We start from the raw sequence: 55534 nt of genomic DNA, 5'->3' as shown, positions 1-55534 counted from the left end.
GGTCGAGGTCCGGGCGACGAGCCTGAACATGCACGACGTCTGGCTGCTGCGCGGAGCCGGCGTCCGACCGAAGGCCTTGCCGCTCGTGCTCGGCAGCGACGCCGCCGGGGTTGTCGACGGTCGCGAGGTCGTCGTGCACCCCGTCGCCCCCGACCCGCCCGGGACCTTCGCGCCCGGCGCGACGCTGCTCTGCGACGCCGGCTTCGGCACTCTCGCCGGCCGCACCTGCGTGCCGGAGGGGAACCTCGTCGACAAGCCCGCCGGGCTGACCTGGGAGCAGGCAGCGTGCCTGCCGACGGCGTGGCTGACCGCCTGGCGGATGCTGGTCACGCAGGCGCGGGTCGAGCCCGGCCAGGTGGTGCTGGTCCAGGGCGCCGGCGGCGGGGTCGCCACCGCCGCGGCGACGCTCGCGACCGGGCTCGGCTGCCGGGTCCACGTGACGTCGCGGTCGGAGGAGAAGCGTGCCCGGGCTGTGGAGTTCGGCGCGGCTGGAGCCTGGCCGCCCGGTGCGCGCCTCCCGGAGCTGGCAGATGTCGTCATCGAGTCGGTCGGCGCGGCCACCTGGGAGCACTCCCTGCGCGCGGTTCGGCCGGCCGGCACCGTGGTCGTCTGCGGTGGGGCCAGCGGCATGGTCGTCGAGACCGACCTCGCGCGCGTCTTCGCCCGCCAGCTTCGGATCATCGGGTCGTCGATGGGCAGCATCGAGGAGATGCGCGCGCTCGTCGACTTCGTCGAGAGCAGCGGCGTCGGCCCGGTCGTCGACTCGACCTCCGACCTGGACGGCGTCGCCGCGGCGTACGACCGGATGCTGCGCGGCGACGCCTACGGCAAGCTCTGCGTGGTCCCGTCGTGAACGCGGTCGAGGTTGAGCGCCGCGGTGCCGTGCTGTGGGCTCGGATCGCCCGTCCCGAGCGGGCCAACGCCTGCGGGTCCGACGTGATGGCCGCCCTGGAGGGCTGGCTCGAGCAGGGTCGTGACCAGGGCGTGCGGGTACTCGTGTTGACCGGTACGGGCGGCAGCTTCTGCGCCGGCGCCGATCTCAAAGAGGCCGCCACACTTGTCGGTGACCACGACGCACTGCTCGCCTTCCTGCGCCGCGGCCGCGATCTCGTCGCCGCGATCCGCGAGGCGCCGGTGCCGGTCATCGCCGCGGTCAACGGCGTCGCGTACGCCGGCGGGCTCGAGCTTCTGCTCGCGTGCGACGTCGCGGTGGCCGGTGCATCCGCTCAGGTCGGCGACCGGCATCTCGCCCAGGGCCAGGTGCCCGGCTGGGGGAGCAGCGCCCTGCTGCCCGCGGCCGTCGGCCGCGCGACCGCCACGCGCCTGCTGCTCGGCGCCGAGTCCCTCGACGCCGCCGAGGCGCTGCGCATCGGTCTGGTCTCGGAGGTCGTCGACGACCACCTCCTCGACGAGCACGTCACCACGCTCGCCGACACGATCGCGTTGTACGACGCGGTCGCGGTCGACCGGATGCTCCGGCTGACGCGCCGCGATCCCGCCGACCTGGCGACCGCGGCGGCCTGGGAGTGGCAGGTGCTCCAGGAGCACGCCGCGTCGGTCGGCGCCCGCGACCACGTCGTCCGGTTCTCGAGCCCATCACCAGCGGAGGAATCATGACCAGCACGACCGTCGCCGACCCGTCGAGCCTGCTCGATTTGGTCGGACAGGAGCTCGGCAGCAGCGCACCGATGTCGATCTCGCAGGCCGAGGTCGACACCTTCGCGGACCTCACCCGGGACCACCAGTGGATCCACGTCGACGTCGAGCGGGCGCAGGCCGGGCCGTTCGGGTCGACCATCGTGCACGGCTTCTTCATCCTGGCCTTCGTGCCGCACGTGCTGGCGGACATCCTCGCCGTCGACAGCTTCTCGATGGGCGTCAACTACGGCCTGGACCGGGTGCGGTTCGTGCGTCCGCTCCCACCCGGCGAAGAGGTCGTCGGCCGCGCCGTCCTCACCGACGCGAAGCGACTGGAAGGTTCGTCAGGGGTGCAAGCGACCGCGCGTGTGACGTTAGAGTTCGCGCGCGACGCACAGACGTGCTGCGTCGCCGACGTCGTGTTCCGCTACTACGACTAGGAGTCCCGTGGCCGAGGAGAAGACATCGGGCCGACGGCGCTGGCCGGAGGGCTACGACCCGCAGCGGACCCGCAGCGAGCTCGTGGCGAGTGCGCTGCGGCTCTTCGAGGAGAACGGCTTCGACCGGACCTCGCTCCAGCAGATCGTGGTCGACGCCAACCTCACGAAGGGTGCGTTCTACCACCACTTCGAGAGCAAGGAGGACCTGCTCTGGCGGATCCAGACGGAGTACCTCGACACCCAGCTGGAGGGCGCGCAGGCGATCGTCGAGCAGGGCGGCGACCCCATCGACCAGGTGCGCGAGCTCATCCGGCTCAGCCTCGAGGGGGTCGCGCAGCACCGACCGCACGTGGCCATCTTCCAGCAGGAGCGGCGCCACCTCACCGGTGAGCGACTCGCCGAGATCACCAGGCGCCGAGACGAGGTCGAGGCGCTCTTCCGCGGTGCCGTCCAGGCCGGGATCGATGCCGGTCGGCTGCGCGGGGACGTCAGTGCGCGCATCGTCACCTTCGGCATCCTCGGCATGTGCGCCTGGGCATTCCAGTGGTTCAACCCGCGCGGCTCCCTCTCGATCGACGACGTCGCCACCCAGTTCACGGCCATGGTGCTGGACGGGCTGGTGGCCGGGGCCTGAGTCGGGCTCAGCGCTCCACGGTCCCCGGCCCGACGGGCGAGGCGAATCTGCCCCGGTAGAACGACAGGGCCGGGAGCGACGAGGGCTTGTGCTCCACGTGGTCGACGTCGACGAGCACGATCACGTGGTCGCCGCTCGTGATGACCTGGTCGGTGCGGCCGGCGAGCACGGCGCAGGTGTCCGGTAGCAGCGGCACGCCGTCGGGGCCGGCGCTCCAGGCGATGCCGTCGAGCTTGTTCTCGCCGGTCAACCCCGAGGTGGCGAACCGGCGCGCGACGTCCTCCTGGTCCTGCCGCAGGATGTGGATCGCGATCCGCTCTGCGACCGACAGCACCGGGAAGCTCGACGACGAGGTCGCCACGCAGAAGAGCACCTTCGCGGGCTCGAGGGACACCGAGGTGAAGGAGTTCACCGTCAGCGCGGCGACCCGACCGTCCGCCGCGATGGCCGTGACGGCCGTGACGCCGGTCGGGAAGTGGCCGCACACCTGGCGGAACTCGGCCGAGTCGAACAGCGGCTGCGTCATGCGTCACTCACCTGGGTCGAGGTCCGGTCGGAGGGAGCCGCGAGCCGGGGGCTGATCCACAGGCCCGTCTCGAGCTCGATGAGGTCGAAGGCGTGCCCCTCGGCGTCACGGACGACGTGGAAGGCGCCGTTGGGGCTCTGCACCGGGCCGATGGCCTGGCTTCCGCCGAGCGCGAGCACCTGGACCACGGCACGATCCAGGTCGGTGACGCCGAGGTACGGCGCCCACCTCGCCGGCAGCGTGTTGGGCCACGCGCTCTCGAGCTCGAGGATCCCGGCCACCGGCGCGTCGTCCAGCGTCAGCACCGTGTAGCTGCGACCGGTCGGTGAGTCACGCACGTCGGTGCCGTAGCCGAAGAGGCCGCGGTAGAACTCGACGGAGGCACGGGGCTCTCCGGTCGACAGCTCCGTCCAGCAGAGCGAGCCGGCGGTGTTGGCGACCTCGACGCCAGCGCGGGACTCTCCGCTGTACATGCCGAAGATCGCGCCCTGCGGGTCGATCATGACGCACCCGGTGCCGGCGGCGGGCAGGTAGCGGGGCAGGGTCAGCGTCTCGGCGCCGAGCTCGACGGCGCGCGCCTGCGACCGATCGACGTCGTCGACCGCGAAGTAGGTGATCCAGCCGTGGGGTCGACCGTCGTGCACCAACCCGGCGCCGGCGATGCCGGCGACGTCGCGGCCGTCGGCGCTGCACATGCGGTAGACGCCGGAGCCGAGCCGTTCGTGGCGCACCCTCCACCCCAGCAGGCCGGCGTAGAACTCCTCGGCGCCGTGCGGCTCGGTGCTGCACAGCTCGATCCAGGCGGGCTCGCCGGCACGGAACCTGTCGTTCACGACACACCTCCCCTGACGATGGACGCGGCCGCCGCGGCGTACGCCGGCTCCGCGCTGCCCGCGGAGAGAGTGGCCTCGGTGGCGGCCCGGATGGCCCGGACGACGCTCGGCGGGTGGGCGGCCAGGGCCTCCGCGGTCCGTTCGGTGGCGGCGTCGACGCCGGTGCTCGGCTCGACGCTGGCCACGAGTCCCCAGCGGAGCATCGCGTCGGCGTCGACGACCGAGCCCGAGAGGACGAGGAGCTCCGCGGCGGGCCGGGGGACCCGGCGCAGCAGCGTGTGCAGGACACCTCCCGGACAGATGCCGTAGACGACCTCCGGCAGTGCGAGGGTGGCGTCATGGGCGGCGATGGGGACGTGCAGGTGGGCGAGCAGCCCGACCCCGAAGCCAGCCACGCGACCGCGGACCGCCGCCACCACCGGCACCGGCAGGGCATGGATCCGGCCGAGGAGGCGGTCGTTGTCTCGCAGCGAGTCGGCCACCTCCTCGGCCGGGGCAGAGGCGAGCCGGGAGAAGTCGGTGGTGTCCCATCCGGCGCAGAAGTTCCTGCCCGCCATGACGAGGCGGACGACGGAGGTGGCCGAGCCGGCGGCGGCGTCCTCGAGCGCGGTCACGAGCTGGACGAGGGCGGGCTCGGTGAACGCGTTGCCCCGCGCAGCGTTGTCGAAGACGACGGTCGCGAGCCTGCCGGAGGCGGTCGTGCGCACTGTGGGGGCGGCCATGGGCGGGAGCATACATACCAGTCGGTATGAATGGAACCACTGTGACGGCAGTCTCAAGAGATCGTTGACTTGATACCGGCTGGTCGGTACGTTATCCGCGTCTTCGCCACTCGGGAGAGCAGCACACCACCCCCTGTCCGTCCGTGGGAGAGAAGAGAGACCAATGACCAACACCCGGCGCCTGGCACTCCGGCGAGGGGTCGCCTCCGCGGCCGCCGCCGTCCTGGCCAGCACCCTCATCGCGTGCGGAAGCAGCGACGACGACTCTCGCCGCGGGGGCGGGGGCTCCGGCACCGTTCGCGTCGTCCTGCAGGCGCAGCCCGCCACCCTCGACCCCATCGTCGGCCCGCGCTCGGGCCAGATGGTGTGGGCGACCGTGCTCGAGCCGCTCGTCACCACCGACGAGGACCTCGAGCCGTCCGAGGACGGCCTCATCACCGGCTGGGAGCGGACCGACGACACGACCTGGACGTTCACGGTCCGCGAGGGCGTGAGCTTCAGCAACGGCGAGCCCGCCGACGCGGCGGCGGTGGTGAACACCCTCGAGCTCACCCGAGACAGCGATGCCTCGATCCTGAAGTCCTACTGGGCCAACGCGGTCGACATCTCGGCACCCGATGCGACAACCGTGGTCGTGAAAACCGAGACGCCCCAGTACGACCTGCCCAACCTCCTCGGCACCGTCTACCTGGTCCCGCCCAAGTACTACGACGAGAAGGGCCCCGAGGGCTTCGCCGCGGCACCCGTCGGCACCGGTCCCTACGTCTTCCAGGGTCAGAACGCCGGCCGGGACATGACCGTCGTCCGCAACGACGACTACTGGGGGGAGAAGGCCGAGAACGAGAAGATCGTGTTCAGCTGGTCCACCGAGGCGGGTCAGCGTCTGGCGTTGCTCCAGAGCGACGCGGTCGACATCGCGATGGATCTGCCGCCCACGCAGCAGGACGAGGCCGAGAGCGCCGATCTGGAGCTGGTGACCGAGGAGACCGCGATGAAGATCATCGCCTTCCTCCAGACCGACAAGGCACCTTTCGACGACCCGGACGTCGCGCGTGCGGCCGCCCTGGCGGTGGACCGGGACCAGATCGTCAGCGGCATCTTCGACGGCAAGGCCGTCGCCGACGCCGGCCTGCTGAACGTGAAGCCGGGTGAGGAGCCGGCGGAGCAGCTCGAGCCGGACCCCGCCGAGGCGAAGTCGCTCCTCGGAGGCGCCAAGGTCGAGGTGCCGATCACCTACCCTGCAGGTCAGTACACCAACATCGAGGAGGTTGCCCAGGCGGTGGGCGGCATGCTCGAGGAAGCCGGCTTCACGGTGAAGTACAACCCGCTCGACTACGGGACGCTGACGACCCAGGTCATCGGTCGCGAGCTGAACGGGCTGTACATCTTCGCCGGTGTCCCGAACGTCGCGGTGCCCGACTTCTTCGCCAGCGGGTTCATGAAGACCGCGTCGATCACCGGCAACTGCCCCGACCCGCAGATCGACGCCAAGGTCGCCGAGGCGCTCGAGCAGGCCGACGGCGAAGCCGCGCAGCCGATCTACGACGAGCTCAACACCCTGGGCGTGGTCGAGAAGACCTGCTACGTGCCGCTGTACCGGCAGGTGTTCGCCTACGCGACCCAGCCCGGCGTCAGCGGGTTCGAGTTCGGGCCGCTCAACACCGGTGACTTCACCGGCGTCACGATCGGCTGACATGACCGAAGCGATCGAGACCGGGACGGCGGCCGACCTCGTCCGCCGTCCCGGCCTCACGCCGCAGGACGGTCTGGTGCTCGAGATCGAGGACCTCGTCGTCCAGCACCGGCGTGAGCGCTCGCGCGAGCTCTTCACGGCGGTCGACCACGTGTCCCTGTCCATCGGGCCGGGTGAGTCCATGGGTGTGGTCGGCGAGTCGGGTTCGGGCAAGACCACGCTCGCGATGGCCGCCACCGCCTTGGGTGCACCCGGGACCGGCACGATCCGCCTCCTCGGCCGAGACCTGCGGTCGCTCAAGCGCGCCGAGCTGCGTGCCCTGCGTCCCGAGGTTCAGGTCGTCTTCCAGGACCCGCACGGGTCGCTGGACCCCCGCCAGTCGGTGCGTTCCGGCTTCAAGGAGCTGCGCGCCCTGCAGCCCCGCCGCACCGACTGGATCGACGACGAGGACCTCGTGGGCCGGGTACGGCTCGCGCCGGACCTCCTCGACCGCTACCCCCACCAGCTGAGCGGGGGACAGGCGCAGCGCGTCTGCATCGCCCGAGCCCTGATGATGCGGCCCCGCCTCATCGTCGCCGACGAGCCGACCTCCGGCCTCGACGTCTCGGTGCAGGCCGACGTGCTGGAGCTCCTGCGCGAGGCGCGTCGTACGACGGGCGCGTCGATGCTCTTCATCAGCCACGACCTCGCGGTCGTCCGCAGCATCTGCCAGCGCGTGGTCGTGATGTACCGCGGCGCGGTCGTCGAGCAGGGCGACGCCGAGCAGGTCTTCGCCCGACCGCGGCACGACTACACCCGCAGGCTCCTGGCCGCGATGCCGGGCTCCCGGTGGCGGGCCGGGCGATGAGCAGGGTCCTGGTCCGCAAGGGGCTGCGCCACCTCGGGGCGGCCCTCATCACGCTCTGGCTCGCCGTCACGATGGCGTTCGCCCTGGGCCGGCTCTCCGGCGACCCGACCTCGAACATCCTGGGACCGATGGCCACCCCCGAGCAGCGGGACGCGCTCCAGGCCCAGCTGGGTCTGGACCAGTCCTTGGTGGTGCAGTACCTCGACTACCTCAAGGGCATCGTCACCTTGGACTTCGGTACGTCCCTGCAGTTCTACCAACCGAACCTCGACATGATCCTCGACCGCTTGCCGTTCACGTTGCAGCTGGTCGGAGCAGGGATGGCCATCGCCGTCGCGATCGGCGTCCCGCTCGGCGTGCTGGCGGCGACCCGCGAGGGCACCTGGTGGGACCGCACCGCGTCGGCGCTCGCACTGCTCGGCCAGTCGGTGCCGGTCTTCTGGCTCGGCATGATGCTGATCCTGCTCTTCGCCGTCCGGCTCGGGTGGCTCCCGGCGGGCCAGTCCGGGTCGTGGCAGCACCTCGTGCTGCCCGCCGTGACCATGTCGCTCTACCCGATGGCGCACGTCGCCCGGCTGACGCGGGCGAGCATGTCGGAGGTTCTGCGCGAGCCCTACATCGACTCGGCACGAGCCCGAGGCCTGCGGGTCCGCAGCGTCGTCTGGCGCCACGGCTTCGGCAACGCCTCCGCCCCGGTGCTGACGATCGTGGTGCTCCAGGCGGGCGCGCTGCTGTCGGGCGCGGTTGCGGTCGAGTACGTCTACAGCTGGCCGGGCCTCGGCCAGCTGGCCCTCCAGGCGATCCAGTTCCGCGACTTCCCGCTCGTCCAGGCGATCGTCGTGTTCGGCGCGATCACCTTCGTCGTCCTCAACCAGCTCGTCGACATGCTCCACGTCGCCATCGACCCGAGGCTGAGGTGACCCGATGACCCAGCTCGACGCCAAGGTCCCCACCATCGTCGCGACCGAGCACGTCGCCCGCGCCCGCCGCCGGCGCCGTACCTCGGTCTTCTGGCTCGCCCTGCCGCTGGTGGCGATCGCCGTGCTCGTGGTCGTGCTCCCGATGACCGGGCTGCTCGCCGACCCGCGCCAGACCGATCTCGACAACACGCTGGCGCCACCCGTCTTCCTCGACGGGGGCAGCTGGGACAACCCGCTCGGCACCGACAAGCTCGGCCAGGACGTGCTGGCCCAGCTCGTCGTCGGGGGGCGGCTCACCCTCTTCATCGGCCTGGTCGGCGCCCTCGTCGCCATCGGGCCGGGCACCCTGATCGGCGTGCTCGCCGGGTACTGCCGCGGGTGGGTCGACCTGGTGGTCAGCCGGCTGATCGACGCCCAGCTGGCGCTGCCCTTCATCCTCATCGCGCTCGCGGTCATCTCCAGCCAGGGCAGCTCGCTGCCCGTCCTCTTCCTGGTGCTGGCGCTCACCGGCTGGGCGGCTTGCGCCCGGGTCACCAGGTCGGTGGCGATGACGCTCCGGGAGCGGCAGTTCGTGCTCGGCCTGCGCGCCGCCGGGGCGTCGGAGCCACGGATCGTGCTGCGCCACGTCGTCCCCAACCTCGTCGGCACGATCGTCGCCCTCGGCACCCTCCAGATCGGCACGGCGATCCTCGTCGAGAGCGCCCTGAGCTTCCTCGGCCTCGGCGTGGTCCCGCCCGACATCAGCTGGGGCGCGATGCTCGCCTCGGGGCAGGACGTGCTCTCGCGGGCCTGGTGGGTCGCCACCTTCCCCGGCCTCGCCATCACCGTCGTCGTCCTGCTGGTCAACCTGCTCGGTGACGCACTGCTGACCCACCACGACCCCAGGAAGAGGAGGCGCTGATGGCCCGCGGCGAAGCCCTGCTGGAGCTGCGGTCGCTGACGATCACCGCGTCCGTGGCCGACCGGCAGCTGCTGCTGCTGCGTGACGTCGAGCTGGAGGTGCGAGCCGGCGAGGTGGTCGGAGTCGTGGGGGAGTCCGGCAGCGGCAAGACCACGCTCGCCCGGTCGGTCGTGGGCCTGCTCGAGCGCAACGTGCAGGTCGCCACCGGCCGGATCGAGCTCGTGGGGGAGGTGCTGGTCGGACCCGGCACCGACCTCACGCACACTGCGCGCGGCCGGTCGGTCGGCATGGTCTTCCAGGACGCATCCCGCTCCCTCAACCCCCTCATGCGTGTGCGTCGGCACCTCAGCGAGGTGCTGGAGAGGCACGTCGACGGCATCGGGCGCGACGAGGTGCGAGCCCGGTCGACCGAGGTGCTCCGGCGGATGCGCATCGACGACCCCGACAGGGTCCTCGACAGCTACCCGCACCAGCTCTCCGGCGGGTTGCGCCAACGCGTCGCCATCGCGCTGGCGGTCGTGACCAACCCCGCGCTCGTGATCGCCGACGAGTGCACGACCGCCCTCGACGTCACCACCCAGGCCGAGGTCGTCGCGCTCTTCCGGGAGCTCGTCGACGAGCTGCACATCGGGCTGCTCTTCGTCACCCACGACCTGATGCTGGCCAGCGACCTGTGCGACCGGATCGCGGTGATGAGCCAGGGCGAGGTGGTCGAGGTCGGCCCCACCGACCAGGTGCTGCGGCATCCCACCGTCGACTACACCCGGCGCCTGCTCGCAGCCGTCCCCCACTGGACCGAAGGAGCGTCCGCAACCCATGCCTGAGCCAGGTATCGCCGCCTACGCCGCCTACGTGCCGTCGTACTTCCTCGACGACGTCCGGCTGGATCCCGACGCCCCCGCGGCGGCCCGCGGGACCCGCAGCGTCGCGTCGTACGACGAGGACGCGGTGACGATGGCCGTCGAGGCCGCCCGCGGTCTCGGGCGGTCGCCCGCGGCGAGCGGTCACCTGCTCCTGGCGAGCGTGCTGGCGCCGTACGACGCCAAGACGGCGGCCACGGTCGTGCACGAGGCACTCGGCCTCGACGGCGGCGTGGCGGGGATCGACCTGCGCGGACACCGCTCCGGCTTCTCGGCCCTGGACCTCGCGGCCGGCACCGGCTCGCTCGCGATCGCGGCCGACCTGCGGCAGACCCATCCGGGTGCACCCGACGAGCTTGCCCAGGGCGACGGCGCGGTGGCGTTCGTCGGTGGCGGCAGCGAGGCCGCGAGCGTGCTGGCCCGGGCCACCCGCACCGTCGAGATGCTCGAGCGTTGGCGGCTCCCGGGCGAGACCACCGATCGGGTCTGGGACGAGCGCTTCACCGCCCAGCTGCTGGTCGAGGCCGCGGGGCCGGCTGTCACCGAGGCGCTTCGCGCGGCCGGGGTCGAGCGACCAGACGTGGTGGTGGTCAGCTCCTCCAACGCCCGGGCCGCCGCGGCGATCCGCCGCGCTCTCGGCTCCGACGGGGCGGACGCCGCCGTCGAGACGGCGACCGGCTGGACCGGCACCGCGCACCCGGGCCTGCTGCTCGCCGACGCGCTCGACCGGGCCGAGCCCGGTGCGACCGTGCTGCTGGTCTCGGCCACCGACGGCGCTGACGCCATGGTGCTGAGGGTCGGCGACGGGGTGCGGGCGGCCCGCGGGGCACCGACCGTCGCGGCCCAGCTCGCGGCCCGGCGACGGGTGTCCTACGGCACCTTCCTCCGCTGGCGCGGCCTCATCGAGGTGCAAGGTCCGGCGCGTCCGGCCTCCCCGGCCCCCGCAGCGCCGCCGATCCACCGGCGCCGCGGGTGGAAGTACCTGCTCGAGGGCATGCGCTGCGACTCCTGCGACCGGGTCACGACTCCGCCGGGACGGGCGTGCGCGGCCTGCGGGTCCCTCGACGGTGGGAAGCCGGTGTCGCTGCGCGACCGGGTGGCCACCGTCGTCAGCGTGACCCAGGACCGGCTCACGACGATGCCGGAGCCGGAGGTCGCGATGGTCGTCGCCGACGTCGAGGGCGGCGGCCGTCTCACCGGCTACGCCACCGACGTGACCGCCGCCGACGTCGTGGTCGGCAGCCGGATGCGGCCGACCTTCCGCCGGCTCTGGACCACCGACGCGATCCACAACTACTTCTGGAAGCTGCGACCCTGCGAGGAGCCGACCGATGGCGACTAGGCGGATGGCCCACGACGTGGCCATCGTCGGGATGGGCTGCACGCCCTTCCGAGACCACTGGAACAGCTCGGCCGACGACCTGCTGGTCGACGCCGTGCGGGAGTGCGTCGAGAGCGTGCCGGCGATCGAGCTCGACGACGTCGACGCGTTCTGGGTCGGGACGCAGGGATCCGGCATGTCCGGCCAGACCCTGTCGCGGCCGCTCCGGCTGCGCGGCAAGCCGGTCACCCGGGTCGAGAACTACTGCGCCACCGGGTCGGAGGCGTTCCGCAACGCGGCGTACGCCGTGGCCTCGGGCGCCTACGACGTGGTGATGGCGACCGGTGTGGAAAAGCTCAAGGACTCCTCGTTCTCGGGCCTGACCGCGGTGTTCCCGCCGGCGGACGGCACCGACGTCGACTGGACGGCACCGGCGAGCTTCTCGCTCCTGGCGCCGGCCTACCAGCGCGCGCACGGCGTCGACGACGCCGACCTGCGCCGGACCCTGACCGCGATCGCGGTCAAGAACCACGCCAACGGCGCACTCAACGAGCGGGCCCAGTTCCGCAAGGCGGTCTCGGCCGAGGCCGTCGAGCGGGCGCCGCGCATTGCGGGTCCGCTGGGCGTCATGGACTGCTCAGGCGTGTCCGACGGCGCCGCGGCTGCGCTGATCGTGCGGGCCGAGGACGCCCACCGCTACACCGACCGGCCGGTCTACCTGCGGGGGATGGGCTTCGTCGCGGGGGCGGGGGACGGGCTGGCGTCCGACGACTACGACTTCACGACGTTCCCCGAGGTCGTCGAGGCGGCCCGGGTCGCCTACGAGCAGGCCGGCGTCACCGACCCGGCGACGGAGATCTCGCTGGCGGAGGTCCACGACTGCTTCACCCCGACCGAGCTGGTGCTGATGGAGGACCTGGGATTCTCGGCGCGCGGGAAGGGCTGGGTCGACGTCCTCGGCGGCCGCTACGCGCTGGAGGGCGCGCTGCCGGTCAACACCGACGGCGGGCTCAAGTCCTTCGGGCACCCGATCGGCGCCACCGGCCTGCGCATGATGTTCGAGTGCTACACGCAGCTGCGTGGCGAGGCCGGCGACCGGCAGGTCGCCGACGCCACGCTGGCAGTCGCCCAGAACCTCGGCGGTCAGCCGGGATCGTGCGTCGCCTTCGTCGCCGTCCTGGGCAACGAGCCGGCCAAGGATCGAGGTGCCGCATGAACGACCGCATCGACTTCACCGGCCGCACCGTCATCGTGACCGGCGCCGGCAACGGCATCGGCCGGGCGCACGCCCTGCTGCTCGGCGAGCGCGGCGCCCACGTCGTCGTCAACGACGTCGGCGGCTCGGTCAGCGGCGACGGCACGTCGATCGCCGTTGCCCAGGGGGTCGTCGACGAGATCGTGGCCGCGGGCGGCTCGGCGGTCGCGTCGACCGCCTCGGTCGCCGAGGCCGAGGGCGGCCGGGCGCTGGTCGAGACCGCGTTGAAGACCTCGGGCCGCATCGACGCGGTCATCCACAACGCCGGGATCCTGCGGGACCGGTCCTTCGCCAAGGTCGAGGACGCGGATGTCGACCCGGTGCTCGACGTGCACCTGCGCGGCGCTTTCAACGTGCTCCGCCCGGCCTGGCCGGTGATGATCGAGCAGGGCTACGGTCGGGTGCTGCTGACGACGTCGGCCTCCGGCCTGCTCGGCAACTTCGGCCAGGCCAGCTACGCCGCCTCCAAGGCCGGCCTGCTCGGCCTGATGAACGTGCTCGCCCTCGAGGGGAAGCGGCACGGGATCCAGGTCAACTGCCTTTCGCCGACGGCCGCCACCCGGATGACCGAGGGCCTGCTCGGCGATCTCGCCGACCACTTCGACCCGCGGCACGTCGCCGCGGTCGCGACGTACCTCGTCTCCGAGCGCTGCGAGCTCACCCACCACGTCCTGTCCGCGGCCGGTGGTCGCGTGGCCCGTCTCTTCGTGGGCACGGCGCCGGGGTGGTACTCCGGCCCGGAGCCGGCGAGCCCGGACGACGTCCACGCCGCCATCGACGCGATCACCTCGCTCGACGGCTGGATCGCGCCCGACGACGGCGCCGGCGAGGTCGAGCTCATCCGCGCCGCGCTGCTGGGTGACCCCGCCCGCGCCTGATCTGACCAAGGAGATCCCCATGCCCGTCAGCGAAGTCCACCACGTCGCGATGACCGTCGCCGACGTGGAGCGCGCCGCCGACTTCTACGAGAAGGCGCTCGGCTACCACCGCACGCTCCGCTCCGACGTGGGCGGACCCGGCATCGAGGAGTCGCTCGGCCTCCCGGTCGGCACGACCGGCAAGGTGCAGTACCTCCAGGGACCCAGCCGGGTCGGCCAGCTGGAGCTGATCGAGTGGAACGGCGAGGCGCGTCGTACGCCGGACGCCGGCCACTTGGAGCTGGGCACCTTCCTGCTCAGCTTCGAGGTGCCGCTCGACGAGCTCGCCGAGGTCTACGACCGGGTGCGCGAGCTGGGAGGCGAGCCGCTCACCGAGCCCAACCGGGTGCTGCTGGAGAACTACGGCTACATCCACGCCTTCGCGGCCCGCGACCCCGACGGCAACCTCCTGGAGTTCGTGTCGTTGCCGACGCGGGAGGAGATCCTCGCCTACCGCGTCGAGCAGGGCGCCTGATGCCGACCAGCAACTTCTCCGAGGTCCTGCGGCGGCAGGCCAACCGCCGCGGTGACCGCGAGGCGCTCGTCGACGGCGCCCGGCGCTGGACCTACGCCGAGCTCGACCGCGACGTCGACCGGCACGCCGCCGCCCTCCTGGCCGCGGGGGTGACCGCCGACGACCTGGTCGGCGTGCTGGGCCGCAACCACGCGACGTACGTGCTGGAGCTGCTGGCGTTGAGCCGGATCGGCGCGATCTCGGTGCCGCTCAACTGGCGGCTGCACGCGACCGAGCAGGGCTACGTCGTCGACCAGGCCGGCATCTCGGTGCTGCTCTACGACGACGACTTCCACGACGACGCGGCCCTGCTGCTCGAGCAGACCGGGCTGCGGGCCGGTGTCGCCAACCAGGAGCGGGCCGTCGGCGACAACCCGCGGTTGGCGGACCTGCTCGCCGGGGTGCCCGACGGCGTACGGGTGCCCGACGCGGAGAAGTCGCCTGACGACGTCCACCGCCTGCTCTACACCTCGGGCACCACGGCGCGTCCGAAGGGCGTCATCCACACGTGCGGCAACATCGCGGCCAACCACCTCGGCCAGGTGCTCGAGCTGGAGCTGACCCAGGACGACCGGATCCTGGTCTCGGCGCCGCTCTTCCACGTCAGCGGACTGGAGGCGCCGGGGATCGCGATCTTCGTCGCCGGCGGCACGATGGTGCTCACGCCCACCTTCCAGCCCGACGACATCGCCCGTGTCGTCGCGCAGGAGCGCGTGACCGGTCTCGTGCTCGCGGCCCAGATCCTCTTCGGGCTGCTCGAGCTCGACGTCGCCGACCTCGCCACCGTGCGATACCTGATCTTCGCCGGCGTCGCACCCACCGTGCGCCGCCGGGTCAAGGAGCTGCTGCCGCACGTGCGGCTCGTCGACACCTACGGCATGACCGAGCTGTGCAACGGGTTCTGCTACATGGACGCCGCGCACGAGCAGGAGAAGGTCGGCGCGCTCGGGGTGCCCTTCCCGCAGACCCACCTGCGCATCGTCGACGACGATCTCCAGGACCTGCCGGCCAGCACGCCCGGGCAGATCATCGTGCGTGGCGCGAAGGTCTCGCCCGGCTACTGGCGCGACGAGGAGACGACCTCGCGCACCCGCCGCGACGGCTGGTTCCTCACCGGCGACGTCGGCCGTGTCGACGCCGACGGCTACCTGTGGTTCGTCGACCGGCGCACCGACCTGATCAAGTCCGGCGGCGAGAACATCGCCAGCGCCGAGGTCGAGCGCGTCATCGCCGCGCACCCCGACGTCGCCGAGGTCGCCGTCATCGGCGTACCCGACGAGCGCTGGGACGAGGTGCCCAAGGCGTTCGTCGTGCTCCGCGAGGGGGTCGACGTCGAGGTCGTCGACGCCGAGGCGATCAAGCAGCACTGCCGCGACCACCTCGCCAGGTTCAAGGTGCCCAAGCACGTGGACGTCGTGGGCTCGCTGCCCCGCAACGACTCGGGCAAGGTGCTCAAGAAGAAGCTGCGCGAGGAGGCCGACGCGTCGTGACCGCCAACCTGTCCCGGATGCTGCGCGGGCACGCCGTACGGTTCGCAGACGTCGACGCCCTGGTCTTCGAGGACCGACGCTGGACCTACGCCGAGCTCGACCGCGACGTCGACGCGCTTGCCGCGGGCCTGCGCGGCGAGGGCATCGGCCGCGACGACCGGGTGGCGGTCGTCGCGAGCAACGTGCCGGAGTTCCTCCTCCTCGGCCTGGCCCTCGCGAGGCTGGGCGGCGTCCTCGTGCCGCTCAACTACCGCCTGACCGCCGGCGAGCTCGCCCACCTGATGCGGCACGCGCGCGTGGTCGCGGCCGGCACCGTGCCGGAGCACGCCGAGGTCACCGTCGCGGCGATCGCGCAGGTCGGCGGCGTACGCCCGATCGCGCTCGAGCCGGTGGACGACGCGTGGCTCACGGTCGGCGTACTCATCGAGCAGCACCGGGGCGAGCGGGTCGACGACGCCGACGTCGACTCCGGCACCCTCCAGCGCGTGGTCTACACGTCGGGCACGACGTCGCTGCCCAAGGGCGTGATGCTCAGCCACGGCAACGTGAACGCCAACATCCACGCACAGGTCTTCGACCTCGGGCTGCGCTCGACCGACCGGATCCTCAACTTCGCGCCGCTCTACCACGTCGGCGGCACCGACCTGCCGGGCTACGGCATCTGGCACGTCGGCGGCCGGATGGTGCTCCAGCGCCGGTTCGACCCCGCGGCGATCCTCGACGCGATCGAGGCCGAGGGCATCACCGGGATGGTGGTCGCGGCGACGATGCTCGACATGATCCGACGCGAGGCCGACGCCCGCGGCACCGTGCCCGACCTGTCGTCGGTGCGCTGGCTGATCTTCAGCCAGGTGCCGCCCGCCCTCTTCGGAGTCGCACGCGGCATCTTCCCCAACGCGCGCCTGATCGAGGGCTACGGCCTCACCGAGACCTGCAGCGGCCTGACCTACCTCGACGCCGCCCACCAGGACTCCAAGCAGGGCTCGGTCGGGCTGCCCCTACCGTGGGTCGAGGTCCGGGTCGTCGACACAAACGGCCGCGACGTACCGGTCGGCGAGAACGGCGAGGTCGTCGCCCGGGGCCCCAAGGTCAGCGCCGGCTACCTCGACGACCCCGAGGCCACCGCCCAGGCCTTCCGCGACGGCTGGTTCCACACCGGCGACGTCGGCTGCTTCGACGAGGACGGCTACCTCTACATCCGCGACCGCCTCAAGGACATGATCCGCAGCGGCGGCGAGAACATGTCGTCGGCCGAGATCGAGAACGTCCTCTGCGACCACCCCCTCGTGCTCGCCGCCTCCGTCGTCGGGGCCCCGCACGAGAAGTGGCAGGAGGTGCCGGTCGCCTTCGTCGTCGCCCACCCCGGCCTCGATCCCGTCGACCTCATCGCCCACGCCAACAGCCGCCTGGGCCGCTTCAAGATCCCCAAGGAGATCTACCTCGTCGAGGACCTCCCTGTGAACCCCTCCGGGAAGGTCCTCAAGCGGGACCTGCGCAAGCTCCGCACCCATCTCAGCCCGGACTGGGCGGCCGAGAACAGGCCCGGTGTCTGACGGGGATGCTGCCGTGCAGGCTCACTCGTCAGCGCAGTGGGGAGCTGGATGACCGGCCTCGGCCAGCCCGGCGCGATTTGGTCCCCATTCGGCTACCCCTGACGTACGGCGCGCAGCAGACCGAGGGCGTGGACGAGCGCGAAGCGCTGGGTGCCGAGGCCCATGTCGTCCCAGGGCTTGGCCCAGGTGAGGTGGGGGGCGATCTCCCAGGCGGTGTCGTAGCGCTCGGCGAGCGTCGCAACCGCCTCGACCTCGCGGGCGTGGAAGTCGTGGAGGTCGAGGGCGCGGCGGCCGACGTCGGTGAAGGGGTACTGGTGGGCAGGGCCGGCGAGGTCCGGGTCGAGGGCGGCGATCCGGCGCAGCGAGGCGAGCAGGTCGCCGGCAGGGTCGTCGCCGGGCTCGGCGGCGATCGCCAGTTGAGTGGGGCCCTCGGGCATGAGGGTGTCGCCGGTGAGGAGTACGCCGGCCGGGTGGAGGTAGCAGGTGTGGCCGTAGGTGTGGCCGGGGAGGTGCAGCGCCCGGATCTCGGTGTCACCGAACACCAGGGGAGTGTCGGGTTCCTCGAGCACCTGGTCGAGCACGAGGTCCTCGTGGTGGACCGCGACGGTGACGGCCGCGGCGTACATCTGCGTCGCGACGTCCTCGGGCGCGCCGGTCTGGGAGAGCGCCGCCGCGAGCTGGCCGAGGAAGGGACCGCGCTCGAGCTGCTGGCTCGCGAAGTCGTCGCGCCGGTGCATGACAACACGCGCCCCGCTCACCTGCCGCACCTGGTCGGCCAGGCCGACGTGGTCTGGGTGGTTGTGGGTGAGCAGCACGGCGACGACGTCCTCGACCCGGTGGCCGATGGTGGCGAGCGCCTCGACGGCGGCGTTCCAGCAGCTCGCGTGCCGGTAGCCCGCGTCGACGAGCACGACGCCCGCCGAGGTCTCGATCGTGTAGACCATCACCGAGCGCAGCGCGCTGCCGGCGAGCGGGACGGGCAGCGCGGTGATGCCGTGCCCGAGGCGTGCCGGAGGCGGCACCTCGCGGGCCCGGTAGGCCGCCGCGTGGTGCTCGTGAACGGGTGTGGACATCGCTGGTGGTCCCGTCTACTGTGACGTCGAACCGGAACATACCGAATGGTCGGAATTGTGTCGAGGAGGCTGGTGGTGACGGACGAGCGAGTGGGGTTCCGGCTCTGGGCTCAGGCCGCGCCGGAGCAGACGGCGATCATCGCGGCGGACGACAGCAGCCTCACGTACGGCGAGCTCTTCGCCGAGGTCAACCGGATCAGCCACGGCTTCCGTGAGCTGCACGGGCTGCGCGAGGGCGACACCGTCGCCTGCGTGATGACCAACTCCGTCGGCATGGTCGCGCTCTACCTCGCTGCGATGCAGTCCGGCCTCTACCTGGTGACGGTCAACTACCACCTCACCCGCCACGAGATCGCCCACATCCTGGCCGACAGCGGCACCAGGCTCGCCGTGGTCAGCGAGCGTGCCGAGGAGGCCGTGGTCGCCGCGGCCGACGGCACCGTGCCGGTCGTCGTCGACGGCACGCCGGCCTTCGGCTCGCTGCCGTGGTCGGCGCTGACCGAGGGCATGCCCGACACGTCGCCCGAGGCCACACCCGCCGGCTCGCTGATGATGTACACCTCCGGCACGACCGGGCGCCCCAAGGGCGTGAAACGACCGCTCTCCGGTGCCGACGCTGACACCGGCGCGCGCGCGTACGTCTGGCTCTTCCAGGAGTTCGGCATGGAGCGCCCGGCGTTCGCGCGCTGGCTGGTCTCCGCGCCGCTCTACCACTCCGCCAACATCACGCCCGCGATGGGCGCCCTGCACGCCGGCGGCACCATGGTGCTGATGGACGGCTGGACCCCCGAGGGCTTCCTCGAGCGGGTCCAGCGGCACGGTGTGACCGGCACCAGCATGGTGCCGACCCACTTCCACCGGCTGCTCCAGCTGCCCGAGGACGTGCGCGCGGCCGCCGACGTCAGCTCGCTGCGCTACGTGTTGCACGGCGCCGCGCCCTGCCCGGTCGAGGTCAAGCGCCGCATCATGGACTGGTTCGGCCCGGTCGTCTACGAGTACTACGGCTCCACCGAGGTCGGCACGACGGTCGCGCGGCCCGAGGAGTGGCTCGCCCACCCCGGCACCGTTGGCCGCCCCGCCTCGATCTCGACCCTACGGATCCTCGACAGCAACGGCGAGGAGGTGCCGACCGGCGAGCAGGGCATCGTCTACATGCGCCAGGGCGAGGACAAGGTCGAGTACCACAACGACCCGGGCAAGACCGAGGGCTCGCGGCGCGACGGGCTGCTGACCGTCTGGGACGTGGGCTACGTCGACGCCGACGGCTTCCTCTACCTCACCGGCCGGGCGAGCGAGATGATCGTGGTCGGCGGCGTCAACGTCTACCCGGCCGAGATCGAGTCGGCGGTGCTGAGCCACCCCTACGTCGGCGACGCGGGCGTCGTGCCCCGCGCCGACGAGGATCTCGGTGAGGTGCCGGTCGTGCACCTGGTGCTGGGCAGGGGCGCCCCCCCGCCCGACCAGGCCGTAGCCGAGCTGAGGGCCCACGTGGCGGAGCGCCTGGCGGCGGTGAAGCGCCCCCGCGACTACGTCGTGCACGAGGCGCTGCCGCGCGACCCCAACGGCAAGCTCTACAAGGCGCGGCTCACGGACGTGCCGCAGGAGGTGTCCTGACATGGACTTCGACGACTCCGTCGACGACGTCGCGTTCCGCGAGCAGGTGCGCTCCTGGCTGGACGAGGCACTGGCCGACGTCCCCGACCAGGAGGAGCTGCCGCAGTCCGAGCGCGAGCAGTGGTCCCGCGTCTGGCAGGACCGGCTGTCCGCAGGTGGGTGGGCCGGGCTCTCGTGGCCGACCGAGCACGGCGGGCGCGGTCTGGATGCGCTGTCCCAGGCGATCTTCAACGAGGAGTGCGCCCGCCGCGGCGCGCCGTACCCACTCAACGGCGTCGGCATGATGCTCGCCGGGCCGACGATCCTCGCCCACGGCACCCCCGAGCAGCAGGCGCGCTACCTGCCGCCGATCCTGCAGGGGCAGGAGTACTGGTGCCAGGGGTTCAGCGAGCCCGGCTCCGGCTCCGACCTCGCGAGCCTGCGCACCTCCGCGGTCAAGGTCGACGGCGGGTGGCTCGTCAACGGCTCGAAGATCTGGACGTCGAACGCCCACCACGCCACCAAGTGCATGCTGCTGGCACGCACCGACCCGGACGCCGCCAAGCACGCCGGCATCAGCTACCTGCTCGCCGACATGGACCGCTTCACCGTCCGGTCGCTGGTGATGATCAACGGCGACACCGAGTTCAACGAGATGTTCCTCGACGACGTCTTCGTGCCTGACGAGGACGTGCTCGGCGGTGTCGGCCGCGGCTGGCAGGTCGCCCTGACGACCCTGGCCTTCGAGCGCGGCTCGATGGCGCTCAACCTCTGGGTCTGGGCGCGACAGGCCGTCGACCGCGTCGTCGACCTCGCGATCGAGACCGGTGCCGCCTCCGACACTGGCGTGCTCGACCAGATCGGCGCGCTGCACGCGGACGCCGAGGCCGTGCGGGTCGGCTCGATGCGGATGGTCGGGGAGACCCAGGCCGGCGGCGTCCCCGGACCCGAGACCTCGGCGCTCAAGAGCCTCTGGGCCGGGGTGGTGCAGAACGCGAACCGGCTCGCGGTCCAGCTCGACAGCGTCTCGGGCGTGCTGCTCGACGACGACGCGGCGGCGGCGCGGATGCGCCGCTACCTGCGCTCGCGCGCCCACACGATCGAGGGCGGCACCGAGGAAGTCCAGAAGTCGATCCTCGCGGAGCGGGTCCTCGACCTGCCCCGCTCGCGCTGACAAGGAGCCACCGTGCGGGCGACGTTCACCCAGGACCAGCTGGATCTCGAGAAGACGATCCGCTCCCTCGCCGAGGGCGAGCGCTCGGCGGCCCGGGCCTGCCTGGACCGGCCGTGGGGCCGGTCTGCCGTCGACGACGTGCTGGTCCGCGACTTCGGCGTGCTCGGCGTCCCCGAGCGCGCCGGCGGCGTCGGCTCCTCGCTCGTCGACCTGATGATCGCGGTCGAGGCACTCGGCGAGCTGCTCGTGCCGAGCGTGTTCACGGCGCACGCCGCCGCCGTCCAGCTGCTCGTGGACAGCGGTGTCGACCTCACGCCGGCGCTCGAGGGCGTCGCGACCTGGGCGCCTGGCGTCGATGAGACCCGGACCTCGGGCTGGGGCGCGCTCTCCGCCCCGGTGGCGGCACCGGCGACCAAGTCGCTGGTGCCGTACGCCGCGGCCGCCTCGGCGTACGCCGTGCTCGGCTCGGACGGCGTCGACCTCGTCGGTGCTCGCGCGGTGCGCGACCGCGAGTCGTTCGACCCGTCCCGACCGCTCGCCGACGTCGACCCCGAACCTGGGGTCGCCCGCCCGACCGGGCGCGGTGCCCAGCGGGCCGCGCTGGTTGTGGCCGCGGAGCTGTGCGGCGTGGCGCAGGGGGCCGTCGAGGTCGCCGCCGGGCACGCCCGGACCCGCAGCCAGTTCGGCCGGGTGATCGGTTCCTTCCAGGGCGTGGCCTTCCAGCTCGCCGACGCCGCCGTCGCCCGCAAGGCGGCGTGGGACCTGACCATCCACGCGGCCTGGGCCGTGGAGCACGACCGTCCTGAGGCGGAGGCGCAGGTGCACGCCGCCTGCTGGTCGGCGGGGAAGGCCGCGGTCTTCGCCGCCGAGCGCTGCATCCAGGTGCACGGCGGGATGGGCATCACCCGGGAGGCCGCCCCGCACCTCTACCTGCGCCGGGCGATGGTGCTCGACGCCTCGCTGGGGTCCGGCAGCTGGCACCGCCGGCGGTCCGGCGAGCTGCGGGTCGCCGCACGTGCCTGACCCGCAGAACCCTTGCCGTCGCCTCGTCGGGGGCGTAACATACCGTCCGGTCGGAATATAAGGAGACGACGTGAAGTTCGGAATCATGAACCTGTTCCCGGTGTCCGAGGGATCCTCGGACCACCAGGTGCTCCGCGACACCCTGGACGAGATCCAGCTCGCGGACGAGCTCGGTTTCGACTCCGTCTGGCTGGCCGAGCACCACTTCTCCCAGTACGGGATCCTGGGCAGCCCGCTGCACTTCGGCATGGCGATCGCCGAGCGCACGAAGAGGATCACCATCGGCACGGCCGTGCTGGTCATCCCGCTCCACGACCCGCTGCGGCTGGCCGAGGACATCGCCGCGCTGGACGTGCTCTCGGGCGGCCGGGTGAGCATCGGCGTCGGCCGCGGCTACCAGCCCAAGGAGTTCAACGGCTTCGGCATCCCCCTCGAGGAGAGCAAGCAGCGCTACGCCGAGACCCTCGAGGTCGTGCGTCTCGCGCTCACGACCGAGAACTTCAGCTACCAGGGCAGGTTCTTCCGCTACGACGACATCACGACCTACCCGCGCCCGCTCACGCCGGGCGGCCCGCCGATCCTCCAGGGCACCGTCTCGCCGGAGAGCTTCGCGGAGCGCGGCGCCATCGGCGAGCCGATCATCACCTCGCCCAACTTCACGCCCCTCGGGCTGATGAAGAAGAACTTCGACCTCTACCGCGCCGCGATGGAGGAGAACGGCTTCGACATCGGGGAGTACGACCTTCCGTTCATGCAGCAGGTCTGGTGTGGTGAGGGTGAGCAGGGACTGCGCGACGCCGCCCAGGCCGCCCTCAGCTACTACAAGTCCGTCAACAAGGTGATCCCCGGGTCGGAGGAGGCCATGGACAAGGAGCGCGCGTACTACGAGGCGGTGCGCAAGAACATCGACCTCCTCACGCTCGAGCAGACCCTCACCCACGGCGGCAACTTCGGCTCCCCGCAGAAGGTCATCGAGAACCTCGAGGTGCTCCGCGAGCAGCTCGGCATCAACCACTACATCGGCTGGCTCCGGATCCCGAGCCTGGACCGCACCGCGGCGCTGAGGTCGATGGAGGAGTTCGCGACCAAGGTCATCCCGCACTTCCGGGCGCAGGAGCAGACGGCTGCCCCGAGCGAGCCGGCCGGGGCGGTCGCGGGGTGAAGGTCAGCGTCTTCCTGAGCGCGCAGTTCGACCCCTCCGCGTCGGCGGTCGACGGCATCGACGACGTGCTCGCCCAGGCGGTCGCGGCGGAGGCCGGCGGCTTCGAGACCGTCGTGCTGGGCCACCACTACCTCGCCCAGTCGGCGTTCGCCCAGCCGATCCCGCTGGCGGGCTACCTCGCGCACGCCACGTCACGGGTGCGGATCGGATTCGGTGTCCTGCTGGCACCGCTGCTCAACCCCATCGCGCTCGCGGAGGACCTCGCGACCCTCGACGTGCTCAGCCGCGGCCGGCTGACCGTCGGCATCGGCGCCGGCTACCGCCGCCGGGAGACGACGGCGTTCGGCGTCGAGTGGCCCGACCGGCTCCAGCGGCTGCGGGAGTACGTGCCGCTGCTGCGTGCCCTCTGGCAGGGTGAGTCCCTGGACGCGGTCGGGTCCTGGGGCGAGGTCCCCAACGCCTCGCTCGCGCTGCGGCCCGTACAGCCGGGTGGGCCGCCGCTGTGGATCGGCGCCTTCGCCGAGGCCGCCGTACGACGGGCCGCGCGGCTCGACTGCCCCTGGCTGATCGGCCCGAAGGGCAACGACCAGGAGGTCGGGGCGATGCTCGCGACCTACCGCGAGGTGCTGGCCGAGCACGGTCACTCGCCGGACCGGGAGTACCCCATGTCCCGCGAGGCGTACGTCGCCGACACCCACGAGGCCGCCGTCGCCGGCATCCGGCCGCACCTGGAGCGGCAGTACGCCGGCTACAAGTCGTGGGACGGCGCCCGGTCGATCGACGTCGAGCGCTACATCGAGGAGGACTGCCTCGTGGGCACGCCCGACGAGGTCGTCGCCAAGATGGCGCACTGGGAGCAGGAGCACGGCATCACCGAGATCTCCCTGCGCCTGCAGTTCTTCGGCGCCGGTCAGGACGAGGCGATGGAGCAGATCGCCCGGGTCGGAGCCGACGTGGTGCCGCGGGTCTCCCGGCCGGTGTCCGGCGCGGAGGTGACCGCATGACCACCACCGACGTCGGCCTGGCCCGCATCCTCGAGCTCCGCGCCGAGATCTCGCCCGATGCCCCGGCGCTGCACGGCGAGGACGGCCGATCATGGACCAATCGCGAGGCCGACCTCGCGGCGGGCGGGATCGCCCGCGCGCTCGCCGACGCCGGCGTGCGGCCCGGCGACCGGGTCGCGGCGTACGTCACCAACGGGCCGGAGCTCGGCCTGCTGCTCTTCGGCGCCTGGAAGCTCGGCGCGGTCCCGGTGACCATCAGCAGCCTCTACAACGCCCACGAGCTCGCCGAGTCGATCGAGAAGACCCAGCCCGTGCTGGTGGTCGCGGACGGCGCGCGACCCGACGTGGTCGCTGCGCAGGGGGACCTCCCCGTCCGCCTGCTCGCGGGGGAGATCGACGGGGTGGCGCCGCTCGACTGGCAGGAGGGCGCCGCGGTCCCCGCGCCGGAGGCCGGACCCGAGGACGAGGCCTGCATCCTCTTCACCGGTGGGACGACCGGCCGGCCCAAGGCCGTCAGCGTCACCCACGGCGGCGTCCGTGCCTCGCTCGAGCGCCTGGCCGGCGTCTCGGCCGGTCGCCCGGAGGGCGCCCGGGGCGGGGCCGACGACGCGCCTCCGAACCTGATCGCGCTGCCGCTCTTCCACAGCGGCGGGCAGCACGCGCTGCTCTTCGCGCTGCACGTCGGCCGCGGCTGCGTGGTCTGGGAGCGCTTCGGACTCGACCGGCTGGAGCGGCTGATGCGCGAGCACCGCTTCGACAACCTCTTCCTGCTGCCGACCATGCTCTTCGACATCGTCCACGCCGAGCACGACCTGCCCTTCGACGGCGTGAAGTCGATCCTGGTCGCCGGTCAGGCGCTGAGCTGGTCGGTGCGCAAGGCCTTCGAGGAGCGCTACCAGGTGCCGATCCTGGTCAACTACGGCTCCACGGAGTCGGGGCACATCGCTGGCTGGACCGGCCGCGACATGAAGGCGGGGCTCTGGAAGCCCGGCTCGGCCGGCCGGGTCTACCCCGACGTCGAGCTCGAGATCCGCGACGACGACGGCGCCGCGCAGCCGGTCGGCACGCAGGGCGAGGTCGTCGTCCGCTCCAGCCTCACCCGCGGGTACGTCGACGACGAGGCCGCCTCGCAGGAGCTGGTGCGCGACGGGTGGGTGCACACCGGCGACATCGGCTACGTCGACGACGACGGCGTGCTGTGGCTGGTCGGCCGCAAGCGCGACATGATCAAGTGCGGCGGCTTCCAGGTCTGGCCGGAGGAGATCGAGGACGAGCTGCGCGAGCACCCGCTCGTCCGCGACGTCCGCGTCGTCGGCACCCCCGACGACCGGCTCGGCGAGGTGCCCACGGCGCTCGTCGTACGCGCCGAGGACCTGGTGACCGGCGACGACGAGCTGCGCACCCAGCTGACCGCGTTCGCCCGGGAGCGCCTCGCGCACTTCAAGACCCCGCGCCGCATCGAGTTCGTGCTCGAGCTCGAGCGCAGCGAGGCCGGCAAGATCAAGCGCGGTGCGGTGCCCGACCTGGCCGCCGCCGGCGAGGGGAGCGCGTCGTGAAGTTCGGCATCATGGCCTCGCACCAGTACCCCCACGACGACGACCTTGGCCGCCACCTCGACGACCTCTTCGGCACCGTCGAGCTGGCCGCCGAGCTCGGCTACGACTCCGTCTGGACGATCAACCACTTCCTGTCCAACCTGGCCACCCCGCAGCCGATCTCGATGATGGGCGCGCTCATCCCGCGCTCCGGCGAGATGACGATCGGCACCGGCATCCTGCTGCTGCCGATGTTCCACCCGGTGCACGTCGCCGAGGAGTTCGCGACCCTCGACCACCTGTCGGGTGGCCGGGTCGTCCTCGGGGTGGGCGCCGGCTACCGGGAGAACGAGCTCGACGCCTTCGGCGTCGACCCCGACAGCCGCTTCCGCCGCCTCGACGAGAGCCTGCGGGTGATCCGCGGGCTGTGGTCGGGCGAGCGGGTCGACAACGACGGGGAGTTCTACCCGCTCGAGGGCGCGAGCATCGGCGTCCGGCCGCTCACCCCCGGCGGGCCGCCCATCTGGGTGGGGGCAGGCGGCAAGCTCGCCGTTCGGCGTGCGGCCCGGCTCGGCGACGCGTGGTACGCCCCCGGCAACTCGCCCAACCCGACCTTCCTGCCCAAGCACCTTGCGCTCTACGACGCCGCACTGGGGGAGTACGGCAAGCCGACCGAGGGCATCGAGCGCCCCGTCGGCGTCGAGCTCTACTGCGCGCCCACCACGGACCGCGCGGTCGAGGAGGGCCTGCCGCACGCGCGCCGCGAGTACTCGACGTACGCCGAGTACCCGGCGTTGCGCTGGCAGCGCGACCGCTTCGACGAGCTCGTGGTCAACACGCTGCTGCTCGGCTCGCCGGAGATGCTCGTCGAGCGCATCTCCGCCCTCCGCGATCTCGGCTTCAACCACCTGATCTTCCGCCCCGGTTGGCTCGGCATGCCGACCGAGATGGTCCGGGCCTCGCTGAGGCTCTTCGCCACCGAGGTCTTCCCGGCGTTCCGCTGACGCCACCACCCCCACCACGACCACCCGCCCCCCCGCACGACGACGAAGTGAGGAACGACCGTGAAGAAGACCGAGGCCGAGCTGCTCGAGCAGCACTGGGACGCCGACAACATGATCACGGACCCGGAGCTGCTGGCGAAGTGGGTCACCTACGACGTCGACGAGGGGCGGTCGACCGCGACGATCACCTTCGACCGTCCCGACACGCTCAACGCGATCCCGGTCGCCGGCTTCGAGCGCGTCGGTGACCTGGTCCGCGAGGCCGAGGCCGACGACCGGGTCAAGGTCATCGTCTTCAGGGGCACCGGCGACCACTTCGGCACCGGCGCCGACGCGGCCGAGCTCGGGCACTACATCGGCTACAAGTCCGGCACCGACAAGGCCTCTCGCCGGCGCCCGTCCCAGCGGCAGCGGATCCTCCCGGACCGCAACGTGCTCAGCTCGTCGTTCACCCGGCCGATCATCGAGAGCCTCAAGGCGACGGTCTGCCAGGTGCAGGGCTACTGCTACGGCGGCCACTTCCAGATCGCCCTCTCGGCCGACATCGTCATCGCGTCGCCCGACGCGCGGTTCACCCACCCGGCGTTCCGCTACCTCGGCCCCGCGCCTCAGGACATGTACCACTGGATCGAGAAGGTGGGCCTGACGACCATGAAGGACGTCATGCTCAGCATGCGCGCGCTCGGTGCCGAGGAGGGCGAGCGCAAGGGCCTGGTGACCAAGGTCGTCGAGCGCGACGAGCTCGAGCAGTGGGTCGCCGACTACGCGCAGGCGATCGCGTTCATGCCGCTCGACTCGCTGATGATGGGCAAGTCGATGATGCAGGTCCTCATGGAGGCGCGCGGCAAGGGCCTCGGCGCGATGACCGGCTGGGTCGGCCACGGCTGGGCGACCAACGTGTCCTTCGAGGAGGGCGACTGGAACTTCCTCAAGGAGCGTCGCGAGCGCGGCGTCTCCGGTGCGCTGGCCGACCGCGACAGCCGCGTCGCGCCGTACTTCCGGCTCGGCGGCACGCGCGTCGCGGAGGACTGAGCCGGTGCGGTTCGGGATCCTGCTCGACCACCAGTACCCCCGCGACGCCGACATCGGGCTGCACGTCGGTGAGCTGGTCGAGCTCACCCAGCACATCCGCGACCTCGGCTACGACTCGCTCTTCGGCATCCACCACTACCTGTCGTCCCTCCGTACCCCGCAGCCGCTGCCGCTGCTGTCGCGACTCATCGACCACAGCGGCTCGATGCAGATCGGCACGGGCATCCTGATCCTGCCGATGGGTCACCCCGTGCACTGGGCCGAGGAGATCGCCACGATCGACCAGATGTCGGGCGGTCGCTTCGTGCTCGGGATCGGCTCGGGCTACCGCGAGGACGAGTTCGCGTCGTTCGGAATCGAGCGCCGCACCCGCGTCTCGCGGATGAACGAGTCGCTCCAGGTGATGCAGAAGCTCTGGACCGGCGAGCCGGTGCACCACGAGGGCAAGCACTTCAGGCTGGACGGTGTCCGGTGCAGCGTGCTGCCCGTGCAGCAGCCCGGGCCACCGGTCTGGGTCGGCGCCAACGGCCCGATCGGCATCAAGCGGATCGCCGGGCAGGGCCTGCCCTGGCTGGCGCCCAGCAACGTCCGCCGCAACTGGGCGGTCGGCAACCTGCACGACTACCGCCAGCACCTCAAGGAGGCGGGCCACGACGAGACCGGGATGACTTTTCCGATCCACCGTGACCTGTGCATCGCCGACTCGCAGGAGGAGGCGTTCGCGATCGCCGAGGAGCACGCCAAGCGGTCCTACGGCGAGTACGTGCAGTACGGCATGGACTACTTCGAGTCGCAGTGGGAGGGCATCCGCCGGAAGGCGCTCTTCTTCGGGTCGCCAGACGACATCGCCGGCCGGATCGAGGACTTCGCCACGGCCGGCTACAACCACTTCGTCTTCCGGGCGCAGTGGCTCGGACTGCCGATGGAGCGCACGGTCGAGATCATCGAACGGTTCGCGCGCGAGGTGATGCCGAGGTTCCGGCCGTGAGCTCGGCGCAGGTCTTGAAGCTGGGCCACGTGATCGTGCCCGCCGGCGATCTCGACGCAGCATCGGCGTTCTGGGTCGAGCGCCTCGGCCTGGAGCTGCGCTTCCGCGACGGCAACCGCTACGCCGCCGTCACCGACGGGCGCACGACGCTCGGGCTGGCGGCGCCGGCGGAGCAGCCCGCGCCCGGTCTCGTCGCGGTCTCGGTGCAGGTCACGGGGCTCGACGAGCTGCTCGCGTCCTGGACAGCCGACGGCCTCGCTGTCGGCGAGGTCGTCGAAGGTCCTCACGAGCGCCGGGTGGTCGTGCGCGACCCGGCCGGCAACCCCGTCGTCGTCTACGAGGCCCGCGGATGAGCGACGTGCTGCTCGTCGAGCGGCGCGGCGGGCTCGCTGAGCTCACCCTCAACCGGCCGGCGGCGCGCAACGCCCTCGACGTCGAGCTCAAGCAGGCGCTCGTCGACGAGCTGGACGCGGTCGCCGCCGACCCCGCCGTACGCGCGGTGCTGCTGACCGGCAACGGCCCGGCGTTCTGCGTCGGCCAGGACCTCGCCGAGCTCGCGCGCAGCCTGGAGACCGACCCCGCGAGCGCGTCGGACACCGTAGAGCTGCACTTCAACCCGATCACCCGGCTGCTCGCGACCATGCCCAAGCCGGTGGTCGCCGCGGTGCACGGCACCTGCGTCGGCGCCGGCCTCGGCTTCGCGCTGGCCTGCGACGTCCAGGTCTGGGGCGCGGGCGTCACGCTCGCGACCGCGTTCACCGGTGTCGCGCTCACCTGCGACTCGGGTCTGTCCGCCAGCCTCGCGCGTTCCGTCGGCGAGGCGCGGGCGCGGGAGCTGGTGCTCCTCGGTGACGCGTTCACGCCCGAGCGGGGCGTGGCCTGGGGCCTCGCCGGTCGGGTGGTGGCACCCGACGAGGTCGTCTCGACGGCTCGCTCGCTGGCCGAGCGGCTGGCCGACGGGCCGACCCTGGCGCTGGCGGCGTCGAAGGAACTGATCGCGGCCGGGAGCAGCTCCTCGCTCGACGAGGTGCTGGCGGCCGAGGCGGCCGCGCAGGCGAGGTGCGGGGCGAGCGCGGACCACCTGGCGGCGGTTCGTGCGTTCCTCGCCAAGGAGCCGCCGGTTCTGCTCGGGCGGTGAGCCGCGACGACGGCAGCGAGGCGCTCGGGTGGGAGCGACACCTTCGGCTCGCCGACGTCGCGCCTGCGCGGGGCCGGATGCCGACCGCATCCCTGACGGAAGGACGACACCTGACCGAGCCGACGGCTCCGCCCTCAGGAGGCGGTCTTGGGCTGGGGCATCCGGACGGCCACGAGGACCATCGCCGCCATCACGAAGGAGAGGGCGCCGACGCCGGCCGTGAACGTCCCGGTGGCCCCGACGACCGCGCCGACCAACGTGGGCCCGGCGAACCCGCCCAGCTCGCCGACCGTGAAGTACACCGCTGCGGCCGCCCCCACGTGCCGCGGTCCGATCTCGGGCAGCTCCATCAGGGTGTTCATCATCAACGGCACCAGGGCAGCCGCACAGAAGCCCTCGAGACCGACCGTCAGGTAGAGAAGAGGACCCTCCACCAACGTGGCGGTCGTCATCGAGACGCTGACGACCAGCAGGAGGACGATCGTGGTCGTCCGCCGGTGACGCCCGGCTCCGACCTGCAGCACGACGATGCTGCCGAGGATGCCGAGCAGGGCGGGCAGCGCCGCGATCACGCCGGCGCGCGTGGCGGACATACCAGCGTCCGCGAGCATCGTCGGCAACCAGTTGCGGTAGCCGTGGCTGCCGAGGAAGCCGGCGAAGCCGATCGCGACGACGACCCAGAACCCGGGCGCGCGGGCCACGTGCCAGGTCCCGGCGAGGAGGGGCGTGCGCACTCCGACGTCCCCTCGCGAGACCGGCTTGGCGGTGACGACCCATGCCACCGCGATCACGACGACGACCACGGCGTAGCAGCGGAGCGCGATGCGCCAGTCACCGACCGCCGCCACCAGCACGGCCGTCGAGGCGAGCGCGGTCGCATGGCCGACGTGGGCGCCCGTCATGTAGACGCCCGAGGCCGTGGCTCGACTCCGTCCGGTGAAGAACTCGGCGACGACCTTGGGGAGACCCACGGACATCACCGGCCCGCCGAGACCGAGGAGGGCCACTGCGGCGAGGAGGGTGGGGAAACCCGTGGCCAGGCTGCGTGCCAACTGCGATCCGGCGACGAAGAGCGCGCCCCCGAAGAGGACCCACCGCGGGTCGAACCGGTCCACCAGGTAGCCGACGGGAAAGGCGGCCGCGAGGTAGGTCAGCTGCCACCCGCCCAGGACCAGCCCCACCTCGCCGTAGCTGAGGTCGAGGTCACTGCGCACCGTCCCGACGATCGGTGCCAGGGAGGCCACGGTGAGGGCGAAGGAGAAGTAGAGCAGCCAGGCCAGGAGCAGCATCACCCAGTCGGCGTCGTCCTCGGTGCGCGCCCCCCGGTCGAGCGACGGGGACGCGGTCACCCGACCAGCTCGGCGTCGTCGGCCCCGTAGTCCGGGACCAGCGCCGGGAGCCCGAGACGGAGGTGGACGTAGGAGCCGTCGGTCAGCCCGGAGGCCGCCGGCGCGGCCAGCTCCTCGCCCGTCCAGCTCATTCGGTCGGCTCCGGGAGGGTCTCGAGGATGGCCTCCCGCCACTCCTCCGGCGTGGGCGGTTCGATCACCGTGGATGCCGGGCTGGTTCGCATTCCTGTCCCTTCCTGTCTCGTCCTCGACGGGTCGCGCCAGCGCGGTCGGACCGTCTTCTCCTCGATGCGCTCGTCCACGCCCGATCCCTGCCCGGCCTCAGACGTTCACCGTGTCACGGCCCTTGAGCCGCAGGATGTCTCGCGCCTCGTCCGGGGTGGCGACCTCGAGGTCGAGGGCCTCCAGGATCCCCACGACCTTCGCGACCTGCTCGGCGTTGCTGGCGGCACGGCGTCCCGGGCCGAGGTAGAGGCTGTCCTCGAGCCCGACGCGCACGTTGCCGCCTTGCAGCGCCGCCGCGGTCGCGAAGCGCATCTGGTTCTTCCCGGCGGCGAAGGCGGACAGGAGGTAGTCGTCGCCGAAGAGGCGGTCGGCGACCGAGACCAGGTGGGCGAGGTTGTCGAGCTCGGGCCCCATCCCGCCGAGCACTCCGAAGATGGTCTGCACGAAGAACGGTGGCTCGGCGAGGCCCTGGTCCACCACGTGCGCAAGGTTGTACAGGTGTCCGAGGTCGTAGCACTCGAACTCGAAGCGCGTCCCCCGCTCCTGCCCGAGGCGGCGCAACGTCGTCTCGATCTGGTCGAAGGTGTTGGCGAAGATCACGCCGTGGCTGCCGCGGACGTAGGGCAGCTCCCAGTCGTGACGCCACTCGCGCGGACGCGCCGCGGCCGGCGCGAAGCTGAAGTTGATGGAGCCCATGTTGAGGGAGGCCAGCTCAGGCTCGAAGGTCAGGGCGGCGGCCAGCCGGTCCTCGACGGCCATGGTGGCGGCGCCGCCCGTGGTGATGTTGATGACGGCGTCGGTGTCCGTGGCCAGCGCCTTGACGAAGGGGCGGTAGACCTCCGGATCGGGGGTCGGTCGCCCGTCGTGCGGGTCGCGCGCGTGCAGGTGGAGCACGGCTGCGCCCGCTGCCACTGCGTCCGTCCCTTGCCGGATCATCTCCTCGGCGGTGATGGGGAGCGCCGAGGACATCGACGGGGTGTGGATCGAGCCGGTCAGCGCGCAGGACACGATGACCTTCGGGGTGCTTCTCATGGGTTCTCCTCGTTCCGCTCTCGGGGCTGCGCCAAGAATCGATTCAGGGCGCAGGATGCTAAATTCCGTGGGTGGTCAAGAGCCGGGACGCCGACAGCCTCGCGATGCGCGTCTACGAAGAGCTGCGTGTCGAGATCCTGCACGGCACGCTTGCGCCCGGCGTCCGCCTCAAGCCGGCCGATCTCGCCCGCGACCGCGGGGTGAGCCTCGGGGTGGTGCGAGAGGCGCTGGGGCTGCTGGGCACCAAGAGCCTGGTGCGGATCGACCGCAACCGCGGCTACCACGTCGCGACGTTGTCGGGAACGACGCTGAAGGCCCTGACGGAGGCCCGACTCGTCAACGAGGGCGCCGCGCTCCGACTGTCGCTGACCCGCGGCGGCGTCACCTGGGAGTCGGAGGTCCTGGCTGCGCACCACCGGCTGGCCAGCCAGCCGATGATGCTGCCCCCGACGGCACCGGACGCGGCACCGGAGCGGAACGAGGAGTGGGCCTACGCGCACCTCGCCTTCCACCACGCCCTGATCAGCGCCTGCGGCAACCCCGTGCTGCTCGACATCTGCGACCGGCTCTCCGACCAGGCCGAGCTCTACCGCGCGTGGTCCGCTGGCCCCGGTGAGGAGACGGGCCGCGACGTCGCCGCCGAGCACCAGGGTCTCTGCGACGCGGCTCTCGCGCACGACCAGGTCCTCGCCGTCCGGCTCTTCGAGGAGCACGTCTGCCGCACCCAGCAGCTGCTGCTCGGATCGGGGATGGTCGAGGCCGAGTGAACCAGTAGGCATGGTCACAGGTCGGTCACGACGCGGTGCTCGCGCACCCGCCAGCCGGCATCGGTGAGGTCGAGGAGCTGCTCGATCCGTCCGCTCGCTGCGAGGACGGGCCCCTCCTCGAGCCGGAGATAGGACGCCGCCGCCCGCACCGTGCTCGATCCCTCCGGGGCGATGAGCAGGTTCGTCAGGTGGTGGGCGGTACGACGGCGCCCGTCGACCGGGGCGAGGAGCCGCGGGGCGTACGCCGCCGCCAGCTCCTCGCGGCCGCGGAGCGTGCGGCCGCCGAGGATGACCGTGGCGTCCCCGAGGAAATCCTGCACCGCGGCGAGGTCGGCCCGGTCGACGGCATCGAAGTAGCGGCACAGGAGGTCCCGGACGACGTCGTGCACGGTCACCTCAGTTCGCGTGCTCGATGAGCACGTCGGTCGTGTGGGCGATGTGGTGGGCGAGTCGGCTGGCGGCGAGCTCGGGGTCGCCGTCCTCGACCACGGCCTGGAGGATCGCCCGGTGCTCACCCGCGACGTCCCGCGGCTCGCTCGCGAGCGGGGTCGACCAGCGGCGGTAGACCTCGGCGGCGTCACGCAGGGTCGTGGCGATCTCCACCAGGCGTCGGCTGCCACAACCCGCGAGCAGCTGCAGGTGGAAGGCCCGGTGGGCGACGGCCCACTCCTCGTTGACCACGCACGAGGCGTCGGGGCCGAGGTCGTGCTCCGGGGTGCGCTCGAGCACGTGGTGCGCGGCGATCAGCTGCGAGCGCCACTCCACGGTGCCACGCTCGACCGAGCGGCGCAGCGCCAGCGGCTCCAGGTCCAGGCGCACCGACGTCAGGTCCAGGAGGTCCTCCCGCGAGAGCGGCAGCACCTGGAAGCCCTGCTGGGGTTGTGAGAGGACGAGCCCCTGCTCGCCCAGCCGGGTCAGCGCCTCGCGGACGACGCCCAGGCTGACGCCGTACTGCTCGGCCAGCGCCAGGGGGCTGAGCCGCGAGCCGGGTCGCAGGACGCCGCCGAGGATCGCGCGCCGCACCTCCCGGTGCACGTGCACCGATCGGGTCGGCGTCCGTGTCCCGCTCACGTGCTCGCCTCGGCCATCGTCCGAGGCGCCGTCCGACGTCCCCGGATCCACGCGACGCCGGAGCGCAGCAGCCCGGCGATCCCGCGCGGTGCCACCACGATCACCACGATCACCAGGACGCCGCTGAGGATGGCCTGGACCATCGGCTGGTCCTCCAACGAGCGGTTGACCAGGTAGTAGATGACGAACGCGCCGAGCACCGGGCCCTCGGCCGTGCCGGAGCCGCCGACCACCACCATCACCAGTGCCGTGACGACCCAGGTGAGGCCGAACATCGAGTTCGGCTCGATGTAGACCTGGTTCAGGCTCACCGCGGCGCCGACCAGGCCGGTCAGACCGGCGCTGAGCAGGAACGCCCGCCGCTTCACGACCTCGGCGGGCACCCCCAGGGCGGCCGCCGCGCGCTCGTCGTCGCGCACCGCCATCAACCGCAGCCCGAAGCTCGAGCGGAGCACCAGCACCGCCACGACGCAGGTGAGCACGGCGAGCACGGCGATCAACCGGAACTTCGCCTCGCGGTCGGGGACGGCATCCAGCGGGACGGTGAGACCCCGGCTCTCCCCGGTCCACGTCCACGTCACCATCCACGCCAACGCTGCGAGCGCGAGCGCCGAGGACCCGATCGTGAACGCGACGCCCGACAGCCGGAGCAGCGGGAACGCGACCACCCAGGCGAGGGCCGCGGAGACGAGCCCGGCTCCGACCAGGGCCACCGGCCACCCGAGATCGGTCTTCAGCAGCAGCATGGCGCTCGTGTAGCCGCCCGCCCCGATGAAGACCGAGTGCCCGAGGGACAGCTGGCCGCCGATGCCGCCGATGATGTTCCAGGCCTGGGCGACGCCGATCCAGATCAGGAGGTTGAGCAGCAGGTCCTGGGTGTTGCGGTCGACCCGTCCGGGCACCGACCACAGCACGAGGGTGACGGCCACGGTGAGGGCCAGCCCCAGCGCCGCCGTACGTCGGGTGCCGGTCATGCCGCCACCACCTCCCGGTCGCTGACCGCGGGCCGCTGCCGTCGCGCCGGGAGCCGCAGCCCCAGCCCCTGCGGGCGGACCAGCAGCAGGGCGAGCAGGAGCAGGTTGATGGCGATCGGGGAGTAGACCGGCCCGACCAGCCCCCCGACCGCGGCCGCGACCACGCCGACGAGCACCCCGCCGACGAGCGTGCCCGGCACGTCCCCCACCCCGCCCATCACCACGACGGTGAAGCCGAGGACGAGCAGCGGCAGGCCGCCGTTCGGATCGACGGAGAACGCGCTCCCGTAGACGATGCCCGCGAGGGCGGCGATCGCCGCGGCAGCGCCGAAGGTCAGCGCGTGCATCAGCGGGATGTTGATGCCGAGCATCCCCGCCGTGGCCGGGTCGGCAGCCGAGGCGCGGAGGGCGGTGCCGAAGCGGGTGCGGGTCAGGAGCAGCTGCGTGCCGGTGACGACCGCGCACGCCAGGAGGAACCCAACGAGGTTGGCGGACTGCACGGTCATCCCGGCGAACGACACACTCTGCTGAGCCCAGCCGGCGTCGAGCGAGCGCGGGCTGGTGCCGAACGCATAGGTCAGGGTCCCCTGGCCGAGGAGCAGCAGGCCGAAGGTCGCGACCAGCGGCGCCTCCGCGGAGTGGCCGGTCAGGCGCTGCAGCAGCAGTCGCTGGACCGCGGCGGCCAGCGCGAACAGCGCCGGACCGACGATCACGAAGGCCAGCAGCGGGTCGACGGGGATGCGGTCCGTGACCAGCACCGCCGCGTACGCCCCGAGAAGCACCAGCAGGCCGTGGGCCAGGTTGACCACCCGCATGATCCCGAAGACCAACGACAGTCCGAGCGCCACCAGGGCGTACAGCCCCCCCAGCAGGGCGCCGTTGAGGAGAGCCTCGGCGGACATGTCAGCTACTTCGCCAGGCCCGGCGGCGGCGCCTGCAGGTCGCCGGTCGCCTGATCGGCGGGCCAGACGGTCACCTGCGAGTCGCCCTGCCACTGGACGGCCGTCGGCGGGATGATCGCGCGGTTGTCCTCGCCGAAGGTGATCGGCGCCCAGACGGTGTCGAGGTCCTCGGTGTCGGCGATGGCCTGAGCAAGGTCGTCGGGATCGGTGCTGCCGGCCCGCTCGAGCGCATCCGCGAGGATCTCCACCATCGCGTACGCCGAGATCACGGCCTGGTTCGCGAGGCCGTCGCCGTACTCCGCCTTGTTCGCCTCGTAGAGCTCCTGGCCTCCGACGTTGCCGTTGTCGGGGCTCCACCACCCGAAGGTCATCGCGCCGTCGGCCGCCGGGCCGGCGGCCTGGGGGAAGCCGACCGTGCCGCCCTTCTCGGCCCACGCGGTCTTCGGGGCGTAGCCCAGCGCCTTCATCTGCTTCCACAGCGCGGCGGCGTCGGGCGGGATGACCTGCGCGATCATCACCTCTGCTTCCGCGGCCTGGGCCTCCTGGACGAACTGGCTGAAGTCGGTAGTGCCGACCGGGAACTCGGCGCGGTAGACGACCTCGTACCCGAAGCCGGCGGCCTGGGCCTCCCACAGCGCTCCCATCGCCTTGCCGTCCTCGCCGGTGTCGGTGAAGAGGGCGACCTTCTTGTTGGTGTCGACGAGGTCCGAGGCCTGGAAGTTCACCGCCGTCTGCTCCTCCTCGTCGACGAAGACGTCGAAGGCGTAGTTCCAGCCGCTCTCGTTGCCGGCCAACCAGGCGAGCGTCGGCGTCAGCGGCGAGACGGCCGGCACCTGCTCCTGCTCGGCCACCACCGAGAACGGGATCGTCATCGGCGGGGTCACCGAGCCGAGCAGGGCCACCGCCTCCTCCTCGGAGACCAACGACTTGGTCGTCGAGGTGACCACCGTGGGGTCGGACTTGTTGTCCTTCACGACCAGCTCGAGCTGGTAGGACTCGCCGTCGATCTCGACGCCGCCGTCGGCGTTGATGGCGTCGACGGCCTGCTCGTAGCCCGCCTGGATCGGCGGGCCGAAGACGCCGAGCGGACCGGTGAGGGGCAGGGACGCTCCGAGGACCAGGTCCCCGGAGTCCGAGGCGTCCGAGCTGCTGCCACAGGCGCTGAGCGCGGCGCTCGCGAGGACCAGGGTCGCCGCGGCCGCGAGGGCAGAGGTGGATCGAGGCATGGTGAGGCCTTCCTTCGATGGCACGGGTGTGCGGAGGTGACCGTCCCGGCGAGCTGCCGGGACGGGCGTGCGGGCTACGACGGGTCGGCGCTAGTGCGCGGCCCCGAAGTACGCCTCCGAGAGCCGACGCTCGTCGGCGAGGTCCTGGGGTGAGCCGTCGTAGGTGACCCGGCCGCGGTCGAGGACGTAGGCATGGTCGGCCACCGCCAGGGAGCGGTGTGCGTTCTGCTCGATGAGGAGCACGGCGAGGCCGATCTCGCGAAGCGAGCCGATCGCGTCGTACATCACCTCGACGGCGACGGGGGAGAGCCCGAGGGACGCCTCGTCGAGAATCAACAGCCGGGGGCGCGACATCAGTGCCCTGGCCATCGCGAGCAGCTGCTGCTGCCCGCCGCTCATGGTGCCGGCCCGCTGGTCCCGGCGCTCCGCGAGCACCGGGAACCGCTCGCAGAGTCGTGCGGCCTCCTCGACGCGGGCGGTCCGGTCGAGGGTGTAGCCGCCGAGCAGGAGGTTCTCCTCCACCGTGAGCTCGCCGAAGATCCGGCGGCCCTCCGGGCAGCAGGAGACCCCGTGGCGCAGCCGGACGTGCGGCGGCTCGGCGTCGACGGCTGCGCCGCTCATCCGCACCGAGCCCGACCGGATCGGGACCAGGCCCGTGACCACCCGGGTCAGCGTGGTCTTCCCGGCGCCGTTCGCACCGAGCACGGAGACCACCTCGCCGCGCCGGACCTCCAGGCTGACTCCGTCCAGCGCGACCGCCTTGCCGTAGCCGGCCGACACGTCGGCCAGCTCCAGCAGCGGCGGCTCGGTCGGCGCAGGTCCACGCAGCCGCGGCGACGCTGACCGGACCGCGGAGGCTCCCTCGCCCAGGTAGATGGCGCGCACCGTCGGGTCCGCGGAGACCTCGGCGGGCGAGCCCTCCGCCACCTTGCGGCCCCAGTCGATGACCACCACCCTGTCGGCGAGCTCCCGGATGAGGCCCTCCACGTGCTCGACCACCATCAGGGCGACGCCTTCGGCGTGCACCTTCCGGACGATGTCAACCAGCTGCTCGGTCTCGTGGGCGACGAGTCCGGCGCCGACCTCGTCGAGCAGGAGCACCCGCGGGTGCAAGGACAGGGCGCGGGCCAACTCGAGACGCTTCAGGTCGAGCAGCCCGAGGCTGCCCGCGGGCCGCGACGCCTTGTCGCTGAGCCCGCACAGGGCGAGGACGTCGAGGTCCCGCTTGCGGTCGCCGCTGGCGAGGCCCGCAAGGCGGAGGTTCTGGTCGACGCTGAGCTGCCCGAACGGGCGCGGCACCTGGTTCGCCAGGGCGAGGCCGGCGCGGGCGATCCGGTGGCTCGGCCACCGGGTGACGTCGCGGCCCTCCAGCAGTACCTGTCCGCTGTCGGGCCGGACCTCCCCGAGCAGGGTCTTCAGCAGCGTGCTCTTGCCGGCGCCGTTGGGTCCCATCACGCCGACCACCTCACCCGGATCGATGGTCAGGTCGAGATCGTCGAGCGCGGTGACCCCGCCGTACCTCTTGGTCAGCCCGCGGGCCTCGAGGAGGGGCATGCCGCTCAGCCCACCGTCACGCGGGCCACTGACCCGGTCTCGAGCGCGGTGCGCAGGCCGCGCAGGGCCTCGTCGAGGCGCTCGGCGGGGACGGCGTCGTAGAGGTAGAAGTCGGGTCGCACGACGGCGACCGGCGTGCCCAGCTCGTCGAGCCACGCGTCGTACCGGCCCTCGACGTCGATCACCTGCGCTCCCGACCCGGGGGCACCCACCTCGAAGAGGCGTACGCCGACCTCCGAGCACCACGTGCGGATCGCGTCACTCAGGTGGGCGAGGGCGCCGGGCCGGGCGAGGACGGTCCACCCCTGGCCACAGACGTCGTCGAACCGACCTTCGCGGCCGGCAACGATGACCCGCCCCTGGTGGGAGAGGTGGCCGGCGAGCGGGTGGCTGCCGAGGATGCCGGGCCCGAGGTGCGGCGGTGCGGGCTCGGCCGGGGCGAGTGACGGGTCCTGGTGCGCGGCACGCATCTCGAGGTCGCGGAGGGTGGCGGCCTCGGGGGCGCTGACGCAGATTACCCGGCCCAGCCCCATGGAGAGCTCGATGAAGTAGCGGACGTGCTCGGTGCGCTCGGGGCCGTAGGAGTCGAGCAGCGCATCGGGCGAACGACCCGCGAGGACCGCGTCCAGCCGCCACAGCAGCGCTTCGGCGTCCCGGAGCCCGGCGCACATGCCCTGGCCGGCGAACGGCGGCATCAGGTGCACGGCGTCGCCGGCGAGCAGGGCCCGCCCGCGGCGCCACTGGTCGCACCAGCGGGCGCGGAAGGTGTAGACGACGTGCCGCTCGAGGGTGGCGTTGTCGGGGGTCAGGCCGAACTCGGCGAGCCGCTCCCACGCGGTCGCCTCGGTGTTCAGCTCCTCGATGCTCTCGTCCGGCATCCGCATGTACTCCCAGCGACGCCGGTGCGGTGCTCCGCCAGGCACGACGGTTGTCGGCCGCTCGGGGCGGCACCACTGCCACGCGGGTGGGTCGAAGTGCATCGGCTCGTGCGGGAGGACGTCGAGGATCAACCAGTCGAACTCGAAGCCGAGGTCGGTCATGGTGATCCCGAGCGAGGTGCGCACGAAGGAGTTGGCTCCGTCCGCACCCACGACGTAACGGCCGCGGAAGGTGCGGGTGGCCCCGTCGCCCCTCGTGCTGCGCGCGAGCACGGTCGCGCCCTGATCGTCCTGGTGCAGCTCGACGGCTTCCCAGCCGCGGTGCACCTCGGCCCGGGTCTCGGTGTCCACGATCTTGCGGATCTCACGTTCGAGGTCGGGCTGGTGGAAGAAGTTGGAGGTCTGCCAACCCGAAGGTCCGATGCCGGTCCAGTCGAGCTCGAGCAGCACCTCCTTGTCGGCGTTCACCCAGCGGTAGAGGTTGTCGTAGGGCTGCACGGCGGGGTTGTCCGACGGGTCCAGCCCGATGCTCTGGAACAGCCGGGCCACCTCGTCGTCGAAGTGGACCGCCCGCGGGAAGGCGTAGGCCTCGGGGAAGCGCTCGATGCACGCCGACGTCCACCCGAGTCGGCCGAGCTTGTAGGCGAGGTACTGACCCACAGGGCCGTAGCCGACGATGACGACGTCTACCTCGACGTCCCGCTGCCCGGTGCTCACTTGCTGTGCGCTCCCGTCATCATCGCGGCGAGGTCCTCGGGGTTGAGGAAGGACGGCGACGGCGGGGGACCCCAGCGGAAGAGGCCGCGGGCGCCCTCGACCGCCTCCGGTGTCCACAGAGAGTCGTCGACGATGCAGTCCATGTCGGAGTAGTACTCGCTGAACGTGCCGGCGGGGTCCTTGAGGTACCAGAAGAAGTTGGACCCGGCGTAGTGCCGTCCGAGGCCCCAGACGTGCCGCTCGGGGTGGCCCTCGAGCATGTCCATGGCGCCGCGGCCGACGGCGTCGACGTCGTCGACCTGCCACGAGGTGTGGTGGGGGTAGACGACCGGCGCGCCCATGACGAGCAGGTTGTGGTGGTCGGTGCTGCAGCGCAGGAAGGCCCCGACGCCGGCGCGGTCGCTCAGCTTGAAGCCGATGCCCTCGATGAAGAACCGCTGCGAGGTCTCGGGATCGGTGCTGCCGAGCACCACGTGGCCCAGCTTGCGCGGACGGACACGTGCGTCGGAGCTCGCACCCGCGGATCGGGCGTTCACCCGCTCTAGACGGCCCGGACCGTTGTACGACGGTGCGGCCACCTCGGCCTGCACGACCCGCGGCTCAACCGCGACGACCACGCCGACGCGGGTGGCCGGGTCGGCCGTCACGAGGCGGTCGGCGACGATGCCGTGCTCCACGCCCAGCCGGGTCAGCGACGCGGCGATCCGGCCGAGGTCGTCGGGGTCGTCGGCGCCCAGGGTGAGGGACGCGATGCGGCGGACCGGGCCCGGCCGGAGGTAGAGCTGACGGCCGCCGTCGAGCGTCGACATCGAGCCGTCGCCGTGGTCGGTCAGCCCGAACTCCCGGTAGTAGGCGGTCACCTCCTCGAGGTTGGGGACCTCGTAGGTGAAGGAGCTCACCCGGTGCAGTGCCATCTCAGGCCTCCCCGCCGACCAGCGTGACGACCAGCTCGCCGATGCCCTCGATCGAGCTCGTGAGCGTGCCCGGCACCAGGAACCGCTTGGGCTCGCGGCCCATGCCGACGCCGCACGGCGTCCCGGTGAAGATCAGGTCACCGGGGTAGAGCGTGAGCGCCTCGGAGAGCCGGCTGACCAGCTCCGGCACGGAGAAGATCAGGTCGCTGGTGCGGCCGTCCTGCAGGACCTCGCCGTCCAGCGAGCAGCTGATCGCCAGGTCGTCCTTGTCGAGCAGGTCCTCGGGCGTCACGACGGCAGGGCCGACGGGCGAGAACCCGGGATAGGACTTGCCGAGCGAGAACTGGGGCGCAGGGCCGCGGGTCTGCACCGCTCGCCAGGACAGGTCCTGGCCGACGGTGAGGCCCGCGACGTGGTCCCAGCCCTTCTCGACCGGCACCTGGTGGGCCTGTCGGCCGATCACGACCACGAGCTCGACCTCCCAGTCCACGCCGTCGCTCGGCAGGGTCACCACGGCACCCGGGCCGACCAGCGACGAGGGGAACTTCGTGAAGACGACCGGGTGCTCCGGGATCGCCATCCCGCTCTCGACCGCGTGCTCGCGGTAGTTCAGCCCGATGGCCGCGACCTGACGCGGTCGGGGGACCGGCACCCCCAGCTCCCCGGAGGCCTCCGGCGCGTCCCCCGGCACTCCCGGCGCCCAGGCGACGAACTCGTCCCAGCGCTCGTAGACGGCCTGCGGATCGGAGGAGAAGCGTCCGTTGCTCGCCTTCTCGACGTCGACCCATCGCTCGCCCTGGCCCAGTGCGAGCCTGCCTCCGACACTTGCGATTCGCATCTCGATCCTCGTGGTCCTCTGGTGGAGTGGGGCGACCACACCGGTCGTGTGGGCGCGATCACACCTTCTCGCCACGCGGATCGACTCGTCAAGCAAGAATTGATTATTTCTCGCAAATTGACTCTGACGAGCGGTCCGTCGCAGCGCTGACCAACCACAGCCAGCGCCGTCGCCCGCAGCGTGTCGAGCACGGCCGGACTCGTGACTGACGAGCGCACAAAGCAGCACGCCGCCGAGCGACCACGGGATCACTCGGCGGCGTTACTGCAGGTCAGCGGTAGTCCGTTGCGGCCACTCGACGTTGAGAAACGATCGCAGCGGCGGCATGGCTAGATGTCGTAGAACGGGCCGAACTGGTCACTGACCTGAGTATCTCCTGCACCGGTACACGCCTCGGTCCACATCCGGTACACATCGCCGTGGAGTCTTGCTGCCGAACTCAGGCGCCGATCTTCGCCTTCGTCAAAAGCTCGGAGGCGTCCTGACGGACCTGCTCCTGGGGATCGTCGGATGCCATTCGCCGGAGCAGGTCGAGGGCATCGTCGGGCCACGTGGCAAACGGCCACTCTTTGAGTGCGCCAAGTGCCATGTTGCGGTTGCGGATGGTGGGACTTGTCAGGCCGAGCGAGATCAGGTCACGCCCCGTGCCCGGATGGTTCCGGAGCTCCTGCAGCGTGAAGTCGAACTCCATGTGGGCGCGGAACTCTGGCCCGAAGCCCATGCTGCTCGGTGAGCCGTTGACGATCACGTTCGGCCGGAAGGTCGCGCGGGCGAGGTCGACCAGGCTGTTGCGACGGTCGTCGGTGTCGGCTGTCCGCCAAGCGTCGAACCAGGAGCCACCCAGCGGATCGGCGCGGAGGCGCTCCAGGAAGAGGTCGAACGTCGCGATCCCGAACCGAGGTGCCGCTTCCTTGGCGAGCCAGAACGTGTGGTCGTCTTCCGAAGCGAGCCCCTCCGCGACCACCTCGGGCCACTGCGGTTGGGCGAGGATCCTCTCGGCTTTGGTAGCCAGCCGCTGCTGATCCTGCTGAGTCCAGCCATGGCCGGCGCGTGCATCCGCATCCTCGCCGCCGTGGAGCATCCTGTCGATCGAGGTCGTCGTGCGCAGGTCGCCCAGCGTCTCTGCGCGGTGGTCGAGCAGATCGAGGTAGGCGTCGAGCATCGCCGGTGCGTCGTCGATGTCGTCTATGTCCTGAGCCGGCCCGCCCATGATGAGTGCCTCGATGATCTCGCCGGCAGACGTCAGCAACTGTCGGTCGACCTCAGTCCGCTGAAGCGCAGTGGTGAGCTCGCCTGTGGTGGCCGCGGTGTACGCCAGGTACTCGTACATGACCGAGTTCTTGTAGCCCTCACGCAGCAGCCACTCCTTGATCTCGGGATCGGTGGCGTCGCTGAGCCGCTCGACGCACTGGATGCGGCCCCAACCATCGACCCGCTTCGCCAAGCTCCAGATGTCGCGCTCGGGGTTGGTGGAGCCGTTGCTGAGGGCGACGGCGGCGAACAGGGTGAACTCGTCGTGTGCCCCAAGGGTCATGACGATCTCGCCTGCGTCACGGGTGCCGGTGATCCCGATGAGCGCGAGACCGATCTTCGCGGGGCCCCGATGCCGGGCCGTCGTCGCCAGCCACAGACCGACCTGGTGGATGGCGTCGGCGTCCGGTCGAGCAGAGACGAGCGACTCGATCATGTCGTCGACATAAGAGACGACGTCGTCGTTCTGAAGGGCTCGGTAGAGCTTCTTCAGGGTGCGCTCGCGTGGTTTGCGGCTCGCCTTGGCGAGCAGGGCAGCGGTTGACGTGGCTGCCTTCCCGTCGTGTCCTCCGCCGTGATGTCCCATCACGCCATCCATCGCGCCGGCCGACCAACGGATCGCGTTCGGGTCACGCGGGGGTTCGTCAGGCAGAGTGAGGTCTTGGTCCGTGAGCCGACCGTCACCATCGAGGTACGTGCGGATCACGTCGTAGACGGACGGGACGTCAGAGATACGCGGGAGCGCTGGCGACACAGGGGCACCTTCCCATGTGGGTAGCTCCGAAGCGAGCGAGATCTCAGCTTGGGTGCGGTAGCGCCCAGAGCGCGTCGATCGCGTGGCGTACGGCTTCGTTGCTCGTCGGCATCAGGTGCGTGTAGGTCCGCAGGGGTGAAGGCCGGGTCGTGATGCCCGAGGTACTCCGACAGCGTCTTGATGCTGACGCTGGCCTCCAGCAGTGCTGAGGCGTAGAAGTGCCGCAGCGCGTGCATCCCGGTGTCGGTCCCGGGATCGATGCCGGCGGCTTCAGCGCGGGGCGCCAGACGTAGCCGTTCACGTGATTGCGGTTCAGCGCCTTGTGTTCACGGGTTGAGTGGTCACGAGTTTGCGATCTGCCGGTCTCAATACGACCTCGCAAACGCCGCCGGCCCCGACCTCACGAGGAGGCCGGGGCCAGAGGTTGCGGTACGCATCGGGTAGCAAGCGAGCCGTAGACAGCCGTTCAGGGCCGTGGTCAGCCGTACATGTCCGCGATGGACCACTCAGCGCTTGCAGGTCACAAGTGGTTTCGAGACGGTCGCAGAGCGACCTCCTCAACCTCCGGAGGACCCTGGAATCAGATGTCGTAGTACAGCTCGAACTCGTGCGGGTGCGGCCGCAACTGCACCGGGGCGATCTCCTCGGTGCGCTTGTAGTTGACCCACGTGTCGATCAGGTCCGGTGTGAAGACGTTGCCGGCCGTCAGGAAGTCGTGGTCGTCCTCGAGGGCGTCGAGGACGGCGCCGAGCGAGGTCGGCACCTGGTCGATCTCGGCCATCTCGTCCGGCGGCAGCTCGTAGATGTCCTTGTCGATCGGGGCGGCGGGCTCGATCTTGTTCTGGATGCCGTCCACGCCGGCCAGCATCAGCGCGGCGAAGGCGAGGTAGGGGTTCGCCGAGGGGTCGGGGAAGCGGGTCTCGATCCGCTTGGCCTTGGGGTTCGACCCGGTGATCGGGATGCGGACCGAGGCGGAGCGGTTGCGCGAGGAGTAGACGAGCGAGATCGGGGCCTCGAAGCCGGGGACCAGGCGGTGGTAGGAGTTCACCGTCGGGTTGGTGAACGCCAGCAGGGCCGGGGCGTGCTTGAGGATGCCGCCGATGTACCAGCGCGCCATGTCGGAGAGGCCGCCGTAGCCGGTCTCGTCGTAGAACAGCGGGTCGCCGTCCTTCCAAAGCGACTGGTGCACGTGCATGCCGGAGCCGTTGTCGCCGAAGATCGGCTTGGGCATGAAGGTGACCGACTTGCCCTGCTGCCACGCGGTGTTCTTGATGATGTACTTGAACTTCATCACGTCGTCCGCGGCCTTGAGCAGCGTGTCGAAGCGGTAGTTGATCTCCGCCTGACCGGCGGTGCCGACCTCGTGGTGGGCGCGCTCGACGAGGAGGCCGGAGGCCTCGAGGTTCTTCACCATGTCGTCGCGCAGGTCGCCGTAGTGGTCGTACGGCGCGACGGGGAAGTAGCCGCCCTTGAACCGGGTCTTGTAGCCGAGGTTGTCGCCCTCCTTGCCCGAGTTCCACCAGCCCTCGACGGAGTCGATGTGGTAGTAGCCCTCGTTGGGCGAGGTGGAGTAGCGCACCGAGTCGAAGATGTAGAACTCCGCCTCGGGGGCGAAGAACGCGGTGTCGGCGATGCCGGTGGTGGAGAGGTAGGCCAGCGCCTTGCGAGCGATGTTGCGCGGGTCGCGCGAGTAGGCCTCGCCCGTGATCGGGTCGTGGATGAAGAAGTTCAGCACCAGCGTCTTCGCGGCCCGGAACGGGTCGATGAACGCCGTGGTCGGGTCGGGGAACAGCGCCATGTCCGACTCGTTGATCGCCTGGAACCCGCGGATCGAGGACCCGTCGAAGGCCAGGCCGTCGTCGAAGACCGACTGGTCGAACGACGACACGGGGACCGTGAAGTGCTGCATGATGCCGGGCAGGTCGCAGAAGCGGATGTCGACCATCTCGACGCCCTCGTCCTTGACGTACTTGAGCAGCTCATCGCTGTTCTGGAACATTCGTCCTCCTTGGCTGCGACCCAGGGGCAGCCGACACGTGCTTCGAGAGATTGCGGCCGGGGCGACGGTGATCCGGCGGTCCCTACATCCAATGATCGGTCGGTTTCGCGACAGTACCGTGAGTGTTTCGGGGATGTAACAGGTGGTCCGGAGGCCGATCCCTCACCCGCCCTGCCTAGGGTGGTCGCCGTGACCACCTTCGAGACGGCGACCTGGGGCCGGCGGATGCTGGCCCTGCTGGTCGACTGGTTCGCCTCGACCCTGGTCGTCGTCCTGGTGGTCGGGCTCGACGCCTACTCCCGCACCGGCAGCCCCGCGCCGTTCTACGTGCTCGGGGTGTTCGTCGTGGAGTCGGCGCTGCTCACCGCCACCGTGGGCGGCTCGTTCGGACAGGTGGCCACCCGGCTGCGCGTCGTCCGGGCGAACGGCGACCCGCGTCCGGTAGACGTGCCGCGCGCGCTGCTGCGGCAGGTGCTCATCGCGCTCGTCATCCCTCCGCTCGTCTACCGCCCCGACGGTCGCGGGCTCCACGACCTCGCGGCGGCGAGCGCTACCGTCACCCTGCAGACCTACCGGGCCCTCTCCGGGCGCTCGGTCTCCTGAAAGGCACCCCATGACCCGTACGACGCTGTCCCGCACCACCTGGCGGCGGGCCTGCGCAGCGCTCGCGCTGCCCCTGGCCCTCACCCTGACCGCCTGCGGCGGCGACTCCGACGAGCCCTCCGACGACGCCGGCTCCTCGGCCTCGAGCACGCCCACCGAGGACGCCGAGCCCTCCGAGGAGCCCACCGAGGAGGAGAGCGACACCCCCGGCGGTGAGTCGGTCGAGGCCGGTGAGTTCGCCGAGATCATGAGCACGGCGTTCGAGAACGCCACCACCGCCGCGGCCACCCTGAAGTCGACCGGCGGCCCGACCGCCATCGACGCGACCGGCGACATCGACTTCACCGGCAAGCAGCAGGCGGTGCACATCGAGATGAACAACCCCGCGATGGGCGGCAAGCTCACGCTGATCATGGTGAAGGGGATCGTCTACGTCGGGCTGCCCAACCTCGACGGCAAGTTCGTGCAGTTCGACCTGGCCGACCCCAACAACCCGATGGGTGCGGGGTTCGCCGACAACCTCGACCCCGAGAAGGCGTTCGAGCAGTTGGAGCAGGGCATCGAGTCGGTCTCGCTCGTCGGCGAGGAGGAGGTGGGCGGCGAGACCGCCACCCACTACGCCGCCCTCATCGACGCCACCAAGATCGACGCCGCCGCCGGTGCCGGCCAGGGCGAGATGACCTTCGACGTGTGGATCGACGGCGAGGGCCGGATCGTGAAGAACCTGGTCGAGCTCGGCAGCACCGGCTCGGTCGAGACGACCTACTCCGACTGGGGCAAGGACGTCATCATCGAGGCGCCCGCCCCCGACGACATCGTGGAGCTGCCCGCCGGCGCCATGTGAGCGACGCGGCGCCGCCGCCCCCGGTACGACGAACGCCGGCCGGTCCCCGCGGGGGCCGGCCGGCGTCGTACGTCGTGGGCGCTGACGGGGGGAGTGGCTCAGCGGCCCCGCAGGTTGCCGCGCATGCCCTTCATGCTGGTCGGCACCGGGCCCTTGGGGAGCGGAATGTTGGAGCGGTTGGCGTCGAGGGCCTTGAGGCGGTTGAGCACGTCGGTGAGCTCGGCGGGCTTGACCGCGCGGCCGAGCTTCTGCACGTGGCGCACCAGCTTGGGCAGCGGCACCTGGCCCTCGCCGTTGCCGCAGACGATCTCGTGGATGGGGGTCTCGGTGGCGACCCGCTCGTGCTTCTTGCGCTCGCTGAGCAGCAGCTGGCGCAGCCGGTTGGGGTTGCCCTCGCCGATCAGCACGATGCCGGGCGGGCCGACCACGCGGTGCACGATGTCCTGCTGCTTGGTGAACGCGATGACCGGGTCGGTCTTCCAGCCCCGGCGCAGCATCCGCAGCGCGGCCGCGGCGGCACCCGGCTGACCCTCCATCTGCGTGTACGCCGCCTTCTGGGCGCGGCGGCCGAAGACGATCATCGCGGCCAGGACGCCGAACAGCAGCGCGCCGACCACCGACATCGCCAGCCCGATCGCGCCGCCGCCGGGCAGCACGGTGAACAGCACGAAGCCGAGCGCGCCACCGAGCAGCAGCGAGGCCAGCACCAGCCAGAGCACCGCCGGGTCGGAGCGCCGGGTCATCTTCCAGGTCTCGGCGAACTGCTTGCGACGGCTCATCGTCGAGGGGTCCATGGGCGCGTTCTGGTTGGACATGGCGTGGCGTTGCCTCACTCGTGCGTGGTTCGGGTGGTGCTGGCCCGGCGGGACCGGGTGGGCGCGGGTGCGCTCAGACGGCGGAGCCCTGCCGGGCGTCCATGGCCTGACGGTACAGCCGTCCGGCGCGGTAGGACGAACGCACCAGCGGCCCGGACAGCACCCCGGAGAAGCCGATCTCCTCGGCCTCGGCCGCGAGCTCCACGAACTCCTCGGGCTTGACCCAGCGCTCGACGGGGTGGTGGCGCACCGAGGGGCGCAGGTACTGGGTGATGGTGACCAGCTCGCAGCCCGCCTCGTGGAGGTCGCGCAGCGCCTGCGAGACCTCCTCGCGGGTCTCGCCCATGCCGAGGATGAGGTTCGACTTGGTGACCAGCCCGAAGTCGCGGGCCTGGGTGAGCACGTCGAGCGAGCGCTCGTAGCGGAACGCCGGCCGGATCCGCTTGAAGATCCGCGGCACGGTCTCGACGTTGTGGGCCAGCACCTCGGGGCGCGACTCGAAGACCTCGGCCAGCAGCTCGGGGCGGCCGTTGAAGTCGGGGATCAGGTTCTCGACGCCAGTGTCGGGGTTGAGCTCGTGGATCGCCCGCACGGTCTCGGCGTACAGCCAGGCGCCGCCGTCGGGGAGGTCGTCGCGGGCGACGCCGGTGATCGTGGCGTAGCGCAGCTGCATCGACTGCACCGACTCCGCCACCCGGCGGGGCTCGTCGCGGTCGAGCGGCTGCGGCTTGCCGGTGTCGATCTGGCAGAAGTCGCAGCGCCGGGTGCACTGGTCGCCGCCGATGAGGAACGTCGCCTCGCGGTCCTCCCAGCACTCGAAGATGTTGGGACAGCCGGCCTCCTGGCAGACCGTGTGGAGTCCCTCGGACTTCACCAGGCTCTGCAGGGCCTTGTACTCCGGCCCCATCTTGGCCCGGGTCTTGATCCACTCGGGCTTGCGCTCGATGGGGGTCTCGGCGTTGCGGACCTCGAGGCGGAGGAGCTTTCTTCCTTCGGGGGCGGGAGCCTGCGTCACCCCTCCAGCGTACGCCGCCGGGCCAGCCTCCACGGCACCGGACCGGTTGCCGCAACAGGTAACCGCGTGGTTACCTATTGGGCGTGGACGCGTTCACCGCCCTCGCCGATCCGACCCGGCGCGCCCTGCTCGTCCGGGTGCGCCGCGGACCGGCCCGGGTGGTCGACCTGGCCGCCGACCACGCCATGTCGCGCCCCGCGGTCAGCAAGCACCTGCGGGTGCTCGTCGAGGCCGGGTTGCTCAGCGTCAGCGAGCGCGGCCGGGAGCGTCACTACGCGCTGCGGGCCGAGGGCCTGGCCGCCGTACGGCGCCTGCTCGACGAGCTCGCGCCTCCCGCCGGCACCCGCCTCACCGGCCAGGCCCTCGACGCCCTCGACACCGAGGTCCGGCGCACCGTGCGCCAGCGACGCGCTCGCCCGACCACCCACCAGCACGAGGAGACCGCATGACCCGCCAGCCCACCGGCCGCGTCGAGCACCACGACGGCCGCTACGACCTGTTCATCGACCGCACCTTCGCGGCGCCGATCGAGGACGTCTGGGCGGCCGTGACCGAGCCGGAGCGGCTGGCTCGGTGGATCGGCACCTGGACCGGCGACCCCGCCAGCGGCCACGTGTCGTTCACGATGACGGCCGAGGAGGGCATGCCCACCGAGGAGATGGAGATCCGCGAGTGCGACCCGCCGCGGGCGCTGCGGGTGACCTCCCACGTGGGCGACGACCAGTGGCACCTCGACCTGGTGCTCACCGAGCACGCCGGCACCACCACGCTGACCTTCAGCCAGCCGGGCGTCGACCCGGAGGAGGCGATCGACGTGGGCCCGGGGTGGGAGTACTACCTCGACCGCCTGGTCGCCGCCGAGACCGGCGGCGCGGTCACCGACGTCGACTTCGAGCGCGACTACGTCCCCGGCATGGCCGAGCACTACCGCGCGCAGGTCGCCGGCGCCCGGGGTGGAGGACCGACGGGCTAGGGGACGTCGCGGCTGCGGAAGCTCGCCAGCGACGCGGCCACCGCGAGCGCCAACACCACCGCGAAGTAGACCGCCGCGTGGGAGCGACTGATCGCCTCGATGCCGGCGCCGTGGGTGACGTAGTAGTCGTAGCTGCCGACGACGAAGGCGATGAAGTTGGCGTGGGGGAGCAGTCGCTCGTAGCCGTCGAAGCCCAGCGCCGCCAGCACGATCGAGCCGGCCACGGCGAAGGCGAACAGCACGCCGAGCGTGGCGACGGTGCTGCGGAAGAGCATGGTGAGCGCGTGGGCGAAGGTCGCTGCGAGCGAGGCGAGGCAGGCGGCCAGCACCGCCTGCTTGTACGCCGCCGCCACCTCGCCGTCGCGCAGCGTCAGGCCCTGGACGTTCGAAGCGACGACCAGACCCGTCCAGAAGGCGAGCAGCACCAGCAGGGCCACCATCAGGGAGCCGCCCAGCACCGCCACGGCCTTGGCCAGCCAGACCCTGGTGCGCCGCGGCTCGAAGAGGAGCTGGTTGCTCATCGAGCCGCTGTTCCAGTCGTGGCCCACGAAGGTGGTGCCGACCAGCACGAGCAGCATGGTCAGCAGTGCGGCGACCGCCAGGCCGCTGCCCTCCTGGCGCTCCTGGTCGAGGTCGAGCGGCTGGCGGAAGGCGTACCACGACGCCTGGGGGACCAGCATCTCCTCGCAGGTGGTCGAGGCGTCGACCCCCCAGCCCTCGGGATCGGCCTCGCAGTCGGCGATGTCCAGCTGCAGCTGCGGTGACTCGGCCGCGGCGGCGGCCTGCTCCTGGGCGCTCCTCAGCTCGGCGTCCGAGACGGGGCGGGTGCCCCACAGGGTCGTGGCGAGCAGGATCGCGGGGATGACGAACGCCGCCGCCACCAGCAGCAGCACCGCCCGGCGCCAGCGCAGCCGCAGCAGCTCGACGAGCACCAGGGCGGTCATGCCCGACCACCACCCAGCGTGTCGGCGGAGGTCAGGGACAGGAAGAACGACTCGAGGTCGGGTCGCAGCGGCGTGAGCGAGGTGAGCCAGATCCCGGCTTCGGCCAGGGTGCGGGTGATCGCCGCCGGCTCGTCGCTCTCGACCACGAGCCCGCCGCCGTCCAGCGACGTGGTGAAGCCGGCCCGGTCGAGGGCGGTGCGCGCCGCGGCGGCATCGTCGGCGGAGACCCGGTGGGACGTGGTGGCGCCGAGCAGGTCGTCGACCCGGCCACTGGCCAGCAGCCGGCCGTTGCCGATGATCGTGGCCGACGAGCAGACCTGCTGCACCTCGGCCAGGATGTGCGAGCTCAGCAGCACGGTCACGCCGCTCTCGCCCAGGCCGCGGATGGTCTCGCGGATCTCCCGGATGCCAGCCGGGTCGAGGCCGTTGGTGGGCTCGTCGAGGATCAGCAGCCGCGGCTCCTTGAGCAGCGTCGCCGCGATGGCGAGGCGCTGCTTCATGCCGAGCGAGTAGCCGCGGTAGCGGTCGCGGTCACGGCCCGACAGCCCGACGGTCTCGAGGGAGGCGTCGACCCGGGTGTCGGGGACGCCGATCGAGCGGGAGAGGAGCAGCAGGTTCTGCCGGCCGCTGAAGTGGGGCGAGAACTTCGGCGACTCCACCACCGCGCCGACCCGGTCGATCACCGCCGGGAGCCGCGCGGGCACCGGCTCGTCGAAGAGCCGCATCGTGCCGGCGGTGGCCCGGGCCAGCCCGAGCAGCATCCGGATCGTCGTGGTCTTGCCCGACCCGTTGGGCCCGAGGAACCCGTGCACGCCGCCCGCGGGCACCGCCAGGTCGAGGTCGTCGACCGCCACCCGGAGACCGGTGCGGCTGCGGAACTCCTTGCGCAGGCCGTCGGTCTCGATGACCAGTCCGCTCATCGTCGTCCTCTCGTGGGCGACGCGCGTCGCCGGGTCAGACGATCCAAGCAGCCGGGACGGTCGCGCCACGGCGCCGCGCCGGGTGGGCCCTCAGGGGGTCAGCAGCTCGATCCGCGGCCCGCGGCCGGGCTCGGGACGCGGCTCGTAGTCGGGGGTCGGCGTGTAGTCGCGCCAGGCCAGCAGCTCCGCCAGCCGGGCCTGCAGCAGCGGCAGCACCTTGGCGACGGTCGTCGGCCGGCCGCGCTCGGCGGTGAGGGTGGTGACGCCGGCGTCGCTGATGCCGCAGGGCACGAACCGGTCGTACCAGCCGAGGTCGACGTCGCAGTTCAGCGCGATGCCGTGCATGGTCACGCCCTTGCTGACGCGCAGCCCGATCGCCCCGATCTTGCGCTCCGGGCCGCGGTCGTCGGCGGTGAGCCAGACCCCGCTGCGGCCGGGCACCCGCGCCGTGGTGACCCCGAGGTCGGCGCAGACCAGGATCATCGCCTCCTCGAGGCGGCGCACGAAGTCGACGACGCGCACGTGGTCGGGCAGCCGGACGATGGGGTAGGCGACGAGCTGGCCGGGGCCGTGGAAGGTGATCTTGCCGCCGCGGTCGACGTCGATCACCGGTGCGCCGCCGGGGTCGAGCGGCCGCTCGTGGTCGTCGGTGCGCTTGCCGGCGGTGAACGTCGGCGGGTGCTCGAGCAGCAGCACGGTGCCGGGGCGGTCACCGGCGACCACCTCGGCGTGCACGCGTCGCTGGAGCTCCCAGGCCTCGAGGTAGGGCACCGCGGCCTCGCCGACACCGACCACGTCGAAGGTCACCACGTCGCCGAGCCTACTCCGCACCCAGGGAGGCTCCGGGGGCGCCGTGGCCGATCCGGGTGCCCAGGAAGGCCAGCTGCGCGGGCAGCACCCGGCGCCCGTAGCCGGGGTCGTGACCGCCGGGCGCGAACCGCGCGGTGACGTCGACGCTGCGGGGGAACCCGGCGGCGTACGGCCGGCCCGGGAGCACCCGCTGGTGGATGCCGACGCCGGCGCCGGCGGCCAGCGCCACCGCGGCTGCACCGCCGGTGAGGAACCCGCGTCGGCCGATCACAGGGTCATCCTGCCGTGGGCCTGTGGAGAGCGTCGGCAGGCAGGGCCCGGATCGGGGTAGGAAGGACGGCATGCCCCGCCCGTCGTCCCTCGCCGCGCCGGTGCTCCTCGCCGGCGCCCTGGTCGCCGCCCTGGTGGCCGGGCTGGTGACGGTCCGCGAGGACCCCAGACCGGTGGTCGCCGCGAATGCGACCACCGCGCCGCCACCGCGGCCGCCGCGCGAGGGGGTCGCGGCGGCTGCGGTGCTCAAGCAGTGGGACCTGAGGCGGGCGGCGGCGTGGACGGCCGGCGACGTGGTCGCACTGCGGTCGCTCTACGTGCCGGGGTCGCGGGCGGGTGAGCGCGACGCCCGGATGCTGCGGGCGTGGCTGGGGCGCGGCTGGCGGGTCACCGCCCTGCAGACCCAGGTGCTCCGGCTCCGGGTGCTGACCGGCGAGCCGCGCCGGTGGCGGCTGCTGGTGGTCGACCAGGTTGTCTCGGGCTCGGCGGTCGGGCCGGGTCGGCGCCGCGCGCTGCCGCGCGACGGGCCCACGGCACGGGTGGTGGAGCTGCGCCGGGTGGCCGGCCGGTGGCTGGTGGCGTCGGTGCGTCAGGCCAGGCCGGTTGCGAGCACGGACTCGACGTCGCGGTCGCGGAACGAGTAGCCCGCGGCCTCCAGCGCGGCGGGGCGGACCCGCAGCGAGCCGAGTAGCTCGGGCGCCATCGCCCCGGCCCCCAGCCGGAGCGCGGTGCGGGGCACCGCGGCGAACGCCGGCCGGTGCACCGCGCGGGCGAGCGCGCGGGTGAACTCCGCGTTGGTCGGCGTCCGCGGGCAGCACAGGTTGACCGGACCGGCGACGTCGTCGTGCTCGACCAGGTGGGTCACGCCGCCCACCCAGTCGCGCAGCGAGATCATCGCCATGTACTGCGCGCCGTCGCCGAGACGGCCGCCCAGGCCGAGCCGGAAGAGCAGCCGCAGCTGCTCGAGCGGGGCGCTGCGGCGGTCCATCACCGGCGCGGTGCGCAGCACGCACAGCCGGGCGCCGGCGGCCGCTGCGGGCTCGGCGGCCTCCTGCCAGGCGCGGGTGACCCGGGTGAGCAGTGCGTCGCCGCGCGAGCCCGACGACTCGGTCAGCGGCTCATCGCCGTGGTCGCCGTAGTAGGAGATGCCGTTGCCGGCGAGGTACGCCGGGGGCTGCTCCGCGCCCGCGACCGCCTCGGCCAGCAGCCGGGTGGTGGTGACCCGGCTGTGCATCAGCTCGCGTGCCCACCGGCTCGAGTGGGGGTTGCCGAGGGTCGGCGCGCCGGCCAGGTTGACCACGACGTCGGCCGAACCGACCACGCCGCGGTCGACGCGGCCGGCGTAGGGGTCCCACTGCGACTCGGCGGCCGAGCCGGGGCGGCGTCGTACGAGCCGGGTGACGTGGTGGCCGCGCCGGGTCAGCTCCTCGACCAGGTGGGTGCCGAGGAAGCCGCTGGCGCCGGCGACGACGATGCGCATGGCTCCACCCTGCCACCCGGGGTGATGCGCGCCCTCCTGACGAGGTCGAGGTCCGGGGTGCGCACCGAGCGGGTGCGCACCCCGGACGCCGTCACACGTCGAACTGGGCGGACTCCAGGCGCTGCTTGACGTCGCTGAGGTAGCGAGCGGCGTCGGCACCGTCGACCAGGCGGTGGTCGTAGGTGAGCGCGAGGTAGACCATCGAGCGGACCGCGATCGTCTCGCCCAGGTTGGGGTCGTCGATCACGACGGGCCGCTTGACGATTGCACCGGTGCCGAGGATCGCGACCTGCGGCTGGTTGATGATCGGCGTGTCGAAGAGCGCCCCGCGGCTGCCGGTGTTGGTCAGCGTGAAGGTGCCGCCCGACAGCTCGTCGGGAGTGATCTTGTTGTTGCGGGTGCGGTCGGCGACGTCGGCGATCTTGCGCGCCAGCCCGGCGATCGAGAGGTCGCCGGCGTCCTTGATCACCGGGGTGAGGAGACCGCGCTCGGTGTCGACCGCGATCGCGAGGTTCTCCTTGTCGTAGTAGGTGATCTCCTTGGCCTCGGTGTCGATGCCCGCGTTGAGCGAGGGATGCACCTTGAGCGCGTCGATCGCCGCCTTGGCGAAGAACGGCATG

60 protein-coding genes (2 of these 60 only partly in view) are annotated in these 55534 nt (G+C 71.8%); 32 read left to right on the top strand and 28 right to left on the bottom strand.

Annotated elements, in window-relative coordinates:
* The 4 genes in view from JT721_RS13255 to JT721_RS13240 are tightly spaced (at most 7 nt apart) and all read left to right on the top strand, a layout consistent with a single transcriptional unit that may run on beyond the window.
* Positions 1–853, top strand: the 3' portion of a protein-coding gene (locus JT721_RS13255; protein WP_205473616.1) for a zinc-binding dehydrogenase. It extends 101 nt beyond the left edge of the window; 853 of the gene's 954 nt are visible here — the last part of the coding sequence; its start codon lies off the left edge, out of view; the stop codon is at positions 851–853.
* A complete protein-coding gene (locus JT721_RS13250; protein WP_205473615.1) occupies positions 850–1617 on the top strand; it encodes an enoyl-CoA hydratase/isomerase family protein in 768 nt (255 codons plus the stop codon). The genes JT721_RS13255 and JT721_RS13250 overlap by 4 nt, the downstream gene beginning before the upstream one ends.
* The gene (locus tag JT721_RS13245; RefSeq protein WP_205473614.1) at positions 1614–2078 is read left to right on the top strand and encodes a MaoC family dehydratase; all 465 of its coding nucleotides are present in this window, start codon (positions 1614–1616) and stop codon (positions 2076–2078) included. Before JT721_RS13250 ends, JT721_RS13245 begins: the two co-directional genes overlap by 4 nt.
* Positions 2079–2085: 7 nt before the next feature.
* On the top strand, positions 2086–2712 hold the full coding sequence (locus JT721_RS13240; RefSeq protein WP_205473613.1) for a TetR/AcrR family transcriptional regulator: 627 nt from the start codon (positions 2086–2088) through the stop codon (positions 2710–2712).
* 7 nt (positions 2713–2719) lie between these two features.
* On the opposite strand, the gene JT721_RS13235 is transcribed toward JT721_RS13240, so the two are convergent.
* Genes JT721_RS13235 through JT721_RS13225 form a run of 3 tightly spaced genes read right to left on the bottom strand, consistent with a single transcriptional unit; the run spans position 2720 to position 4793 of the window.
* Positions 2720–3238, bottom strand: a complete 519-nt coding sequence (locus JT721_RS13235; RefSeq protein ID WP_205473612.1) for a flavin reductase family protein — start codon at positions 3236–3238, stop codon at positions 2720–2722.
* Positions 3235–4071 (bottom strand): VOC family protein, encoded by an 837-nt coding sequence (locus tag JT721_RS13230; protein ID WP_205473611.1) that lies wholly within the window; start codon positions 4069–4071, stop codon positions 3235–3237. Before JT721_RS13230 ends, JT721_RS13235 begins: the two co-directional genes overlap by 4 nt.
* Entirely contained in the window at positions 4068–4793 is a 726-nt protein-coding gene (locus JT721_RS13225) for an enoyl-CoA hydratase/isomerase family protein (RefSeq protein WP_205473610.1), read from the bottom strand. Before JT721_RS13225 ends, JT721_RS13230 begins: the two co-directional genes overlap by 4 nt.
* Before the next feature lie 163 nt (positions 4794–4956).
* Between JT721_RS13225 and JT721_RS13220 the strand changes: the two genes are divergently transcribed.
* Genes JT721_RS13220 through JT721_RS13170 form a run of 11 tightly spaced genes read left to right on the top strand, consistent with a single transcriptional unit; the run spans position 4957 to position 17064 of the window.
* Complete coding sequence (locus JT721_RS13220) at positions 4957–6486, top strand: ABC transporter substrate-binding protein (RefSeq protein ID WP_205473609.1); 1530 nt, start codon at positions 4957–4959, stop codon at positions 6484–6486.
* A gap of 1 nt (position 6487) precedes the next feature.
* Positions 6488–7333: an ABC transporter ATP-binding protein gene (locus tag JT721_RS13215; protein ID WP_205473608.1), complete on the top strand. Its 846-nt coding sequence runs from the start codon at positions 6488–6490 to the stop codon at positions 7331–7333.
* Positions 7330–8253: an ABC transporter permease gene (locus JT721_RS13210; RefSeq protein ID WP_205473607.1), complete on the top strand. Its 924-nt coding sequence runs from the start codon at positions 7330–7332 to the stop codon at positions 8251–8253. Before JT721_RS13215 ends, JT721_RS13210 begins: the two co-directional genes overlap by 4 nt.
* A 4-nt stretch (positions 8254–8257) precedes the next feature.
* Positions 8258–9154: an ABC transporter permease gene (locus tag JT721_RS13205; protein ID WP_205473606.1), complete on the top strand. Its 897-nt coding sequence runs from the start codon at positions 8258–8260 to the stop codon at positions 9152–9154.
* Positions 9154–9978, top strand: a complete 825-nt coding sequence (locus JT721_RS13200) for an ABC transporter ATP-binding protein (protein ID WP_205473605.1) — start codon at positions 9154–9156, stop codon at positions 9976–9978. Before JT721_RS13205 ends, JT721_RS13200 begins: the two co-directional genes overlap by 1 nt.
* Positions 9971–11356, top strand: a complete 1386-nt coding sequence (locus tag JT721_RS13195; RefSeq protein ID WP_205473604.1) for a hydroxymethylglutaryl-CoA synthase — start codon at positions 9971–9973, stop codon at positions 11354–11356. Before JT721_RS13200 ends, JT721_RS13195 begins: the two co-directional genes overlap by 8 nt.
* The gene (locus tag JT721_RS13190; RefSeq protein WP_205473603.1) at positions 11346–12551 is read left to right on the top strand and encodes an acetyl-CoA acetyltransferase; all 1206 of its coding nucleotides are present in this window, start codon (positions 11346–11348) and stop codon (positions 12549–12551) included. The genes JT721_RS13195 and JT721_RS13190 overlap by 11 nt, the downstream gene beginning before the upstream one ends.
* Positions 12548–13468, top strand: a complete 921-nt coding sequence (locus tag JT721_RS13185) for an SDR family NAD(P)-dependent oxidoreductase (RefSeq protein ID WP_205473602.1) — start codon at positions 12548–12550, stop codon at positions 13466–13468. Before JT721_RS13190 ends, JT721_RS13185 begins: the two co-directional genes overlap by 4 nt.
* A gap of 19 nt (positions 13469–13487) precedes the next feature.
* Positions 13488–13982, top strand: coding sequence for a VOC family protein (locus JT721_RS13180; RefSeq protein WP_205473601.1), 495 nt, complete (start codon positions 13488–13490; stop codon positions 13980–13982).
* Positions 13982–15511 (top strand): class I adenylate-forming enzyme family protein, encoded by a 1530-nt coding sequence (locus tag JT721_RS13175; protein WP_205473600.1) that lies wholly within the window; start codon positions 13982–13984, stop codon positions 15509–15511. Before JT721_RS13180 ends, JT721_RS13175 begins: the two co-directional genes overlap by 1 nt.
* Complete coding sequence (locus JT721_RS13170; RefSeq protein WP_205473599.1) at positions 15508–17064, top strand: class I adenylate-forming enzyme family protein; 1557 nt, start codon at positions 15508–15510, stop codon at positions 17062–17064. The genes JT721_RS13175 and JT721_RS13170 overlap by 4 nt, the downstream gene beginning before the upstream one ends.
* Positions 17065–17156: 92 nt before the next feature.
* Here the strand turns inward: JT721_RS13170 and JT721_RS13165 are convergent, their stop codons facing one another.
* Positions 17157–18137 (bottom strand): MBL fold metallo-hydrolase, encoded by a 981-nt coding sequence (locus JT721_RS13165; protein WP_205473598.1) that lies wholly within the window; start codon positions 18135–18137, stop codon positions 17157–17159.
* A 75-nt stretch (positions 18138–18212) separates the two neighbouring features.
* Between JT721_RS13165 and JT721_RS13160 the strand changes: the two genes are divergently transcribed.
* From JT721_RS13160 to JT721_RS13110, 11 genes are all read left to right on the top strand, one after another.
* On the top strand, positions 18213–19751 hold the full coding sequence (locus JT721_RS13160) for an AMP-binding protein (protein WP_205473597.1): 1539 nt from the start codon (positions 18213–18215) through the stop codon (positions 19749–19751).
* A 1-nt stretch (position 19752) separates the two neighbouring features.
* Positions 19753–20904, top strand: a complete 1152-nt coding sequence (locus tag JT721_RS13155) for an acyl-CoA dehydrogenase family protein (protein WP_205473596.1) — start codon at positions 19753–19755, stop codon at positions 20902–20904.
* 12 nt (positions 20905–20916) lie between these two features.
* Positions 20917–21927 carry an acyl-CoA dehydrogenase gene (locus tag JT721_RS13150; RefSeq protein WP_205473595.1) on the top strand — a complete coding sequence of 337 codons (1011 nt, stop codon included), beginning with the start codon at positions 20917–20919 and terminating at the stop codon, positions 21925–21927.
* A gap of 70 nt (positions 21928–21997) precedes the next feature.
* On the top strand, positions 21998–23089 hold the full coding sequence (locus tag JT721_RS13145) for an LLM class flavin-dependent oxidoreductase (protein WP_205473594.1): 1092 nt from the start codon (positions 21998–22000) through the stop codon (positions 23087–23089).
* Positions 23086–24093: an LLM class flavin-dependent oxidoreductase gene (locus tag JT721_RS13140; RefSeq protein WP_205473593.1), complete on the top strand. Its 1008-nt coding sequence runs from the start codon at positions 23086–23088 to the stop codon at positions 24091–24093. The genes JT721_RS13145 and JT721_RS13140 overlap by 4 nt, the downstream gene beginning before the upstream one ends.
* On the top strand, positions 24090–25649 hold the full coding sequence (locus JT721_RS13135; protein ID WP_205473592.1) for a class I adenylate-forming enzyme family protein: 1560 nt from the start codon (positions 24090–24092) through the stop codon (positions 25647–25649). The genes JT721_RS13140 and JT721_RS13135 overlap by 4 nt, the downstream gene beginning before the upstream one ends.
* Positions 25646–26632, top strand: a complete 987-nt coding sequence (locus tag JT721_RS13130; protein WP_205473591.1) for an LLM class flavin-dependent oxidoreductase — start codon at positions 25646–25648, stop codon at positions 26630–26632. The genes JT721_RS13135 and JT721_RS13130 overlap by 4 nt, the downstream gene beginning before the upstream one ends.
* A gap of 60 nt (positions 26633–26692) precedes the next feature.
* The gene (locus tag JT721_RS13125; RefSeq protein ID WP_205473590.1) at positions 26693–27664 is read left to right on the top strand and encodes an enoyl-CoA hydratase/isomerase family protein; all 972 of its coding nucleotides are present in this window, start codon (positions 26693–26695) and stop codon (positions 27662–27664) included.
* A 4-nt stretch (positions 27665–27668) separates the two neighbouring features.
* The gene (locus JT721_RS13120) at positions 27669–28652 is read left to right on the top strand and encodes an LLM class flavin-dependent oxidoreductase (protein WP_205473589.1); all 984 of its coding nucleotides are present in this window, start codon (positions 27669–27671) and stop codon (positions 28650–28652) included.
* Complete coding sequence (locus JT721_RS13115) at positions 28649–29005, top strand: VOC family protein (protein WP_205473588.1); 357 nt, start codon at positions 28649–28651, stop codon at positions 29003–29005. The genes JT721_RS13120 and JT721_RS13115 overlap by 4 nt, the downstream gene beginning before the upstream one ends.
* Positions 29002–29790 (top strand): enoyl-CoA hydratase/isomerase family protein, encoded by a 789-nt coding sequence (locus tag JT721_RS13110; protein ID WP_205473587.1) that lies wholly within the window; start codon positions 29002–29004, stop codon positions 29788–29790. The genes JT721_RS13115 and JT721_RS13110 overlap by 4 nt, the downstream gene beginning before the upstream one ends.
* A gap of 134 nt (positions 29791–29924) precedes the next feature.
* On the opposite strand, the gene JT721_RS13105 is transcribed toward JT721_RS13110, so the two are convergent.
* From JT721_RS13105 to JT721_RS13095, 4 genes are read right to left on the bottom strand one after another with little or no spacing between them, the layout of a single operon-like run.
* Entirely contained in the window at positions 29925–31139 is a 1215-nt protein-coding gene (locus tag JT721_RS13105) for a CynX/NimT family MFS transporter (protein WP_205473586.1), read from the bottom strand.
* Positions 31136–31270 carry a hypothetical protein gene (locus tag JT721_RS21430; protein WP_275898838.1) on the bottom strand — a complete coding sequence of 45 codons (135 nt, stop codon included), beginning with the start codon at positions 31268–31270 and terminating at the stop codon, positions 31136–31138. Before JT721_RS21430 ends, JT721_RS13105 begins: the two co-directional genes overlap by 4 nt.
* Positions 31267–31440, bottom strand: a complete 174-nt coding sequence (locus tag JT721_RS13100) for a hypothetical protein (RefSeq protein ID WP_205473585.1) — start codon at positions 31438–31440, stop codon at positions 31267–31269. Before JT721_RS13100 ends, JT721_RS21430 begins: the two co-directional genes overlap by 4 nt.
* A gap of 19 nt (positions 31441–31459) precedes the next feature.
* Positions 31460–32395 carry a 3-keto-5-aminohexanoate cleavage protein gene (locus JT721_RS13095; protein ID WP_205473584.1) on the bottom strand — a complete coding sequence of 312 codons (936 nt, stop codon included), beginning with the start codon at positions 32393–32395 and terminating at the stop codon, positions 31460–31462.
* Between the two features lie 71 nt (positions 32396–32466).
* Between JT721_RS13095 and JT721_RS13090 the strand changes: the two genes are divergently transcribed.
* Entirely contained in the window at positions 32467–33162 is a 696-nt protein-coding gene (locus JT721_RS13090; RefSeq protein WP_205473583.1) for a GntR family transcriptional regulator, read from the top strand.
* A gap of 14 nt (positions 33163–33176) precedes the next feature.
* Here JT721_RS13090 and JT721_RS13085 read toward each other — a convergent pair whose 3' ends face one another.
* From JT721_RS13085 to glnA, 12 genes are all read right to left on the bottom strand, one after another.
* A complete protein-coding gene (locus JT721_RS13085; RefSeq protein WP_205473582.1) occupies positions 33177–33557 on the bottom strand; it encodes a nuclear transport factor 2 family protein in 381 nt (126 codons plus the stop codon).
* A gap of 1 nt (position 33558) precedes the next feature.
* Positions 33559–34233, bottom strand: coding sequence for a GntR family transcriptional regulator (locus tag JT721_RS21770; protein ID WP_205473581.1), 675 nt, complete (start codon positions 34231–34233; stop codon positions 33559–33561).
* A complete protein-coding gene (locus JT721_RS13075) occupies positions 34230–35207 on the bottom strand; it encodes a branched-chain amino acid ABC transporter permease (protein WP_205473580.1) in 978 nt (325 codons plus the stop codon). Before JT721_RS13075 ends, JT721_RS21770 begins: the two co-directional genes overlap by 4 nt.
* Positions 35204–36109, bottom strand: a complete 906-nt coding sequence (locus JT721_RS13070; RefSeq protein ID WP_205473579.1) for a branched-chain amino acid ABC transporter permease — start codon at positions 36107–36109, stop codon at positions 35204–35206. The genes JT721_RS13075 and JT721_RS13070 overlap by 4 nt, the downstream gene beginning before the upstream one ends.
* A gap of 5 nt (positions 36110–36114) precedes the next feature.
* Positions 36115–37335, bottom strand: a complete 1221-nt coding sequence (locus JT721_RS13065) for an amino acid ABC transporter substrate-binding protein (RefSeq protein WP_205473578.1) — start codon at positions 37333–37335, stop codon at positions 36115–36117.
* A gap of 90 nt (positions 37336–37425) precedes the next feature.
* The gene (locus JT721_RS13060) at positions 37426–38889 is read right to left on the bottom strand and encodes an ATP-binding cassette domain-containing protein (RefSeq protein ID WP_205473577.1); all 1464 of its coding nucleotides are present in this window, start codon (positions 38887–38889) and stop codon (positions 37426–37428) included.
* A 5-nt stretch (positions 38890–38894) separates the two neighbouring features.
* A complete protein-coding gene (locus JT721_RS13055) occupies positions 38895–40484 on the bottom strand; it encodes a bifunctional 3-(3-hydroxy-phenyl)propionate/3-hydroxycinnamic acid hydroxylase (protein WP_205473576.1) in 1590 nt (529 codons plus the stop codon).
* Complete coding sequence (locus JT721_RS13050) at positions 40481–41398, bottom strand: VOC family protein (RefSeq protein WP_205473575.1); 918 nt, start codon at positions 41396–41398, stop codon at positions 40481–40483. The genes JT721_RS13055 and JT721_RS13050 overlap by 4 nt, the downstream gene beginning before the upstream one ends.
* Position 41399: 1 nt before the next feature.
* Positions 41400–42236 (bottom strand): fumarylacetoacetate hydrolase family protein, encoded by an 837-nt coding sequence (locus JT721_RS13045; RefSeq protein WP_205473574.1) that lies wholly within the window; start codon positions 42234–42236, stop codon positions 41400–41402.
* 439 nt (positions 42237–42675) lie between these two features.
* On the bottom strand, positions 42676–44193 hold the full coding sequence (locus JT721_RS13040; RefSeq protein ID WP_205473573.1) for a hypothetical protein: 1518 nt from the start codon (positions 44191–44193) through the stop codon (positions 42676–42678).
* Positions 44190–44528 carry a tyrosine-type recombinase/integrase gene (locus tag JT721_RS21925; protein ID WP_374220887.1) on the bottom strand — a complete coding sequence of 113 codons (339 nt, stop codon included), beginning with the start codon at positions 44526–44528 and terminating at the stop codon, positions 44190–44192. The genes JT721_RS13040 and JT721_RS21925 overlap by 4 nt, the downstream gene beginning before the upstream one ends.
* Positions 44529–44821: 293 nt before the next feature.
* Positions 44822–46240 (bottom strand): type I glutamate--ammonia ligase, encoded by a 1419-nt coding sequence (gene glnA, locus JT721_RS13030; protein ID WP_205473571.1) that lies wholly within the window; start codon positions 46238–46240, stop codon positions 44822–44824.
* Positions 46241–46429: 189 nt separating this feature from the next.
* On the opposite strand from glnA, the gene JT721_RS21420 reads away from it, so the two are divergent.
* Positions 46430–46843 carry an RDD family protein gene (locus JT721_RS21420; protein WP_307828036.1) on the top strand — a complete coding sequence of 138 codons (414 nt, stop codon included), beginning with the start codon at positions 46430–46432 and terminating at the stop codon, positions 46841–46843.
* Positions 46844–46853: 10 nt separating this feature from the next.
* On the top strand, positions 46854–47687 hold the full coding sequence (locus JT721_RS13020; RefSeq protein WP_205473570.1) for an LppX_LprAFG lipoprotein: 834 nt from the start codon (positions 46854–46856) through the stop codon (positions 47685–47687).
* A 98-nt stretch (positions 47688–47785) separates the two neighbouring features.
* Here the strand turns inward: JT721_RS13020 and JT721_RS13015 are convergent, their stop codons facing one another.
* Together JT721_RS13015 and lipA are read right to left on the bottom strand one after the other, a co-directional pair.
* The gene (locus JT721_RS13015) at positions 47786–48502 is read right to left on the bottom strand and encodes a DUF4191 domain-containing protein (RefSeq protein WP_205473569.1); all 717 of its coding nucleotides are present in this window, start codon (positions 48500–48502) and stop codon (positions 47786–47788) included.
* 73 nt (positions 48503–48575) lie between these two features.
* Positions 48576–49517 carry a lipoyl synthase gene (lipA, locus tag JT721_RS13010; RefSeq protein WP_205473568.1) on the bottom strand — a complete coding sequence of 314 codons (942 nt, stop codon included), beginning with the start codon at positions 49515–49517 and terminating at the stop codon, positions 48576–48578.
* Positions 49518–49600: 83 nt separating this feature from the next.
* Here lipA and JT721_RS13005 point away from each other — a divergent pair, with 83 nt between their 5' ends.
* Together JT721_RS13005 and JT721_RS13000 are read left to right on the top strand one after the other, a co-directional pair.
* Positions 49601–49966 carry a metalloregulator ArsR/SmtB family transcription factor gene (locus JT721_RS13005; protein ID WP_307828035.1) on the top strand — a complete coding sequence of 122 codons (366 nt, stop codon included), beginning with the start codon at positions 49601–49603 and terminating at the stop codon, positions 49964–49966.
* Entirely contained in the window at positions 49963–50490 is a 528-nt protein-coding gene (locus tag JT721_RS13000) for an SRPBCC family protein (RefSeq protein WP_205473566.1), read from the top strand. Before JT721_RS13005 ends, JT721_RS13000 begins: the two co-directional genes overlap by 4 nt.
* On the opposite strand, the gene JT721_RS12995 is transcribed toward JT721_RS13000, so the two are convergent.
* From JT721_RS12995 to JT721_RS12980, 4 genes are all read right to left on the bottom strand, one after another.
* Complete coding sequence (locus JT721_RS12995; protein ID WP_205473565.1) at positions 50487–51434, bottom strand: hypothetical protein; 948 nt, start codon at positions 51432–51434, stop codon at positions 50487–50489. The two genes, JT721_RS13000 and JT721_RS12995, sit on opposite strands and share 4 nt — an antisense overlap.
* Positions 51431–52354: an ABC transporter ATP-binding protein gene (locus tag JT721_RS12990; RefSeq protein WP_205473564.1), complete on the bottom strand. Its 924-nt coding sequence runs from the start codon at positions 52352–52354 to the stop codon at positions 51431–51433. The genes JT721_RS12995 and JT721_RS12990 overlap by 4 nt, the downstream gene beginning before the upstream one ends.
* Positions 52355–52444: 90 nt before the next feature.
* Positions 52445–53164 carry a lipoyl(octanoyl) transferase LipB gene (gene lipB, locus JT721_RS12985; protein ID WP_205473563.1) on the bottom strand — a complete coding sequence of 240 codons (720 nt, stop codon included), beginning with the start codon at positions 53162–53164 and terminating at the stop codon, positions 52445–52447.
* A gap of 10 nt (positions 53165–53174) precedes the next feature.
* Positions 53175–53435, bottom strand: a complete 261-nt coding sequence (locus JT721_RS12980; RefSeq protein WP_205473562.1) for a twin-arginine translocation signal domain-containing protein — start codon at positions 53433–53435, stop codon at positions 53175–53177.
* 70 nt (positions 53436–53505) lie between these two features.
* Between JT721_RS12980 and JT721_RS12975 the strand changes: the two genes are divergently transcribed.
* Positions 53506–54078, top strand: coding sequence for a hypothetical protein (locus JT721_RS12975; protein WP_205473561.1), 573 nt, complete (start codon positions 53506–53508; stop codon positions 54076–54078).
* Here the strand turns inward: JT721_RS12975 and JT721_RS12970 are convergent.
* A complete protein-coding gene (locus JT721_RS12970) occupies positions 54024–54914 on the bottom strand; it encodes a TIGR01777 family oxidoreductase (protein ID WP_205473560.1) in 891 nt (296 codons plus the stop codon). The two genes, JT721_RS12975 and JT721_RS12970, sit on opposite strands and share 55 nt — an antisense overlap.
* 91 nt (positions 54915–55005) lie before the next feature.
* Positions 55006–55534, bottom strand: partial view of a 2-oxoglutarate dehydrogenase, E2 component, dihydrolipoamide succinyltransferase gene (gene sucB / locus JT721_RS12965; protein ID WP_205473559.1) — the end only. It continues 1364 nt past the right edge of the window; only the last 529 of its 1893 coding nucleotides appear in the window; the start codon falls outside the window, past its right edge — the gene reads right to left on this strand; it ends in the stop codon at positions 55006–55008.

Origin of the sequence: Nocardioides sp. SYSU D00038, from assembly GCF_016924665.1 — a bacterium.
Lineage (GTDB): Bacteria > Actinomycetota > Actinomycetes > Propionibacteriales > Nocardioidaceae > Nocardioides.
Note: the sequence above shows the minus strand (reverse complement) of the source record. Positions and strands in the feature narration are given on the sequence as shown.

Bases quoted from the DNA above. Each gene is read 5' to 3' on its own strand.
- JT721_RS13225 (WP_205473610.1), bottom strand. From the start codon at position 4,793: ATGGCCGCCCCCACAGTGCGCACGACCGCCTCCGGCAGGCTCGCGACC.
- JT721_RS13190 (WP_205473603.1), top strand. From the start codon at position 11,346: ATGGCGACTAGGCGGATGGCCCACGACGTGGCCATCGTCGGGATGGGC.
- JT721_RS13065 (WP_205473578.1), bottom strand. From the start codon at position 37,335: ATGCCTCGATCCACCTCTGCCCTCGCGGCCGCGGCGACCCTGGTCCTC.
- JT721_RS13180 (WP_205473601.1), top strand. From the start codon at position 13,488: ATGCCCGTCAGCGAAGTCCACCACGTCGCGATGACCGTCGCCGACGTG.
- JT721_RS13060 (WP_205473577.1), bottom strand. From the start codon at position 38,889: ATGCCCCTCCTCGAGGCCCGCGGGCTGACCAAGAGGTACGGCGGGGTC.
- JT721_RS13045 (WP_205473574.1), bottom strand. From the start codon at position 42,236: ATGCGAATCGCAAGTGTCGGAGGCAGGCTCGCACTGGGCCAGGGCGAG.
- JT721_RS13235 (WP_205473612.1), bottom strand. From the start codon at position 3,238: ATGACGCAGCCGCTGTTCGACTCGGCCGAGTTCCGCCAGGTGTGCGGC.
- JT721_RS12970 (WP_205473560.1), bottom strand. From the start codon at position 54,914: ATGCGCATCGTCGTCGCCGGCGCCAGCGGCTTCCTCGGCACCCACCTG.
- JT721_RS13020 (WP_205473570.1), top strand. From the start codon at position 46,854: ATGACCCGTACGACGCTGTCCCGCACCACCTGGCGGCGGGCCTGCGCA.
- JT721_RS13205 (WP_205473606.1), top strand. From the start codon at position 8,258: ATGACCCAGCTCGACGCCAAGGTCCCCACCATCGTCGCGACCGAGCAC.
- JT721_RS13175 (WP_205473600.1), top strand. From the start codon at position 13,982: ATGCCGACCAGCAACTTCTCCGAGGTCCTGCGGCGGCAGGCCAACCGC.
- JT721_RS13000 (WP_205473566.1), top strand. From the start codon at position 49,963: ATGACCCGCCAGCCCACCGGCCGCGTCGAGCACCACGACGGCCGCTAC.
- JT721_RS13095 (WP_205473584.1), bottom strand. From the start codon at position 32,395: ATGAGAAGCACCCCGAAGGTCATCGTGTCCTGCGCGCTGACCGGCTCG.
- JT721_RS21430 (WP_275898838.1), bottom strand. From the start codon at position 31,270: ATGAGCTGGACGGGCGAGGAGCTGGCCGCGCCGGCGGCCTCCGGGCTG.
- JT721_RS13200 (WP_205473605.1), top strand. From the start codon at position 9,154: ATGGCCCGCGGCGAAGCCCTGCTGGAGCTGCGGTCGCTGACGATCACC.
- JT721_RS13215 (WP_205473608.1), top strand. From the start codon at position 6,488: ATGACCGAAGCGATCGAGACCGGGACGGCGGCCGACCTCGTCCGCCGT.
- JT721_RS13075 (WP_205473580.1), bottom strand. From the start codon at position 35,207: ATGACCGGCACCCGACGTACGGCGGCGCTGGGGCTGGCCCTCACCGTG.
- JT721_RS13135 (WP_205473592.1), top strand. From the start codon at position 24,090: ATGACCACCACCGACGTCGGCCTGGCCCGCATCCTCGAGCTCCGCGCC.
- JT721_RS12990 (WP_205473564.1), bottom strand. From the start codon at position 52,354: ATGAGCGGACTGGTCATCGAGACCGACGGCCTGCGCAAGGAGTTCCGC.
- JT721_RS13220 (WP_205473609.1), top strand. From the start codon at position 4,957: ATGACCAACACCCGGCGCCTGGCACTCCGGCGAGGGGTCGCCTCCGCG.
- JT721_RS13015 (WP_205473569.1), bottom strand. From the start codon at position 48,502: ATGTCCAACCAGAACGCGCCCATGGACCCCTCGACGATGAGCCGTCGC.
- JT721_RS13245 (WP_205473614.1), top strand. From the start codon at position 1,614: ATGACCAGCACGACCGTCGCCGACCCGTCGAGCCTGCTCGATTTGGTC.
- JT721_RS13165 (WP_205473598.1), bottom strand. From the start codon at position 18,137: ATGTCCACACCCGTTCACGAGCACCACGCGGCGGCCTACCGGGCCCGC.
- JT721_RS13050 (WP_205473575.1), bottom strand. From the start codon at position 41,398: ATGGCACTGCACCGGGTGAGCTCCTTCACCTACGAGGTCCCCAACCTC.
- JT721_RS12975 (WP_205473561.1), top strand. From the start codon at position 53,506: ATGCCCCGCCCGTCGTCCCTCGCCGCGCCGGTGCTCCTCGCCGGCGCC.
- JT721_RS13070 (WP_205473579.1), bottom strand. From the start codon at position 36,109: ATGTCCGCCGAGGCTCTCCTCAACGGCGCCCTGCTGGGGGGGCTGTAC.
- JT721_RS13155 (WP_205473596.1), top strand. From the start codon at position 19,753: ATGGACTTCGACGACTCCGTCGACGACGTCGCGTTCCGCGAGCAGGTG.
- JT721_RS13185 (WP_205473602.1), top strand. From the start codon at position 12,548: ATGAACGACCGCATCGACTTCACCGGCCGCACCGTCATCGTGACCGGC.
- JT721_RS13195 (WP_205473604.1), top strand. From the start codon at position 9,971: ATGCCTGAGCCAGGTATCGCCGCCTACGCCGCCTACGTGCCGTCGTAC.
- JT721_RS13110 (WP_205473587.1), top strand. From the start codon at position 29,002: ATGAGCGACGTGCTGCTCGTCGAGCGGCGCGGCGGGCTCGCTGAGCTC.
- glnA (WP_205473571.1), bottom strand. From the start codon at position 46,240: ATGTTCCAGAACAGCGATGAGCTGCTCAAGTACGTCAAGGACGAGGGC.
- JT721_RS13210 (WP_205473607.1), top strand. From the start codon at position 7,330: ATGAGCAGGGTCCTGGTCCGCAAGGGGCTGCGCCACCTCGGGGCGGCC.
- JT721_RS12995 (WP_205473565.1), bottom strand. From the start codon at position 51,434: ATGACCGCCCTGGTGCTCGTCGAGCTGCTGCGGCTGCGCTGGCGCCGG.